The organism is Streptomyces melanogenes (assembly GCF_014649795.1).
Taxonomy (GTDB): Bacteria; Actinomycetota; Actinomycetes; order Streptomycetales; family Streptomycetaceae; genus Streptomyces; species Streptomyces noboritoensis.
Genome location: NZ_BMTS01000001.1, coordinates 1 through 56,155 on the forward strand (window position 1 = coordinate 1; position 56,155 = coordinate 56,155).

52 protein-coding genes and 2 tRNA genes are annotated in these 56,155 nt (G+C 72.9%); 27 read left to right on the forward strand and 27 right to left on the reverse strand.

Translation table 11 applies throughout. The annotated features are described in order from the left end of the window. Nucleotides 1–291 precede the first annotated feature (291 nt). Nucleotides 292–471, reverse strand: coding sequence for a hypothetical protein (locus IE252_RS00010; protein ID WP_190087119.1), 180 nt, complete (start codon nt 469–471; stop codon nt 292–294). Nucleotides 472–618: 147 nt separating this feature from the next. Between IE252_RS00010 and IE252_RS00015 the strand changes: the two genes are divergently transcribed. From IE252_RS00015 to IE252_RS00045, 7 genes are all read left to right on the forward strand, one after another. Next, nucleotides 619–1,059 (forward strand): PPOX class F420-dependent oxidoreductase, encoded by a 441-nt coding sequence (locus IE252_RS00015; RefSeq protein ID WP_190087780.1) that lies wholly within the window; start codon nt 619–621, stop codon nt 1,057–1,059. Between the two features lie 97 nt (nt 1,060–1,156). Next, on the forward strand, nt 1,157–2,350 hold the full coding sequence (locus IE252_RS00020; protein ID WP_190087120.1) for an MBL fold metallo-hydrolase: 1,194 nt from the start codon (nt 1,157–1,159) through the stop codon (nt 2,348–2,350). Between the two features lie 197 nt (nt 2,351–2,547). Continuing rightward, a complete protein-coding gene (locus IE252_RS00025) occupies nt 2,548–4,416 on the forward strand; it encodes an ATP-binding protein (protein ID WP_190087121.1) in 1,869 nt (622 codons plus the stop codon). Between the two features lie 7 nt (nt 4,417–4,423). Continuing rightward, nucleotides 4,424–4,858 (forward strand): roadblock/LC7 domain-containing protein, encoded by a 435-nt coding sequence (locus IE252_RS00030; protein ID WP_101391062.1) that lies wholly within the window; start codon nt 4,424–4,426, stop codon nt 4,856–4,858. A gap of 2 nt (nt 4,859–4,860) precedes the next feature. Beyond that, nucleotides 4,861–5,232 (forward strand): DUF742 domain-containing protein, encoded by a 372-nt coding sequence (locus IE252_RS00035; RefSeq protein WP_067166125.1) that lies wholly within the window; start codon nt 4,861–4,863, stop codon nt 5,230–5,232. Then, on the forward strand, nt 5,210–5,824 hold the full coding sequence (locus tag IE252_RS00040; RefSeq protein ID WP_190087122.1) for a GTP-binding protein: 615 nt from the start codon (nt 5,210–5,212) through the stop codon (nt 5,822–5,824). The genes IE252_RS00035 and IE252_RS00040 overlap by 23 nt, the downstream gene beginning before the upstream one ends. Then, nucleotides 5,821–6,390: a GAF domain-containing protein gene (locus IE252_RS00045; RefSeq protein ID WP_190087123.1), complete on the forward strand. Its 570-nt coding sequence runs from the start codon at nt 5,821–5,823 to the stop codon at nt 6,388–6,390. The genes IE252_RS00040 and IE252_RS00045 overlap by 4 nt, the downstream gene beginning before the upstream one ends. A 23-nt stretch (nt 6,391–6,413) precedes the next feature. On the opposite strand, the gene IE252_RS00050 is transcribed toward IE252_RS00045, so the two are convergent. Continuing rightward, nucleotides 6,414–7,619: an acyl-CoA dehydrogenase family protein gene (locus IE252_RS00050; RefSeq protein WP_190087124.1), complete on the reverse strand. Its 1,206-nt coding sequence runs from the start codon at nt 7,617–7,619 to the stop codon at nt 6,414–6,416. Nucleotides 7,620–8,227: 608 nt separating this feature from the next. Here IE252_RS00050 and IE252_RS00055 point away from each other — a divergent pair. From IE252_RS00055 to IE252_RS42960, 5 genes are all read left to right on the forward strand, one after another. Further along, complete coding sequence (locus tag IE252_RS00055; RefSeq protein WP_190087125.1) at nt 8,228–9,412, forward strand: Gfo/Idh/MocA family protein; 1,185 nt, start codon at nt 8,228–8,230, stop codon at nt 9,410–9,412. 108 nt (nt 9,413–9,520) lie between these two features. Next, nucleotides 9,521–9,597, forward strand: a tRNA-Pro gene (locus IE252_RS00060). A gap of 167 nt (nt 9,598–9,764) precedes the next feature. Then, nucleotides 9,765–11,987 carry an NADP-dependent isocitrate dehydrogenase gene (locus tag IE252_RS00065; protein WP_190087126.1) on the forward strand — a complete coding sequence of 741 codons (2,223 nt, stop codon included), beginning with the start codon at nt 9,765–9,767 and terminating at the stop codon, nt 11,985–11,987. Between the two features lie 168 nt (nt 11,988–12,155). Next, nucleotides 12,156–13,199 carry a trypsin-like peptidase domain-containing protein gene (locus IE252_RS00070; RefSeq protein ID WP_190087127.1) on the forward strand — a complete coding sequence of 348 codons (1,044 nt, stop codon included), beginning with the start codon at nt 12,156–12,158 and terminating at the stop codon, nt 13,197–13,199. Between the two features lie 3,035 nt (nt 13,200–16,234). Next, the gene (locus IE252_RS42960; protein ID WP_229847945.1) at nt 16,235–16,474 is read left to right on the forward strand and encodes an acyl carrier protein; all 240 of its coding nucleotides are present in this window, start codon (nt 16,235–16,237) and stop codon (nt 16,472–16,474) included. Here IE252_RS42960 and IE252_RS00080 read toward each other — a convergent pair. The 11 genes from IE252_RS00080 to IE252_RS00130 all read right to left on the reverse strand — a co-directional run bounded on the left by IE252_RS00080 (nt 16,446) and on the right by IE252_RS00130 (nt 27,626). Then, nucleotides 16,446–17,714: an MFS transporter gene (locus IE252_RS00080; protein ID WP_190087128.1), complete on the reverse strand. Its 1,269-nt coding sequence runs from the start codon at nt 17,712–17,714 to the stop codon at nt 16,446–16,448. The genes IE252_RS42960 and IE252_RS00080 overlap by 29 nt on opposite strands. Nucleotides 17,715–17,825: 111 nt before the next feature. Beyond that, nucleotides 17,826–18,188 (reverse strand): ArsR/SmtB family transcription factor, encoded by a 363-nt coding sequence (locus IE252_RS00085; protein ID WP_190087129.1) that lies wholly within the window; start codon nt 18,186–18,188, stop codon nt 17,826–17,828. A 102-nt stretch (nt 18,189–18,290) separates the two neighbouring features. Then, nucleotides 18,291–19,016 (reverse strand): SDR family NAD(P)-dependent oxidoreductase, encoded by a 726-nt coding sequence (locus IE252_RS00090; RefSeq protein WP_190087130.1) that lies wholly within the window; start codon nt 19,014–19,016, stop codon nt 18,291–18,293. A gap of 60 nt (nt 19,017–19,076) precedes the next feature. Beyond that, nucleotides 19,077–20,453, reverse strand: a complete 1,377-nt coding sequence (locus tag IE252_RS00095; protein WP_190087131.1) for an aldehyde dehydrogenase family protein — start codon at nt 20,451–20,453, stop codon at nt 19,077–19,079. Then, nucleotides 20,453–21,550 (reverse strand): phenazine biosynthesis protein, encoded by a 1,098-nt coding sequence (locus tag IE252_RS00100; protein WP_190087132.1) that lies wholly within the window; start codon nt 21,548–21,550, stop codon nt 20,453–20,455. The genes IE252_RS00095 and IE252_RS00100 overlap by 1 nt, the downstream gene beginning before the upstream one ends. A gap of 217 nt (nt 21,551–21,767) precedes the next feature. Then, nucleotides 21,768–22,655, reverse strand: a complete 888-nt coding sequence (locus tag IE252_RS00105) for an inositol monophosphatase family protein (protein ID WP_190087133.1) — start codon at nt 22,653–22,655, stop codon at nt 21,768–21,770. 4 nt (nt 22,656–22,659) lie between these two features. Beyond that, nucleotides 22,660–23,517: an NAD(P)H-binding protein gene (locus tag IE252_RS00110; protein ID WP_190087134.1), complete on the reverse strand. Its 858-nt coding sequence runs from the start codon at nt 23,515–23,517 to the stop codon at nt 22,660–22,662. A gap of 45 nt (nt 23,518–23,562) precedes the next feature. After that, nucleotides 23,563–24,237: an FmdE family protein gene (locus IE252_RS00115; protein WP_190087135.1), complete on the reverse strand. Its 675-nt coding sequence runs from the start codon at nt 24,235–24,237 to the stop codon at nt 23,563–23,565. A 61-nt stretch (nt 24,238–24,298) separates the two neighbouring features. Further along, nucleotides 24,299–24,916: an MPN domain-containing protein gene (locus IE252_RS00120; protein ID WP_190087136.1), complete on the reverse strand. Its 618-nt coding sequence runs from the start codon at nt 24,914–24,916 to the stop codon at nt 24,299–24,301. Further along, nucleotides 24,913–26,385: a class-II fumarase/aspartase family protein gene (locus tag IE252_RS00125; protein ID WP_190087137.1), complete on the reverse strand. Its 1,473-nt coding sequence runs from the start codon at nt 26,383–26,385 to the stop codon at nt 24,913–24,915. The genes IE252_RS00120 and IE252_RS00125 overlap by 4 nt, the downstream gene beginning before the upstream one ends. After that, a complete protein-coding gene (locus tag IE252_RS00130) occupies nt 26,382–27,626 on the reverse strand; it encodes a Glu/Leu/Phe/Val dehydrogenase dimerization domain-containing protein (protein ID WP_229847761.1) in 1,245 nt (414 codons plus the stop codon). The genes IE252_RS00125 and IE252_RS00130 overlap by 4 nt, the downstream gene beginning before the upstream one ends. 209 nt (nt 27,627–27,835) lie before the next feature. Between IE252_RS00130 and IE252_RS00135 the strand changes: the two genes are divergently transcribed. Continuing rightward, entirely contained in the window at nt 27,836–28,270 is a 435-nt protein-coding gene (locus IE252_RS00135) for a MarR family winged helix-turn-helix transcriptional regulator (RefSeq protein WP_190087138.1), read from the forward strand. Nucleotides 28,271–28,637: 367 nt separating this feature from the next. Here IE252_RS00135 and IE252_RS00140 read toward each other — a convergent pair whose 3' ends face one another. Next, the gene (locus IE252_RS00140) at nt 28,638–29,810 is read right to left on the reverse strand and encodes a nitric oxide synthase oxygenase (protein WP_190087783.1); all 1,173 of its coding nucleotides are present in this window, start codon (nt 29,808–29,810) and stop codon (nt 28,638–28,640) included. 271 nt (nt 29,811–30,081) lie between these two features. After that, complete coding sequence (locus tag IE252_RS00145) at nt 30,082–30,876, reverse strand: AraC family transcriptional regulator (RefSeq protein WP_190087139.1); 795 nt, start codon at nt 30,874–30,876, stop codon at nt 30,082–30,084. 54 nt (nt 30,877–30,930) lie between these two features. On the opposite strand from IE252_RS00145, the gene IE252_RS00150 reads away from it, so the two are divergent. After that, a complete protein-coding gene (locus IE252_RS00150) occupies nt 30,931–32,151 on the forward strand; it encodes an MFS transporter (RefSeq protein ID WP_373298487.1) in 1,221 nt (406 codons plus the stop codon). On the opposite strand, the gene IE252_RS00155 is transcribed toward IE252_RS00150, so the two are convergent. Both IE252_RS00155 and IE252_RS00160 read right to left on the reverse strand, forming a co-directional pair. Beyond that, on the reverse strand, nt 32,103–33,014 hold the full coding sequence (locus IE252_RS00155) for a diacylglycerol/lipid kinase family protein (protein ID WP_229847764.1): 912 nt from the start codon (nt 33,012–33,014) through the stop codon (nt 32,103–32,105). The genes IE252_RS00150 and IE252_RS00155 overlap by 49 nt on opposite strands. A gap of 37 nt (nt 33,015–33,051) precedes the next feature. Beyond that, nucleotides 33,052–33,146: transfer RNA gene (locus IE252_RS00160), tRNA-OTHER, on the reverse strand. A 142-nt stretch (nt 33,147–33,288) separates the two neighbouring features. Here IE252_RS00160 and IE252_RS00165 point away from each other — a divergent pair. Next, entirely contained in the window at nt 33,289–34,038 is a 750-nt protein-coding gene (locus IE252_RS00165; RefSeq protein WP_190087140.1) for a GDSL-type esterase/lipase family protein, read from the forward strand. A 5-nt stretch (nt 34,039–34,043) separates the two neighbouring features. On the opposite strand, the gene IE252_RS00170 is transcribed toward IE252_RS00165, so the two are convergent. Beyond that, nucleotides 34,044–35,270, reverse strand: a complete 1,227-nt coding sequence (locus IE252_RS00170; RefSeq protein WP_190087141.1) for an aminotransferase class III-fold pyridoxal phosphate-dependent enzyme — start codon at nt 35,268–35,270, stop codon at nt 34,044–34,046. A gap of 141 nt (nt 35,271–35,411) precedes the next feature. Here IE252_RS00170 and IE252_RS00175 point away from each other — a divergent pair, with 141 nt between their 5' ends. Then, nucleotides 35,412–36,344: a phosphatidylglycerol lysyltransferase domain-containing protein gene (locus IE252_RS00175; RefSeq protein WP_190087142.1), complete on the forward strand. Its 933-nt coding sequence runs from the start codon at nt 35,412–35,414 to the stop codon at nt 36,342–36,344. 15 nt (nt 36,345–36,359) lie between these two features. Here the strand turns inward: IE252_RS00175 and IE252_RS00180 are convergent, their stop codons facing one another. From IE252_RS00180 to IE252_RS00190, 3 genes are all read right to left on the reverse strand, one after another. Continuing rightward, a complete protein-coding gene (locus IE252_RS00180; RefSeq protein ID WP_190087143.1) occupies nt 36,360–37,121 on the reverse strand; it encodes an AfsR/SARP family transcriptional regulator in 762 nt (253 codons plus the stop codon). A gap of 232 nt (nt 37,122–37,353) precedes the next feature. Then, nucleotides 37,354–38,247 (reverse strand): diacylglycerol kinase catalytic domain-containing protein, encoded by an 894-nt coding sequence (locus IE252_RS00185; RefSeq protein WP_190087144.1) that lies wholly within the window; start codon nt 38,245–38,247, stop codon nt 37,354–37,356. Then, nucleotides 38,244–39,254: an SPFH domain-containing protein gene (locus IE252_RS00190; protein WP_190087786.1), complete on the reverse strand. Its 1,011-nt coding sequence runs from the start codon at nt 39,252–39,254 to the stop codon at nt 38,244–38,246. The genes IE252_RS00185 and IE252_RS00190 overlap by 4 nt, the downstream gene beginning before the upstream one ends. A 561-nt stretch (nt 39,255–39,815) precedes the next feature. On the opposite strand from IE252_RS00190, the gene IE252_RS00195 reads away from it, so the two are divergent. Beyond that, entirely contained in the window at nt 39,816–42,476 is a 2,661-nt protein-coding gene (locus IE252_RS00195) for a glycoside hydrolase family 31 protein (protein WP_229847766.1), read from the forward strand. A gap of 51 nt (nt 42,477–42,527) precedes the next feature. On the opposite strand, the gene IE252_RS00200 is transcribed toward IE252_RS00195, so the two are convergent. Then, nucleotides 42,528–43,115, reverse strand: coding sequence for a CGNR zinc finger domain-containing protein (locus IE252_RS00200; RefSeq protein ID WP_190087146.1), 588 nt, complete (start codon nt 43,113–43,115; stop codon nt 42,528–42,530). 69 nt (nt 43,116–43,184) lie between these two features. Between IE252_RS00200 and IE252_RS00205 the strand changes: the two genes are divergently transcribed. Then, nucleotides 43,185–43,892: an AzlC family ABC transporter permease gene (locus IE252_RS00205; RefSeq protein ID WP_229847768.1), complete on the forward strand. Its 708-nt coding sequence runs from the start codon at nt 43,185–43,187 to the stop codon at nt 43,890–43,892. Beyond that, nucleotides 43,889–44,197, forward strand: coding sequence for a branched-chain amino acid ABC transporter (locus IE252_RS00210; RefSeq protein WP_190087147.1), 309 nt, complete (start codon nt 43,889–43,891; stop codon nt 44,195–44,197). Before IE252_RS00205 ends, IE252_RS00210 begins: the two co-directional genes overlap by 4 nt. Nucleotides 44,198–44,210: 13 nt before the next feature. On the opposite strand, the gene IE252_RS00215 is transcribed toward IE252_RS00210, so the two are convergent. Both IE252_RS00215 and IE252_RS00220 read right to left on the reverse strand, forming a co-directional pair. After that, entirely contained in the window at nt 44,211–45,095 is an 885-nt protein-coding gene (locus IE252_RS00215; protein WP_190087148.1) for a DMT family transporter, read from the reverse strand. Further along, nucleotides 45,092–45,994, reverse strand: a complete 903-nt coding sequence (locus tag IE252_RS00220; protein WP_190087149.1) for a phosphatase PAP2 family protein — start codon at nt 45,992–45,994, stop codon at nt 45,092–45,094. The genes IE252_RS00215 and IE252_RS00220 overlap by 4 nt, the downstream gene beginning before the upstream one ends. A gap of 168 nt (nt 45,995–46,162) precedes the next feature. Between IE252_RS00220 and IE252_RS00225 the strand changes: the two genes are divergently transcribed. Beyond that, complete coding sequence (locus IE252_RS00225; RefSeq protein ID WP_190087150.1) at nt 46,163–46,762, forward strand: TetR/AcrR family transcriptional regulator; 600 nt, start codon at nt 46,163–46,165, stop codon at nt 46,760–46,762. Between the two features lie 33 nt (nt 46,763–46,795). Here the strand turns inward: IE252_RS00225 and IE252_RS00230 are convergent, their stop codons facing one another. Next, on the reverse strand, nt 46,796–47,575 hold the full coding sequence (locus IE252_RS00230) for a DeoR/GlpR family DNA-binding transcription regulator (protein ID WP_190087151.1): 780 nt from the start codon (nt 47,573–47,575) through the stop codon (nt 46,796–46,798). Nucleotides 47,576–47,772: 197 nt separating this feature from the next. On the opposite strand from IE252_RS00230, the gene IE252_RS00235 reads away from it, so the two are divergent. From IE252_RS00235 to IE252_RS00250, 4 genes are all read left to right on the forward strand, one after another. After that, nucleotides 47,773–48,657 carry an SIS domain-containing protein gene (locus IE252_RS00235; RefSeq protein ID WP_190087152.1) on the forward strand — a complete coding sequence of 295 codons (885 nt, stop codon included), beginning with the start codon at nt 47,773–47,775 and terminating at the stop codon, nt 48,655–48,657. A gap of 35 nt (nt 48,658–48,692) precedes the next feature. After that, a complete protein-coding gene (locus IE252_RS00240; RefSeq protein ID WP_190087153.1) occupies nt 48,693–49,550 on the forward strand; it encodes a class II fructose-bisphosphate aldolase in 858 nt (285 codons plus the stop codon). Nucleotides 49,551–49,675: 125 nt separating this feature from the next. Beyond that, complete coding sequence (locus IE252_RS00245; protein WP_190087154.1) at nt 49,676–50,896, forward strand: cytochrome P450; 1,221 nt, start codon at nt 49,676–49,678, stop codon at nt 50,894–50,896. Nucleotides 50,897–51,176: 280 nt separating this feature from the next. Then, nucleotides 51,177–51,953 (forward strand): cobalt-precorrin-6A reductase, encoded by a 777-nt coding sequence (locus IE252_RS00250; protein WP_190087155.1) that lies wholly within the window; start codon nt 51,177–51,179, stop codon nt 51,951–51,953. On the opposite strand, the gene cobF is transcribed toward IE252_RS00250, so the two are convergent. Further along, the gene (gene cobF, locus IE252_RS00255) at nt 51,922–52,677 is read right to left on the reverse strand and encodes a precorrin-6A synthase (deacetylating) (protein ID WP_190087156.1); all 756 of its coding nucleotides are present in this window, start codon (nt 52,675–52,677) and stop codon (nt 51,922–51,924) included. The genes IE252_RS00250 and cobF overlap by 32 nt on opposite strands. A gap of 81 nt (nt 52,678–52,758) precedes the next feature. Here cobF and IE252_RS00260 point away from each other — a divergent pair, with 81 nt between their 5' ends. Genes IE252_RS00260 through IE252_RS00270 form a run of 3 tightly spaced genes read left to right on the forward strand, consistent with a single transcriptional unit; the run spans nt 52,759 to nt 55,621 of the window. Continuing rightward, nucleotides 52,759–53,514: a (Fe-S)-binding protein gene (locus tag IE252_RS00260; RefSeq protein WP_190087157.1), complete on the forward strand. Its 756-nt coding sequence runs from the start codon at nt 52,759–52,761 to the stop codon at nt 53,512–53,514. Continuing rightward, nucleotides 53,511–54,929, forward strand: a complete 1,419-nt coding sequence (locus tag IE252_RS00265) for a LutB/LldF family L-lactate oxidation iron-sulfur protein (RefSeq protein ID WP_190087158.1) — start codon at nt 53,511–53,513, stop codon at nt 54,927–54,929. The genes IE252_RS00260 and IE252_RS00265 overlap by 4 nt, the downstream gene beginning before the upstream one ends. A 26-nt stretch (nt 54,930–54,955) precedes the next feature. Further along, a complete protein-coding gene (locus IE252_RS00270; protein ID WP_229847770.1) occupies nt 54,956–55,621 on the forward strand; it encodes a LutC/YkgG family protein in 666 nt (221 codons plus the stop codon). On the opposite strand, the gene IE252_RS00275 is transcribed toward IE252_RS00270, so the two are convergent. After that, complete coding sequence (locus tag IE252_RS00275; protein WP_190087160.1) at nt 55,611–56,108, reverse strand: DUF309 domain-containing protein; 498 nt, start codon at nt 56,106–56,108, stop codon at nt 55,611–55,613. The two genes, IE252_RS00270 and IE252_RS00275, sit on opposite strands and share 11 nt — an antisense overlap. Nucleotides 56,109–56,155 lie beyond the last annotated feature (47 nt).

The following is a 56,155-nucleotide window of genomic DNA, read 5'->3' on the forward strand; positions in this document are numbered from 1 at the left end:
GGGCACGGCTCCCCGACGGCCTTGTCGATCGCGAAGTCCGTGGACCGCGAGAACGCCAGCGCGACACAGCACAGGCCGAAGCAGTTCGCACAGTCGGCCCGCAGCCCGGAGCGGTCGTCCGAGGGACCGGGCGCGGTGGCCCGCTCACGTACGCGGTTCTCGGATGTCTCGGACAAGGCGGTCGCTCTCCTGCGGTGTCGGTCGGCCCGGGACAGCTGTGCGAGGGGACGACGCGGGTAAATGTGCAGGTCGAGCCTATCGCCCGAGCCGCGGTGCCCAGGGGCGGCGGGGTTACGCGGCTTCGTCGAGGTCGGAGGTCGTGGCCGCCGCCCACAGCGTGAGCAGCCGCTCGTACTCCTCCGAGGGCCAGCCGCCGTCCGGGTCCGCGCTGTCGACGAGGTCGCGGATCGCCGCGTTGGCGGCTTCGGCGTCCGGCAGTACGGAACCAGGGACGTGGGCGGAAGTGGACATGCGTCCAGCCTAAGCGCACGGTCCGACAATCGGCCCCGAATAGTCACTGCCAGGTCCATCACACGGTCATCGGCCCTTCGCCACATGACCTTCACCACGCGCGCGCGGGCGCGGGAATCGGACGTACGCGCGCGCTGTTCCATGGCCATGACGGCATTCGACGCACACGAGGAAGCGCTGCTCAAGCTGGTCGCGGCGGAGAAGGGCGGCGTCCTCGCCACCCTCAAGCGCGACGGGCGGCCGCAGCTGTCCAACGTGAACCACGCGTACTACGCGGACGAGGGCGTGATCAAGGTCTCCCTCACCGACGACCGCGCCAAGACGAAGAACCTGCGCCGCGACCCCCGCGCCAGCTACCACGTCACCAGCGCCGACCGCTGGGCCTGGACCGTGGCCGAGGGCACGGGGGACCTCTCCCCGGTGGCCGCCGACCCGCACGACGCGACCGTCGAGGAACTGGTCCAGCTCTACCGGGACGTCCAGGGCGAACACCCGGACTGGGACGACTACCGGCGGGCCATGGTCCGCGACCGGCGCGTGGTGCTCCGCCTGCGGGTCGAACGCGCCTACGGGCAGCCGCGCGGCTGAGCCGTCCCCGGCGGGTCGCTGCCGCGTAACGGCGCTGTTCCCGCGTTGTCGTACCCGCCGCACATAATGGAACGACCCCCGAGCCCCAGGAGGTGCCGTGACCGGCGCTGGTTCTCTGCTCCCACTCCGCTCCCGGCTGCGCGAACTGCGCCCCGCCGCGTTCGGGGCCGACCCGGCGGGGGAGCGCCTGGAGCGGATCCGCCGCTCGCCGAACTTCGCGGACGGGGTGTTCCAGAACCCGGAGGGCGCGCGGACGCGGCCCTCCGGCTCGATGGTGGAGTTCGCCAAGATCTACTTCGAGAAGGAGCAGCGCGCCCTGCGCGCCCCGGTGGGCAACATCCCGGTGCACGCGACGACGCTCGCCGACCTCGCCAAGCCGCCCGCCACCGGACTGCGGCTCACCTGGATGGGCCACTCCAGCGTCCTGGCGGAGATCGACGGCCGCCGGGTGCTCTTCGACCCGGTGTGGGGCGAGCGCTGCTCCCCCTTCGCCTTCGCCGGGCCCAAGCGCCTGCACCCGGTGCCCGTCCCGCTGGCCTCGCTCGGCCCGGTCGACGTGGTGGTCATCTCGCACGACCACTACGACCACCTGGACCTGCCCACCATCCGCGGCCTGGTCGGTACGGGGACGGTGTTCGCGGTCCCACTCGGCGTCGGCGCCCACCTGGAGCACTGGGGCGTCCCGGCCGACCGCATCCACGAGCTCGACTGGAACGAGTCGACGAAGGTCAACGGACTCAGCCTCACCGCCACCCCCGCACGCCACTTCTGCGGCCGCGGCCTGCGCAACCAGCAGCACACGCTCTGGGCGTCCTGGGTCGTCGCCGGCCCCGAGCACCGGATCTACCACAGCGGTGACACGGGCTACTTCGACGGCTTCAAGGACATCGGCGCCGAGCACGGCCCGTTCGACGCCACGATGATCCAGATCGGCGCCTACAGCGAATTCTGGCCGGACATCCATATGACTCCGGCCGAAGGCATGCGGGCCCACCTCGACCTCCAGCGCGGCCGGCCGCACGGCGTGATGCTCCCCATCCACTGGGGCACCTTCAACCTCGCCCCGCACCCGTGGGCCGAGCCGGGCGAGGGCACCATGGCCGCCGCCGCGGCGACGGGCGCCGGGATCGCGCTCCCCATCCCGGGTGCACCCTTCGAACCCACCTCGGAAAACGTGCCGACCGCGCCCTGGTGGCGCCCGGTCGCCCCGACCCCGCCGGGCGGCTGGCCGGTGCACGCCCGCGAGCCCGCCAAGGCGGGAGAACAGGAGACGGCCCCGGTCGTCTCCTAGGAGTCGTCGGGGGTATTTCGCGCTGCCGTACGAGGCGTCATACCAGAGCGGGACGCGGTAGGGGGAACTTTTCCAACTGCGCACCGAGGGTGAGGGGTTGACCACTACTGTGAGTGGCCGACGATCAACGCGGGCCCGCATCGGTTGAGTTGGGCCCGGGACCACGATCTCTGGGACCCCACGTACCGAGGACGCAGATGTCTCATCTTCGCGCACCCGCCGCGCGGTCCGAACGCCGCGAGGGCGGGCGGCACGGACGTACGGCACACCGGCCGCAGCCCCCGGCCGCCCCCGCGCCCGCCCCGGCTCCGGCGAGTCGGCCGCCCGGCGGGCCGCGCCCGTCCACCGAGGGCCGCATACGACCCCAGCTGCTGCGCACCGCGGTGCTGCCCGCCGTGGCCGCCGTGGTGTGCGGCGCGGCCGCCGTCGTCTTCACCCTCCACTCCACCCACGCCCACCCCTCGGAGCTGCTCTGGGCGGCGCTCGGCGGCATGGCGCTGCTCGCCGTCGCGTCCGTGGCGGCCGCCGCGGTGGGCGCCGACCGCGCCGCCAAGACCGTGCTCGGCCGCGCCAACGGGCTGCGCCGGGGCAGCGCCCGCTCCGCCGCCGACCTGCGCACCGTGGTCGAGGGGCTGCGCCGAGGCGAGGGCCCGCCCGCCCGCCGGGCAGCGGCCCAACTCCCGCCCAGCGCCGACGAGTTCGAGCTCCTGGCGCACGAGCTGACCCGGTCCCACGAGGCCGCCGTGGCCGCCGTCGTGCAGGCTTCACAGCTCTCCAGCAGCGTCGGCAACGAGCAGAAGGTCGAAGTCTTCGTCAACTTGGCCCGCCGCCTCCAGTCCCTGGTCCACCGCGAGATCCAGCTCCTGGACGAGCTGGAGAACGAGGTCGAGGACCCCGAGCTGCTCAAGGGCCTGTTCCACGTCGACCACCTCGCCACCCGCATCCGCCGGCACGCGGAGAACCTCGCCGTCCTCGGTGGCGCCATCTCCCGCCGCCAGTGGTCCCACCCGGTGACCATGACCGAGGTGCTGCGCTCCTCGATCGCCGAGGTCGAGCAGTACCCCCGGGTCAAGCTGGTGCCCCCGATCGACGGCACCCTGCGCGGCCACGCGGTCGCCGACGTCATCCACCTGCTCGCCGAACTCGTCGAGAACGCCACGCTGTTCTCCGCCCCGCACACCCAGGTGCTGCTGCGCGCCCAGCTGGTGACCGCCGGGCTCGCCGTCGAGGTCGAGGACCGCGGTCTTGGCATGCCCGTCACCGAGCAGAACAAGATGAACGCGCTGCTGTCCGACCCCGATCAGGTGAATGTCGCCCACCTCCTCCAGGACGGCCGGATCGGCCTGTTCGTGGTCTCCGCGCTGGCCCGCAGACACGGCATCGCGGTCCGGCTCCAGACCAACATCTACGGCGGCGTCCAGGCCGTACTGGTCCTGCCGCAGGGCCTGTTGGGCGCCGACTCCGAGAGCCACAAGGAGGGCCAGACGGCCGAGCGCCAGCCCCTCGCGGAGCCCGCCAGGACCCCGCTCCCGGCCCACCCGCAGCCCCACGCCGCGCCCCAGACGCCCGCGCCCGCCCCCGCGCCGATGCCGCCGCCCGCGCACCGCACGCCCGCGCACGGCACCCCGCTGCCCCGCCAGCCCCAGCACGGCGAGACCGCGTCCACCCACGGCACCACCCCGCTGCCGGTGCGCGCCGCCCACGAGGAGCGGCCCAACCCGGCCGCCGCCGTCCCCGGCCACCGGGGCACCGGGGAGGTCGCGGTGCCCCCGATACCCGTGGCGAACGGTACGGTGCGCGGCGCGGCCCGGCCCGACCTTCCCCGGCGCCGCAGCCAGGAGCACCTCGTGCCGCAGCTGCGGGACGCCCCCGCCGTGCGCAAGGAGGACGAACACGCCGTGCACGACCCGGGGTTGATGGCGGCGTTCCAGCGGGGCATCGGCCTCGCCGAGTCGCAGCCGGCCCCGCACGACAGCCCCGTAGTACCGCAGCCGCACCCGCCCCACCCCGCACAGCCGTTACACCACCCCCAGGCAGAAACCGACGTCGAACACTCCAAGGAGTAGATGCACCATGGCGAGCGATGCGCCGACCGGACACGTCTCGGACCTCGACTGGCTGCTCAGCGGCCTTGTCCAGCGGGTGCCCTACACACGCAACGCGGTCCTGCTCTCCTCCGACGGGCTGGTGAAGTCCGTGCACGGTCTGGACGTCGACAGCGCCGACCACATGGCGGCCCTGGCCTCCGGGCTCTACTCGCTGGGCCGCAGCGCGGGCGCGCGCTTCGGCGACGGCGGCGAGGTCCGCCAGGTGGTGGTCGAGCTCGACTCCACGCTGCTGTTCGTCTCCACGGCCGGCTCGGGCACCTGTCTCGCCGTGCTCGCCGGCCGCGAGGCGGACGCGGCCGTGCTCGGCTACGAGATGGCGATGCTGGTGAAGAGCGTACGGCCCTACCTCGTGACGCCGGCCCGGCAAGGCGCCGGGACACCGAGCGGCACGAGGCACTGAGCGTGCCGGCCCCGCAGGACGGCCCATGGCTCGACGACGCGGCCGGGCGGCTGATCCGCCCGTACACCGTGAGCAACGGCCGCACCCGGCCCACCGCCACGCTGGACCTGCTCTCCCAGGTGATGGCGACCGGGCAGCCGCCCCAGACGCACCTCGGGCCCGAGCACTCCCAGGCGCTCGGGCTCTGCGAGGGGCCGACCTCGGTGGCGGAGATCGCGGCCCATCTGCGGCTGCCCGCCGTCGTCACCAAGGTGCTGCTGTCCGACCTGGTGGACTGCGGGGCGGTGACGGCCCGCGCGCCCCGCTTCCACCACACCCCCACCGACCGTTCTCTGCTGGAGGCAGTGCTCGATGGCCTACGACGACGGCTCTGACGTCAGCCCCGCCGTGGATCTCTTCCCCACCGCGCTGAAGATCCTCGTCGCCGGTGGCTTCGGGGTCGGCAAGACGACCTTCGTGGGCGCGGTCAGCGAGATCGAACCGCTCTCCACCGAGGAGCTGCTCACCACGGTCAGCGTGGCGCACGACAGCCTCGAAGGGGTGGAGTCCAAGACCACCACGACCGTCGCCATGGACTTCGGCCGCATCACGCTCGACGAGCTGCACGTCCTGTACCTGTTCGGCACGCCCGGCCAGGAGCGGTTCTGGTTCATGTGGGACGAGCTCTCCGAGGGCGCGCTCGGCGCGGTGATCCTCGCGGACACCCGGCGCCTGGAGGACTGCTTCTCCGCCGTGGACTTCTTCGAGCGGCGCGGGATCGGCTTCCTCGTCGCGGTCAACGAGTTCGACGGGGCCTACCGCTACACCCCGGAGGAGGTCCGGTCCGCCATAGACCTCAAACCGGAGGTTCCCGTCGTGCTGTGCGACGCCCGCATCGGCAGCTCCGGGATCGGCACCCTGGTCACCCTGGTCCAGCACCTGCTGTCCACCTTCCCGGCCGCCACCAGCCATGGAGCGCACACATGACGTACGACCCGACCGGCCATCTGCTGCTCACCCCCGTCGACCGGGAGGCGCCCGTCCGCGTCCAGCGGCTGCGCCAGCTCGGCATGGGGGAGCAGCCCGATCCGGCCTTCGACGAGTTCGCCCACAAACTCGCGGAGGTCACCGCGGCGCCCTATTCGATGGTCAACTTCATCGACGAGAACCAGCAGTTCTTCGCCGGGCTGCACACCCCGGAGGGGGCGCACGCGGGCACCGACCTGAACGCGGTGGCCGCCTCGGGCGGGGTGAGCCGGTTCATGGCCCGCGACCACGGCTACTGCCCGCACGTGGTGGTGCGCCGCAAGGCCCTGGTCCTGGAGGACGTCTGCGACTACCCGCGCTTCGCGGGCAACCCGGTGGTCGACGAGATCGGCATCCGCTCCTATCTGGGCGCGCCGCTGATCGACCGGACCGGTATCGCGCTGGGCACCATCTGCGTCGTCGACACCGAGCCACGGCCGTGGGGCCGGGCCGGTCTGGAGACGATCAAGTCGATGGCGGCCGAGCTGATCGAGCAGATCCACCGCCGGGAGGACGGCGGCTTCTGACCGCCGCCCTCCCGGTTCCGCGGTCAGTGGGCCGCCGCGAACTCCTCCGTGCGGACGACGTCGGAGAGCCGCTGTGACCACTGGCCCTTCGTCGTGCCCAGCGCCACTTCGGCCAGCCGGAGCAGCTGGACGTCGGTGGTGCCGGCCGGGGCGAAGATGTGGTGCGCGTCCCGCAGGTACCGCTCGATCGGGCGGTCGGTGAAGAGCCCGGCCGCCGCGTGGATCTCCATGGCGGCGCGCGCCGAGTCCAGCGCGGACTCCACGTTGACCACCTTGGCGTTCATCAGCTCGGCGTCGCACGGCAGCCCCTGGTCGAGCAGATGCACCGCGTGGTACGCGGCGAGCCGGGCCGTCATCAGCCGGGACTGGAGCTGCCCCAGCTTGATCTTGATGTTGGGCAGTTCGTAGAGCGGCTTGCCGTAGCGGATCCGCTCGGTGCAGAACTTGGTGGTCTCCTCCAGGATCGCCCGGTGGATGCCGAGCGAGACGGCCGTCAGATTGGCCCGGCCGTAGAGCACGCTGGAGGAGTAGGCCACGGCGAGCCCGTCGCCCTCCTCACCGAGCCGGCTCTCCACCGGCACCCGGCAGTCGTCGAAGTGGAGCTCGCCGAAGCTGAAGCCGTGCAGGCCCATCGTGTCGCGCTCGGCGGCGAGCGAGAACCCGGGCCGGTCGGGTTCGACGAGGAACGCGGTCAGCCCCCGGGAGCCGGGGCCGGTGCGGACGACGACGCCGTGCACATCGCCGACGTGGCTGTTCCCGACGTACACCTTGCGGCCGTTGAGGACGTAGTCGTCGCCGTCGCGGACCGCGCTCGCCGTCATCCCCAGCACATGGCCGCCGGACTCGGGTTCGGTCACCGCGATCGTCGGAAGGCAGTCACCGGCGGCGATGGCGGGCAGCCAGTGCTTCTTCTGCTCCTCGCTGCCGAAGTGGACTATCTTGGCCACGCCGAGCTGGGAGGCCTGCGCCATGGCGCCCATGGCGGCGCTGACCCGGGACAACTCCTCGATGATGATGGTCTTCCCGAGGTGTCCGACGCCCATTCCCCCGTACGACGGGCTGACGGTGGCGGCTATCCAGCCCTGCCGGGCGATCAGCCGGGACAGGTCGTACTGGACGGACCGTGCCGCCTCCATCGCCGCTATCCGGGGCCGGATCTCGCATTCCGCGAACTGCCGCACACACTCCCGTAGTTGGTGGTGCGGGCGGCTGCTGAAGTATCCGTCCATGGCGAGCCCTCCTCCGCGAAACGCCTGCTCGCAACGGTGTTCGAGCAGGTGGTGCATCGGCAGTGGTCCCCGTCCCGAAGAGGCCGACCCCATCATGTTGTTGATCATTCAGTGGCGCTTCAACGTCCTTGTCAACTTTGGCCGAAACGCGGCGTGTTGACGTTTGACTACTGGTGTGTTCTGTGAGGTTGGCCTCCCCGGTTCCACTCGGTTGGCATTCCCCGGTCCCGTCTTCTTGCCACATGCCAAGGGCAAAGGTTTCGTGGGCATACGGCACTGAGGGACAGCTTTCGGTCCCGGATGCGCACGGGGATGGCATCGAGGAGCACCCCGGGACGCGATTGGGTGCCGGGCGCGAACGCATTCGGAAGTGCGTGGGCCGCCCACCGTACGGTCTCCGCCTGTGCGAACCTGATCGTTTCCCGCTGCGGGCGGCAAGCGCTGTTCCGGACCAGCGCGTTGGAGCGCCGCCCGGTGGCGGCGGCGCGAAACGGTTGTTCCGGGCGCGTGGTCCGGCGTGCGGCACCGGACCGGGCGCCGATGTCATCATCGGCACCGGACCACCCGGCGCGCCGGGTCACCAGGCCCAGAACGTAAGGAAGTTGACCATGACCGACCTCCGTATCGGTGTCCTCGGCTTCGGCCTGCGCGGCAGCCTCGCCCGCGTCGCCCACCGCCCGGGCCGCGGCTCCGCCGTGACCGCGCTCGCCGACCCCGACCCCCGGGCCCGCGCGGAGGCCGCCGGGGCCTTCCCCGACGCCACCCTGACCGGCGACCACCGCAAGGTCGTCGAGGACCCCGACATCGACGCGCTGCTGATCCTCACCCCCGACCACACCCACGCCGACATCGCCTGCGCGGCCATGCGCACGGGCAAGCCCGTCTTCGTGGAGAAGCCCCTGGACATCTCGGTCGAGCGCTGCGACACGATCCTGCGCACGGCGTACGAGACCGGTTCGCGGCTGTACGTCGGCCACAACATGCGCCACATGCCGGTGGTCCGGCTGATGCGCGACCTAGTCGAGCGCGGGGCGATCGGCACGGTCAAGACGGTCTGGATCCGCCACTTCGTCGGCTACGGCGGCGACTGGTACTTCAAGGACTGGCACGCCGAGCGCGCCAACACCACCGGCCTGCTGCTCCAGAAGGCCGCCCACGACATCGACGTACTGCACTGGCTGGCCGGCGGCTACGCGCGCGACGTCCAGGCGATGGGCGATCTCATGGTCTACGGGGACAACCCGCACCGGCGCGCACCGGGCGAGCCCAAGGCGGACGACTGGTACACCAAGGACGGCCACTGGCCGCCGCACACCCAGCGCGCCCTGAACCCGGTGATCGACATCGAGGACGTCTCGCTGCTGAACATGCGCCTCGACAACGGTGTGCTCGCCGCCTACCAGCAGTGCACCTTCACCCCCGACTACTGGCGCAACTACACCGTGATCGGCGACGCGGGCCGGCTGGAGAACTTCGGCGACGGGCCGGGCAGCCGGGTCAAGGTGTGGAACGCCCGGCGCTCCCACTTCCGGGACGAGCCCGACGAGGTCCACGAGGTGCCGGCCGCCCCGGACGGTTCGGGGCACGGCGGGGCGGACCCGCTCCTGATGGACGAGTTCCTGCGCTTCGTGCGCGAGGGCGGCCGGACCGACACCTCGCCGGTGGCCGCCCGGATGGCGGTGGCGGCGGGCTACCAGGCGACCATGTCGCTGCGCGACGGCGGTACGCCCCGGCGGGTCGAGCCGCTGGATCCGGAGCTCGCGGCCTATTTCGCGGCCGGTCAGGTCCGCTGAGGCGGCCCGCCGGACCGGGCGGCCGAAAGGGGTTCGTGACCACCGGTCGAAGTGCGGTATTGTTCTCGTGCACGTTCGGCCCGGGGAAACCCCAGGTCAGACGGGCATCGGGACGTGGCGCAGCTTGGTAGCGCACTTGACTGGGGGTCAAGGGGTCGCAGGTTCAAATCCTGTCGTCCCGACCAGCGTTTTCGCAGGTCGGAAGCCGTCTTCTCCATCGGAGAAGGCGGCTTTCCGTGCGTTCGGGCCGGGAATTTCGCCGCTTCCGCCGGGCCGGGCCCCTGTCCGGCCCGGGTCCGTCACGAGATATCTTGATGTCGAGCAATGTTGCATACGTGGAGTGGAGCACCCGGTGACTGACTCGACCATCATCTACACCCACACTGACGAGGCGCCCGCGCTGGCGACGTACTCGTTCCTGCCTGTGGTCCAGGCGTATGCCTCGACGGCCGGGGTCACTGTGGAGACGCGGGACATCTCGCTGGCCGGGCGGATCATCGCCCACTTCCCGGAGTACCTCCAGGAGGGGCAGCGCATCGACGACGCCCTCGCCGAGCTCGGCGAGCTGGCGAAGACGCCCGACGCCAACATCATCAAGCTGCCGAACATCTCGGCCTCGATCCCGCAGCTCAAGGCCGCCGTCGCCGAGCTGCAGGCGCAGGGCTACGCGCTGCCGGCCTACCCGGACGACCCGCAGACCGACGAGGAGCGCGACGTCCGCGCCCGCTACGACAAGGTCAAGGGCAGCGCCGTGAACCCGGTGCTGCGCGAGGGCAACTCCGACCGCCGCGCCCCCGGCTCGGTGAAGAACTACGCCAAGGCCCACCCGCACCGCATGGGCGCCTGGACCCCCGAGTCGAAGACGAACGTGGCGACCATGGGCGCCGACGACTTCCGCTCCACGGAGAAGTCCGCGGTCGTCTCCGGCGCCGGCTCGCTCCGCATCGAGCTGGCGGCCGAGGACGGCACCACCACCGTGCTGCGCGAGTCCGTACCGGTCCTCGCGGGCGAGGTCGTCGACGCCTCCGTGATGCGCGTCGCCGCGCTCCGCGCGTTCCTCACCGAGCAGATCGACCGCGCCAAGGCCGAGGGCGTGCTGTTCTCGGTGCACCTCAAGGCCACGATGATGAAGGTCTCCGACCCGATCGTCTTCGGCCACGTGGTCCGCGCGTTCTTCCCGCGGACCTTCGAGAAGTACGGACAGGCGCTGGTCGCCGCCGGTCTGTCCCCCAATGACGGCCTGGGCACCATCCTCAAGGGCCTGGACTCCGTGCCGCACCTCGGCGCCGAGATCAAGGCGTCCTTCGAGGCCGAGCTCGCCGAGGGCCCGGCCCTGGCGATGGTCGACTCCGACAAGGGCATCACCAACCTGCACGTGCCGTCCGACGTCATCGTCGACGCCTCGATGCCGGCCATGATCCGCACCTCGGGCCACATGTGGGGCCCGGACGGCCAGGAGGCCGACACCCTCGCCGTCCTGCCGGACAGCAGCTACTCCGGTGTGTACCAGGTCGTCATCGACGACTGCCGTGTCAACGGTGCCTTCGACCCCGCGACCATGGGCTCGGTCCCCAACGTCGGTCTGATGGCGCAGAAGGCCGAGGAGTACGGCAGCCACGACAAGACCTTCGAGATCGCCGCCGCGGGCACCGTCCGCGTCGTCGACGCCGAGGGCAACGTCGTCCTGGAGCAGCCGGTCGCCGCCGGTGACATCTTCCGGATGTGCCAGACCAAGGACCTGCCGATCCAGGACTGGGTCAAGCTCGCCGTCACCCGCGCCCGCGCCACCGGCGACCCGGCCGTCTTCTGGCTGGACGCCGAGCGCGCCCACGACGCCGTCCTGATCGAGAAGGTCAAGACGTACCTCGCGGACCACGACACCGACGGTCTCGAGATCAAGATCATGTCCCCGGTCGAGGCGACCGCGTTCTCCCTGGAGCGCATCCGCCGCGGCGAGAACACGATCTCCGTCACCGGCAACGTGCTCCGTGACTACCTGACCGACCTGTTCCCGATCCTGGAGCTGGGCACCAGCGCCAAGATGCTCTCGGTGGTCCCGCTGATGAACGGCGGCGGCCTCTTCGAGACGGGCGCCGGCGGCTCCGCCCCCAAGCACGTCCAGCAGCTGGTCAAGGAGAACTACCTGCGCTGGGACAGCCTGGGCGAGTTCCTGGCCCTCGCGGTCAGCTTCGAGCACCTCGCCACGACCAAGGGCAACGCGCGCGCCCAGGTCCTGGCCGACACGCTCGACCGCGCCACCGGTGCCTTCCTCAACGAGGACAAGTCCCCGAGCCGCAAGCTCGGCGGCATCGACAACCGTGGCAGCCACTTCTACCTGGCCCTGTACTGGGCCCAGGAGCTGGCCAAGCAGACCGACGACGCCCAGCTCGCGGAGGCCTTCGCGCCGCTGGCCAAGACGCTGGCCGAGCAGGAGGAGACCATCGTCGGCGAGCTGATCGCCGTCCAGGGCTCCCCGGCCGACATCGGCGGCTACTACCAGCCCGACCCGGCGAAGGCGGCGGCGGTCATGCGCCCGTCGGCGACCTTCAACCAGGCCATCGCGACCCTGGCCTGATCCGACAGCGGCACCCGTACCGCCCCGGCCGGCATCACGCCCGGCCGGGGCGGTCCCCGTTCCCGGGGTCGGTCCCCGGATTTCCCCGCCCGACCTTCGCGGACCGCCCGCGCGGGCGCCGCCGCGCTGGCACCATGGGGAAACTCCGGCGTGGCTCAAGGGGGAGCGATGGTCGAGTTGACCGTGGAAGAGCGTCAGCGGCTCGTCACCCTGCTGGCCGCCGTGCCGGTCCTCGGCTCCCCGTCCGGGCGCGCCGAGATCCTGCACCTGGCCGGTCTGGGCGACCTCGTCCCGCACATCGACGTCGAAGGCCCCACCCTCGTCGCGGTCAGCCGCCTCGTCACGCACCTCTCCGCGTACGGCAGGGTCTCCTACGACCACGAGGCCCTCGGCCTGCTGCTCAACGTGGTCGCCACCCTCACCGGCAAGGAACAGCAGGACTTCCTCGCCGCCCTGCTGCTGCGCCACCGCATGATGGTCCCGGTCTCCCCGGCCCCCGCGGTCACCGCCTGGAAGGGCGCCACCAGCCCCGGCCTGGTCGAAGAGAAGATCATCACCGCCAACACGCTGCGGCCGGTGCACTTCCTGGAGCAGGCCCTGGCCGCCGCCCGCCCGGTCTGCCACATCGTGGTCGAGCACCGCACCGGCCACTGGACCGGCACCGGCTTCCTGGTCGCGGAGGACCTGCTGCTCACCAACGAGCACGTACTGCCGCACTCCGATCTGCTCGACAGTGCCCGCTTCGTCTTCAACTACGAGGACGACTCGGCGGGGCGGCCGCGCCCGGTGCACGAGGCCCGCGCCACCGGGCGGCTCCACCTCACCGACGCGCGCTGCGACTTCGCGCTGGTCGAGCTCGCTCAGAGCCCCGGCAGACAGTGGGGCCACCTGGAGATATCCGGGGCGCCGCCCCTGCCCGGCGACCGCGTCAACATCGTGCAGCACCCCGCCGGGCGGCCCAAGCAGATCGCGTTCCAGAGCAACTTCGTGGAGTACGTGGACGCCGACGTCGTCCAGTACGTGACGGCCACGCTGCCCGGCTCCTCCGGCGCCCCCGTACTCACCGACGACTGGCGGGTCTGCGCCGTCCACCACGCCGGCGGCAACCTCCAGGAGCCCGCCACCGGGAGCTACTACTACCGCAACGAGGGGATCCTGCTGAGCCGGATCCTGCGCGAGCTCCCGCCCGACGTCCGCTCCCGCCTCGGCTGAGCACCCGGCCCATCTGGGGGGAGACCGCCATGCCAGATCCCGACCGCGCCGGGCCGCGCGGCAGACTCATCCAGGCCCTCGCCACGCTGCCCGGCATGAACGACCCCGGGCAGCGCACGTTCCTCCTGGAGAGCGCCGGATACGGGGAGGCGCTCCTGCACGTCGCCCCCGGCACCACCACCGTCACCTTCTTCACCTCGGTCGTCGCCCGGATCGCCCTGGACGGCCCGCGCGCCCTCGCGGACTTCGTGCGCGCGCTCGCCGCGGTGGCGGTCGTCGGCGTGGACCGCCAGGAGGCGATGGCCCGGCTCGCCGACGAGGTCGCCGAGCTGGACGCGGCCGGTCTCGACGCGCTCACCGCCACCGGCACGCCCTTCGCGGAGCTGCGCGGGAAGGCCCGCAGCGCCACCCTGCGGGAGATCTCCGAGATCGGCTCCAAGTACCTGCGCGAGCTCTACTTCCGCCACCACGAACTGGAGGGCCGGGTCGAGGAGTTCCTGGCCAACGACAGCACCTGTCTGTTGGTCGTCTCCAAGCCCGGCCGGGGCAAGACCAATCTGCTCTGCTCCCTCGCCGAGCGCCGCCTCGACGACTCACCGGTGCTGCTGATGTCGGCCCGCGTCCCGGTCTCCGAGCCGCACGGGCTGCTCAGCCTGATCGCGACCCGCCTCGGCTACGGCGCCGACTGGCCCGGCTGCTTCGCCGACCTCGCCCGCACCGCCGCCCCCGGACGCCCGCCGCTGCTGCTCCTGGACGCGATCAACGAGTCCCCGGCCAAGCCGGACGCGATGAAGGCGGCGCTGCACGAACTGCTGCGGCAGGCCGAGAGCGCGGGGGTGAAGGTGGTGGTCACCTGCCGCACCGACTTCTGGCAGTTCTACCGGGCCCCGTTCTGGGCCAGTTACGTCTGGCAGCGCGAGCCCGTGCAGAGCGGCCCGAGGGTCACCCCGGCGACCCGGGTCGAGGACGTGCCGCTCTTCCCGCTCGCCTCCTTCCCGGAGATCGCCGCCGCCTACTTCGGCGCCTTCGGCATCCGGGGCCGGCTGCGCGGCGAGGCCGCCGAGCGCTGCCGGCACGCGCTGGTGCTGCGCATCCTGTGCGAGGCGTACCGCGACCGCGACATCGGCGTGGTCGAGGACTTCCGGCTCTTCCGCCTCTTCAAGCTGTTCTGGGAGCGCAAGGTCGAGCAGGTCGCGTACGCCACCTCGCTCAAGGGCAAGGGCGCGGTGGCCGAACTCGTCCTGGAGGTCGCCCGGTTGATGCGGCAGAGCCGCTCCACCTCGGTGCCGCGCAGCGCCGTCGCCGCCACCCTGCGCGCCACGGCCGCCGAGCTCGACAGCAGCGACTCGCTCTACAGCCGGGTCATCGACGAGGAGATCATCCTTGAGGAGAGCATCGACGACGAGATCGGGGTGCGCAACGTCGTCTTCATCTACGACCGCTTCGCGGAGTACGTGCTGGCGCTGAGCCTCTATCTCGACGGGGGCTGGGAGGCGAAGAGCCCGGCCGCGATCGCCGAGGACGCGCTCGCCCTGATCGAGCAGGAGGCCGGCTTCGCGTCGCTGCGCGGCGCCCTTGAGTTCCTGGTGCTGCGCCTGGAGGACCGCAGGGCGGCGGACGAGGCGCACTTCGCGGTGATCCGGGCGATGCTGGAGCGCGACTGGAAGTGGCGGGGCATCGGCACCCAGCTGGTCTTCCAGCTGGATCCGCACCGTGCACGGTTCTGGGACTTCGTGCAGGAACTCGTCGTACAGGAACACCACTTCGTCCGCCGAATCGTCGCCGACCAGCTGGACCGGCTGGCGCCGACGGGCGGTTCGCGGGTGCTGGACTCCCTCAACCGGCTGCTGTGGGACCGGAACGCGACGGTGCAGGCGTCGGCGCGGCGCGCCCTGCTGCGGCTGCCCGCCGAGGTGGCGGCGGAGGAGGTCCGGCTGCTGCTCGCCCGCCCGGACCAGGACGCGGTGGAGCTCGCGGCTCGGCTGCTGGTGGGCACTCCGGAGGACGGCCCGGGGCTGCCGGCCGGGCTCGTCGCACGGCTGGCCGCCGAGCACGCCGCCCACGGGAGCCTGCCGGACGCGGTCCTCGCCGTGGTGGAGGCGACATCGGGGATCGCCTACACGGAGCTGCCGTGGCTGGCCGCGTGCGAGGACGTGTTCGCGGCGGCGCCGGGGCGGGCGGCCGAGCGCTGCCGCGAGCGGGTCCGGGCACTGCGCCTGCGGCGGGAGGCCGAGCTGGAGCAGGACCGGGTGTTCCTGCGGGAGTTGTACGCGCGCATCACTGAGGCGCCCGAGGCGGCTGGACTGCCGGACATGCGGAGTTACCAGCGGGAGTCCTTGATGGAGGTGCTCTGGGAGAGGATGAAGGCGGAGGGCGTTCCCGGGCCGCGTCACAAGCGCCTGGAGGACGGGTACCAGCGCTGGCTGTTCCCCTCCACGATGAGCGATCTGTGGCAGTTCGGCCGACTGGTCCTCGGCTCGCCGAGCCTGCGGCGCGGCCCGGCGGAAGGTCGGCACGAATGGGTCCAGTTCTGCCTGCGCACGGCCGGTCTGGCCGAGCGCCCCATGGCGGAGCGCGAGGCCCTGGCGATGGCCCACCCGGAGCAGCTGGTGCTCTGGCTCTGGGAGAGCGAGCAGACAAGACGGGCGCGGGTGAGGGGGCTCGACCATCTCGTGGCGCGCCTGGAGCGCGTGCCGGTGGCGCGGCTGGCCGAGGAGTTCGAGGCCTACCAGCACCAGGGGTACCTGGCGCAGACCTCCCTCGCCGACCTGATCGAGGCGCTCTGCCAGGTGCTGCGTGGCAACCCCAGCGCCCCCGCGCAGGTCCTCGCCCCGCTGGTCGTCTGGCACGAGACGCGGGACAGCCGGGTGGTCGACGATGCACTGGATGAGCTGCACTGGATGGACCCCGACGCCTTCTGGTTCCTCCTCCAGTCCTTCCTCAACCACCCCGACCAGCGCCTGATCGACACGGCCTCACGGGCGGGGGAGCGGGCCGAGCAGACCGACGAGAGCGGCTCCGACCGGCGCCGGGACATCCTGGACGGGCTCGCGGAGATCATCAACGAGATCGCCGGGATCGCGGTCGAGGACGTCCGGATGGGGGCGCGCTTCAACGAGGACCTGGATCTCGACTCGCTGTCGTTGGTGGAAGTGGTGGTCGCGGCCGAGGAGCGCTTCGACCTCAATATCCCCGACCAGGACATCATGGACGTACGAACCGTGCGGGAGGCCGTGGACTACATCGTCAACGCGCCTTCGCGGAGGCGCCGATGACCGCGCGCCCCGACTCCACGGCGGCCTGCTCCGGCGCGGCGTCCTGGGGCCACACCACCGTCGCCGCCCCCGCCGCCCCCAGCGCGATCACCCCGAGCACCCCCGCCGTCACCGGCACCCCCGCCCCTGCCGCCAGCCACCCCGCCAGCGGGTACGTCAGCAGCCAGCAGCCGTGGGAGAGGGAGAACTGGGCGGCGAACGCGGCCGGGAGGTCGGGTGTGGCCGTGCAGTGGCGGATCAGGCGCCCGGCCGGGGTCAGCACCGCCGAGCTCGCCGCGCCGATCGCCGCCCAGATCAACAGGATCCCGGCCCAGCTCCAACTCCCGGCCGGGGCAAGCGTGGTGGCGGCCACCGCGACCAGGACGCCGGGCAGGGCGTAGGCCGCCGGGAGCATCACCGCGCGGTCGCCCGTGCGGGCCAGGAGGCGGGGGAGCCACAGTGCGGCCGCGATCGAGCCGATCCCGTACGCGCCGAGGGCGAGCGAGACCGCCCCGGCGGGCTCGTGGAAATGGCCCCTGACCACGACGACCGTGTTGACGAACACCATCGCGCCCGCCGCTGCGACCGCGAGGTCGAGGGCGAGCAGCGCCCGCAGCCGGGGGTCAGCCCAGAACAGCCGGGCCCCGGACGCGGCCTTCGCGTACGCGCTCGTGGACCGTGCGGCCGGGGTCGGCCGGGGCAGCACGGCCGACACCACGAGGGCGGCGGAGCCCAGGAAGCCGAGCGTCGTGCCCGCGAAGAGCCAGTGGTAGGAGACGACGGTGAGCAGCAGCGCGGCGAGCGCGGGGCTCAGCAGGCTCTCCAGGTCGTAGGCGAGGCGGGACATGGACAGGGCGTGGGTGTAGTCGCGCTCGGCGGGCAGGACTTCGGGCACGGTCGCCTGGAAGACCGGGGTGAACGCGGCCGAGGCGGACTGGAGCAGGAAGATCAGCGTGTAGATCTGCCAGACCTGTGAGACGAACGGGAGCGTCAGGGCGACGCCCGCGCGGGTCAGGTCCGTCGCCACCAGCAGGGTCCGGCGCGGGATCCGGTCGGCGCAGGCTCCCACCAGCGGGGCCACTCCCACGTACGCCACCATCTTGATCGCGAGCGCGGTGCCGAGGATCGCCGAGGCGTGGCCGCCCGCCATGTCGTACGCGAGCAGGCTGAGCGCCACGGTGGCGAGTCCGGTGCCGAGAAGCGCCACGACCTGGGCGGTGAACAGGTGGCGGTAGGTGCGGTTGCGCAGTACGGACAGCATGGGACCCGTCCCGGGGCGCGAGAAGGTGCTGGGACTCTCATCGTAACCAATGTGTGCGTACCTATGCACATGTTGGCCGGATCAAGGCCCCGGGACGGGCGGTGGCTGTCGTCAGTCGTGCGGCGGGAGGGAGCCGAGCTGGTGGTCGGCCACGTTCAGGGCCTCGTCGACCAGCCGCCGCAGATGGCCGTGGCGCAGCGAGTAGACCACCCGGCGGCCGTCCTTGCGGGTCGCCACCAGACCGGCCAGACGCAGCTTGGCCAGGTGCTGGCTGACCGACGGGCGGGCGGCCCCGCAGGCCTCGGTGAGGGTGGTGACATCGGCGTCGCCCGCGCCGAGCTCCTTGAGCAGGGCGAGCCGGGTGCGGTCCGCGAGCAGCGCCAGCACGGCGACCGCGACGTCCAGGCGCTCGTCCTCGCCAGTGGTGCGCGGGTGCGGGGAGTGCGCATCTGACAGGTGCTTGCTCGCGCTCATGTCCCCATCGTAGAGGGCCGGTACGGGCCTGAGCGGTCTCGGGGAAGTGGCGCACGCCCCGAGACCGCTCAGGCGGATGGCCCGCCCGCACCGGTTCGCCGTTCAACGGGTCGGTATCACGCCGCCGTCGACGCGGACGACCTGCCCGGTGATGTGCCGGGCGGCGGGCGACGCCAGGAACCGTACGACCTCCGCCATGTCCTGCGGCTGTCCGGCCCGGCCCACCATGGTCTCCGCCACCCGGGCCTCGTGGAACTGCTCCGAGCGGCGGTCGCGGAAGAACTCCGTCTTCTCGACGTAGCCCGGCGCGACCACGTTGCAGGTCACCCCGCGCGGTCCGAGCTGGCGGGCGAGGAAGATGTTCCAGCTGTTCATGGCCGCCTTGGCCGCGCCGTACGAGCCGGCGCCCCGGTCGGCCGCGAAGGAGCTGATGTTCACCACGGCCCCGCCGGAGACGAGCTGCTTGTCGACGGCGGCCGTGGTCAGCACCGCGCCGAGCAGATTGGCGTCCAGGTTGGCCCGCCAGCGCTCGGCCAGGCCGCGCAGATCGCCGGGGGGCGGGGCGTCGAACTCCCGGTTGCCGCCCGCGTTGTTGACGAGCACGTGCAGGGCGTCCGGCAGCCGCTCGCCGAAGGCCTCCAGCTGCTCGGGGTCGGTGACGTCGCAGGGCAGCGCCGTCACCTGGCCGCCGAGCTCCTCGGCGGCCCGCAGCAGCACGTCCTCGCGGCGGCCGCTGATGACGACGTGGTCGCCGTCGGCGAGGAACGCCGCCGCTATCGCCTTGCCGATGCCGGTGCCGCCACCGGTCACCAGGACGGTTCGAGTCATCTCCACACACTCCAGGGGTCGTTGCAGCGAGGTAGGGCGGGGGCGCGGCGCGGGCCGCGCTCAGACCGACGTTCCGAAGGCCCGGGCCTCCATCAGGTCGTGGCTCAGATAGCCGTCGTGCGGACTGGTCCGGCCCGCCTGGTACGTGGGGATGGGGCCCAGCAGGACCTTGCGGATCGACCGCTCCCGCAGCGCCTCGCGCGCCAGCGGCTCGTCGCCGCCGAGGATGGTGAGCGCGAGCGTGTCCCGCAGCGGGCCGAAGCCCTGCTCGCGCCGCCACGGCAGGATCCACACGCACGGGAACGAGAGCTCGATCCGCGCGCCGGGGTGGTCCGGGCGGTCACACAGCAGTACGGCGGGGCGCAGCGCGCCCGACCCGTCCCCGAGGTCCGCCACCGGCCCCTCGGGATAGAGCTTCGCGGCCACGTCGACGGCCCCTTCGAGCCGTCCCTCCAGGTGCTCCCGCAGCGCCCGCGCCTCCGCGAGCGGCAGCACCGGCACCTGCGCGTCGGGCGACTGGGGCGGCGCCGGGGTCAGCCGCGCCAGGCGCTCGGCCACGGCCGCCGCCAGGGCCGCCGGGTCGGCGTCGGTGAACACGGCGGTCGCGTTGGTGCAGCGCATCCCCGCGTCGTAGCCGACCGACCGGCAGATCACGTCGACGGTCTGCTCGGTGATCTCCCCGGTGTGCAGCAGCTTGGAGCGGCCCGGGCCGCGCAGGATGACCCGGCGGTCCTCGCCGTAGCGCCGGGCCGCCGCGTCCCCGCCGAAGACCAGGCTCAGATCGGCGGCCTCGACAAGGGCGTCCCCGGTGGCGTGGCTGCCGGGCAGCAGCGAGAGGTAGTGCGGGGCGACGCCCGCGTCGAGCAGCGCGGCGATCATCCGGGCCGGGGTGAACGGGTCCCGTGTCCCCGGCCGCACCACCAGCCGGTACCCGCAGGCCAGCGCGGTGAGCCACTGGGTGTGCGTGCCGGGGTTGTTGCTGGGCGCGATCACCGCGAGCACGTCGCCGCGCCGCGTCCACACCGTGGAGATCTCCCCGGGCACCGGCGCGGCCGAGGCCCCGGTCGGGCGCTCGGCCAGGAACCGCGCCCCCACGCCCGCGAACGTCTCCGCGACGTCCCGCAGCGAGTGCCGGGCCACCGCGACGGGTACCCCGGCGACCCGGGACTGGAGCTCGCAGTAGGCCTGCGGGGACAGCCCGTTGAGCGTGGCCGTCTCGAACAGCTCGCCCGCCGCCGCGATGCGCTCCGGCTCCGGCGTCCGCTCGGCCCCGGCCCGCGCGTCCGCGACGGTCAGCCGCGCCAGGAGCGGCGGGGCGAGGTGGACGAGCGCCAGCAACGTGCCGTCCACGCCCGCGAGTTCGGCGCGCTCGACCGAGTGCCTGGGCAGGCCCGCCCGGATCAGCGGGATCTCGTGGAGGTCCTTGGCCTCGGCCATCAGTAGACCCCCTCGACCACGGAAGTGGACGCCGACTCGTAGGGGCGGACCCCGGAGAGCTCGATGCCGGGGAAGGCGTCGGCCGAGGCGCGGCGGGTGGCCACGTCCCGCTCCAGGGTCGGCGGGGTGAAGTAGTCCCGGGTGAGCACGGTGATGACGACCCGGCCCTCCTCGTCGTCGGAGGTGATCCGGTCGGTCTGTGCGGGGTCGACCAGTTCGACCACGGTGTACGGGTAGAACGGGCGGAACACGCACGGAGCCTTGTCGCCGGGCACGGGGGTGCGCTGGGGCGCCACGCCCATCATCGTGTTGCCGTACGCACCGGCCAGCTTGGCCTGCGGGAACAGCTCCTCGTCGATCAGGCGCAGGGTCTCGCCGTCCATGCTGGTGCCGCCCCAGATGATGCCGCGCACGCTCTCGCGCAGCAGGGTGAACACGTCCTCGCGGGCGCCGATGGACTCCAGGATGCGCGGGGTGGTGGAGATGCCCCGGATGTCCTGGGTGCGCAGGACGTCCTTGACCTGGTCGAGGATGTGGTCCACGTACCGCCGGAACTCGCTCTGGCGCCCCTCGCCGACGCAGCGCCGCACCCAGCGCGGGTCGAGGTCGACGAAGTAGCAGAGCATGCCGCGCAGTTCGGAGAGGGCGGTGATGTTCTTGGCCATGACGTGCGGGCCCGTCGGGCCGATGTGGAGCCAGTTGCCCTCGCCGGAGGGGAAGCCCTGCTCGTCGAGGAGCAGGCTCTGCCACTGGACGTTGCGGCGCCGGGAGGTCGCGTCCACTATCCGCTTGGGCGCGCCGGTGGCCCCGCCCGACTCGTAGATCCCGTACCGCACCCCGGGCGCGCTGCCGCGCGGCACGAGCTGGTGGGCGGGTATCTGCGACCAGTCGACCGGCACGTCGGCGAACAGGCGCAGGTCCGCGAGGCACTGGACGTCGGTGCGCGGGTCGAAGGAGAAGCCCTTGGCGCGTTCGACCCAGTACGGGCTGCCGGTCAGCGGCGAGAAGTGCCACTCCATGGTCGCGCGGACGAGGTCGTCGATGTCGGGCAACTGGTCAAGTGGGGGCTCGAACACGGAACTGAAGTCGTCGGCCATCTCGGTTCGGTCCTGTCCGTTCTGGGTGGCGTTTCGGTGACCGGGCGTCGCAACGCGCGGCGGGCGTAGAACAGTTGACTGATTGTCAGAGGTGCTGATTGTTGGCAGTATGTTGAGCGCGGGAAGGGGCGTCAAGACTCCCCGCGCGCCAGTGGGGAGCTGGTCGTGCGGGTGAGACGCCCTGTTCGGCCGGGGGGCCGGGCCCGGCCCCCCGGCCTCACTCCGCGGAGGGTGACGCCGGACGGGCCCTGGGGTCGGGGAGCGCCGCGGCCGGCCGGATGCCGTGCCCGGCGAAGGCGGCCAGGAACGTCCTGGTGAGCCTCGGACGGCAGATGAGGGCGAGGGGCGCGGAGCGGCCGGGGGCCACTTGGTGTGGACCGGGCCGCTCCTCCTGTGCGGCGGCCAGTCTGGTCACCTGCAACCCCGCCGCGTCCGCGACCCGGAACAGCGCCTCGTCGCCCCAGTCCCAGGCGCCCGTGGTGTGGATGTAGGCGTCGGCGTCGCCCTGGACCACCGCCAGGGTCTTGGCGCCGGGCGAGCCCATCGGGACCAGCTCGGCCCCGGTCTGGCGCACCACCGTACGGGCGAAGGGGGCCGGGTCGCGCGTGTCGACCACCACCCGGGGACGCGGCCGGGGCACCGGCGACGGATGCCGCCACCCCGCGTCCCGGTCCGCCGTGCACACCACTTCGCACAGCGCGGGGACCGCGACGGCCGCGGCGACCACCCCCCGCTCGCGCTCCCACAGCGCGAGCCGCACCGACCAGTGCGGATTGCCGTCGGCGTGGTACTCCTCGGCCGAGTCCAGCGGTTCGACCAGCCACACCCGCCGTCTGCGCAGGGCGTCCGGCGGCCGCGAGGCCGGGCCGGTGAGCACGCCGTCGCGCGGATAGCGGGCGCGGATCCGGTTGCGCAGGAGCAGCCCGGACCAGGTGTGGCCCAGCTGCGCCAGCTTGGCGCCGCCGGGTCCCAGGCCCTCCTCGTGCTGCATGCGCAGATCGAGGAGCAGCCGTCCGGCCGCCACCGTGGCGCGGGCCGCGAAGCCGGCGGCGAGGAAGTCGTCGGCCACGACGGTCCGTTCGGCGGTGCGCGGGGTCGCGGGCATCGGCTCAGCCTCCCGAGTCCGGCAGGAAGTGGTGGAGGTGCGTCTTGAGGAAGTCCGCCACCGGGCGCGGCCCGCGCCCGGTGACCCGGCGCACGTCCTCGGTCACCGGCTCGCCCGCGCCCTCGCGGAACTGCCCGAAGAGCGCGTCGAGTTCGGCCTCCCACGGCCGGTGCTCGCGGGCCAGCCACGCCGCGAGCTCCGGCCCGGCCAGCTCGCTCGCCGAGACCGGTACGGACATCAGCCCGGCCAGCAGCTCCGCCAGCTCGGCGAAGGTGGGCGCGGCCGGGCCGGTGAGGGCGTAGGTGCGGCCCTCGTGGCCCGGCTCGGTGAGCACCCGCGCGGCCACCTCGGCCACGTCGTGCTCGTCGACCACGCTCACGCCCCGCCCGCCCGCCGGGTCGACCAGCACCCCGCGCCGCCGCACCTCGGGCGCGTAGTGCCGGATCAGCTCCTGCATCGGGTAGTTGGGGGACAGGATGGTGTACGGCAGGTCCCGCTTGGCCAGATACCGCTCGGTGATCCAGTGGTGCCGGGCCCCGGGCGCCGGGCTGTCCTCCCGTACCGCCGCCTGCCACGGCGACATCTTCACCAGCAGGGCGCCGACGTCGGCGGCGACGTCCACGGCGGCGCTCTGGCACTCGACGTCGCAGGAGGCCGAGAGGAACAGGCTGGCGCAGCCCTCGGCGGCCGCCCTGACCGAGGCCGGGTCCGACAGGTCCCCGGCCACCACCCGCACCCCCGCCCCGGCCGGGACCCGCTCGGGGTCCCGGGCCAGGACGGCCACTTCCACGTCACGTTCCCGCAGCGCGCGGACCACCAGCTGCCCGAGCCCGCCGGCCGCGCCGATCACGAACACTGTCACGGCCGCAGGGCCCCTTCCGTACGTACGCGCTCGGTCGGCATCGGATCAGTGCTTGTGCTCGTGGTGGTGCTTGTGGCTCTGCGGGTGGTGCCCGTGGTCGCCGTGCCCCTCGGGCAGCACACCGCCGTGCGCGGCCAGGTGGCAGGCCGGGCAGACCATCCGGCCGCGGTGGTCGTGCAGCGTCTCCACGCTGGTGGGCTCGCCGCAGTCCACGCAGAGGTCCGTGCGGGCCAGGTGCTTGACGCCCGGCGCCGGGGCCTCGACCTTCTCGGCCACCAGGATCTCCTCGTCCGCCACGCTCAGCAGCGCCGAGATCCGCTCGCCCTGGAGGCGCTCGAAGGCCGCCTGGTCCTCCAGGGTCGCGGTGCCGTCGTCGATCCGGCCGGCCAGCGCCCAGATCTCCTCGGTGCGGAAGACGATGCTGTCCGCCTTCGCCCTTATCCGCACCCCGGCGGAGCCGTCGCGCTCCCAGAGGGTGAACACATTGCGGCCCGCGTCCTGGTGGATCAGGTTGCGCTTGCCGTACGTACAGCCCGTGAGCACCTGGAGCGCGTCGACCGCGCAGGCGTCGGTCTCGGAGACCAGGACCAGCGGCGTGGCCGGGTCCTTGAGGTCCAGGGCGGTGAGGGCGGCCTCCGCGACCCGTACGCCGAAGGCGGCGCCGGGGCATTCGTGGCCGTGGAAGCGGATGACGTCGTTGTAAGCCTGGGTGCGATCCATGACGACCTCTTGATGGGTGAGAGACGGAAGGGTGCGGAACGGGTGCGTGGCGGAGGACGGTTCAGGCCCCGGCGGTATGCGTTCCGGGCAGCGGCGGGACGATGCGGATGGTCGCCTCGCGGTCGTTGTCGCCCTCGAAGAACGCCCGCAGGACCGGGCGGTGCAGATCGACGACGGACAGGATGAAGGTCCACTGGCCCGACTCGGCGGCCAGCACCCGGTCCAGACGGGTGCAGGTGTCGCGGACCGGATCGTGCGGCCAGGGCACCCGGTGGGTGTGGTAGTTGCCGAACAGCACCCAGCCGGCGTCGTCGCAGGCGTCGTCGATGTCCATCAGCTCGCGCGGATCGGCGATCCAGCCGCGCTGGTCCATCGGCGTCTCGGACGGGATGGCGTGCTCCTCGACGACCTCGTCCATCCGGGCGCGGTGGCCGCTGTCGTGGCGCATGTTGACGATGAGCGGGAAGACGGAGCCGACCTGGATGCCGCCCGGCACCGGTCGGCCCGCCAGCATCCCGAACGCCTTGCGCTCCTCGGTCTCGCCCGCCAGGTAGTGGCCGGTGAACTTCCGTACGGCGTGGGCCACCAGGCTGGAGTAGAGCGGGCGCGGGAAGATGATCTGGCGGGCCCGGGATATCTCCCCGGTGTCCGGCTCGGCGGTCGCGGTCGCGGCGCTCATCGCGCGTCGCCGCCGTCCGCCTGCGCGTCCGCCTGTGCGGGCCGGGCCAGGGCCGCCCGGGCCCCGGCCACGGCACGGCCGGTCAGGGCGACGGACTGGCCGAGATAGGTCGCCGGGTCGAAGATCTCGTCGAGGGCGGCGGCGTCCAGCGGCGCGCCCGCGAGCCCGTCGCGGCCGGTCACCTCGCGCATCGAGGAGCCGTTCTCCCTCGCCGCCTGGACGAGTTCGTACACGTACTCATGGGCGGTCTGCTTGCCGATGTGCTTGCCGAGCGCCAGCATCAGCTTCTCGGTGGCGATCTGCTCGGCGACCGCCGAGACGTTGGTACGGATCCGCTCCGGCCGCACCGCCAGGCCGCCGACGAGGTGCGTGACGATCTCGCACGCCGAGAGCGCGTAGTGCGAGGCGTCGGGCACACAGGCCCATTCGATGCGCAGGGAGCGGGAGTCGCGCTCGTGGTCGCCGCCCATGCAGGCAAGCGCGTTGGCCATCTGCGCGGCCGCGAGGCGGGCCATCACGACGGCCTGCTCGCACGCCTCCGGGTTGCGCTTGTGCGGCATGGTGCTGCTGCCGACCTGGCCGTGCCGCCAGCCGATCGCCAGCTCGCCGAACTCGGGGCGCGACAGCGTGCGCACCTCGTCCCCGATCCGGCCCATCGTCCCCGCGACCATGGCGAGGCACGACACGAACTCCACGACCCGGTCCCGCGACACGTGCCAGCCGACCGCCGGGGCCGCCAGCCCCAGGCGGGCGGCGAACGCGTCCAGGAGCGGCAGCGCCTGCTCGCCGAAGCCCGCCATGGTGCCGACGCCGCCGAAGAGCTGGGCCGCCAGGACCCTCGGCCGCAGCTGCTCGATGCGCTCCAGATGCCGGACGATCTCGTCCAGCCAGCTGGCGATCTTGACGCCGAAGCCCATCGGCAGGGCGGGCTGGGCGTGGGTGCGGCCCAGGGCCACGGTGGCGCCGTTGGCCTCGGCCAGCTCGGCGAGCTGCCCGGCGAGCGTCCGCAGCAGCCGCTCCAACTCGTCCAGGACGTCCCGCATTTCGAGGACCTGCGCGGTGTCCTGGATGTCCTGGGTGGTGGCGCCGTAGTGCACGTACTCCCCGGCGCCGCCCTCGCAGGAGGCCTGGAAGACCCGCAGGAAGCCGACGAGCGAGTGGCTGGTGCGGCGGATCTCGGCCTGGATGGCGGGCAGGTCCAGGCGGTCCACCCGGGCGGCCTCCGCGATCATGCGGGCGGCCGCCGCCGGGATGATGCCCAGTTCGCCCTGGCTCAGGGCGAGCGCCGCTTCGACGTCGAGCCATCGTTGGTACCGACATCGGTCACAGAAGATGCGGTGGCTGGCTTGGGTGCTGTACCGGTGCCCGTAGAACCGGGAGTCGGTGATGTGACTGCGTAAATGGGCGCACTCGGTGTCGGCCGGGGCCTGGCCGGTGAGCGGGGTTTCCGGCGAGGGTGCGGTGGTCATGACGGTCGCCTCTCGGACTTCAGCGGGGTACGGACGGAACGCCCCCGGCCACCCCGGGGCGCGGGGCGGGACGGGCGGTAGGGACTGGCGCCGTAGGGCTTGTCGCCGGGCGAGACGATCGCCGAGGCCGCGATGTCGGCGGCCACCTGACGGGGACTCACCCGCCGGTCGCGGGCACCGCACAGGATGTCCCCGACGAGCTCGCGCATCATCGCCCCGATGGTGTCGAGCACCTCGGGCGCCGTCGGGGTGGCGCGGGGCCCGAAGAGCGCCTCCATCGAGGCCGAGCCACCGATCCCGCCGATGAAGTCGGGGACGACCACGACTCCCCGGTCGAGCAGCAGCCGCTCGGCGGTGGCGCTCAGGCCGCAGTTGGCGCCCACGGCGACGATCGGCACCGGCAGCACCGCCGCCTGCGAGGGGGTGACCGCGTTCTCGCCGGCCGCCAGGACGAGCACGTCGGCGGGCAGTTCGAGCAGGGCCTCGCGCGGCAGCCGCATCGGCTCGGCCAGCAGGCTCTGGACCGGGCGGCTCTGGTCGAGGGTGAGCATCCGGGCGATGTCGAGGCCGCGCGGGTCGACCGCGCAGCCGTACTCGTCGGCCACGACCGTGATGCGTACGCCGGCTTCGAGCAGGGCGAGGGCCGCGGCCCGGCCCAGGTTGCCGAAGCCCTGGAGGGCGACGCTGACCTGGCTGTCGCGGCGGCCGGTGTGGGCGGTGGCGGCGAGCGCGGAGTGGGCGAGGGCCTGGCCCGCCCGGCGCTGGCCGAGGGTGAGCAGGCCGACCCGCGTGTTGAGCAGGTCCATCCGGGCGCGGAACTCGTGCTCGGTGATCCGCTGGGCGCGCCGCACGGCGGTCTTGGCGGAGCCGATGCCGAGCGCGGCGGCCATCCTGTCCAGCTCCTCGAACCGCGTGCCCATGTCGCAGCCCATGCTGAAGCGGGTGGTCAGTTCGCCGGCGAGGAAGGCGACGAACCGGCGCAGGACCTCCTCGCGGTGCGGCCCGTGCGGGTCGTAGGCGATGCCGCACTTGGCACCGTCGACGTTGACCCCGAGCACGCGCTGCTTGAGCGTCATGCGCCCCGCGAGGGTCTTGAGGGTGTCGGCGGTGAGTCCCGCCTGCATACGGCACCCGCCCGCCGCGAGGCGGCAGTCGGTGGCGTCGTACACCAGGTAGCCGGGACAGTGCACAACCGGATCTGAATACTCGATGACGCTGACCATGGTTCCCCCGTCGGTCATGAAGAGCGCGCGAAGAAGGCGCGCGAATTGAGCAAGATAGATTGTCTGCTACAGTGACAATCAGGTGCTCTGTTGAACCGGGAGCATGGCCGACCGGTGACTGGGGAGTCAAGGGTCCTGATTCGCGGCCCTCATGATGGACCGTCACCACTGGAGGGTGAACCGAAAAAGTGGTGGCGAACCGGGAACCGAACAGTGGGACACAGCCGTTGTTCCAGGGGTTGCAAGGCTGGCACGGCTTCCTTCTGCGCAAGGCCGGCCAGCGCTTCACCGAGCAGGCCGAGCAGGCCCTGGCCCATCTGGACATCACGCTGCGTCAGTTCGGGGTGCTGAACGTGGTGGACGCCGAGCCCGGTATCAACCAGCGCATGGTCGGGCAGACCCTGCGGATCGACCGGACGACCATCGTCGGCCTCGTCGACGACCTGGAGCGCAAGAACCTCCTGGAGCGCCGCCGAGGCGCCGACCGCAGAACCTTCGCGCTCTATCTGACCGACCACGGCACCGTGTGCTTGCGGGACGCCGGGGACCTGATGGTCAAGATCCACGAGTCGTTCCTGCAGCCCCTGACGGTGGCCGAGCGCGATGTGCTGCGTGAGCTACTGCAACGACTCGCGGTCGCGGACGACTCGTCGGCCCTGTAGCGGGAAGCTCCGGCCCCCGCCCCAACTGCCTTATCTGCACACCATTTTGATGATCCGTCAGCCCATTGCTGTCCGTCACTCTTGCGCATCATGTGCAAGTAAGCAAAGCTGGCAGTGGGCCTTTCGGTCTGCCCGCATGCCCTACGGATCCCCGTCCGCCCGGCCGCGTACGGCGTCCTGGGCGGCACCGCCCCCTGTCGGGGGTCAAGGCGGCTGTGTACATCAAAGGGTTCGGGCCCGGGGCGGACGGCCGCGGCAGACGGAAGTACCAGAACATCTCAGATTCCCAGGGGACACTGCGGTACGCCCGCGACCCCGCGCCCGCCTACGCACAGCCCCTCCCGGGTGACCCGGCAGGGGCCTCCCCCTACAGGCGTCGAATCGATTCGCCGCGGGCCCGTGCGGCCGCCTCCGGATGGTGCGCGAACCCCGGCCGCAGCTCCGCCGCGTCGTAGGTGCGGTGGAACACCTCCGTGGTCGAGCCCGACATCGGCGGCACGATCCACGACCAGTCGGCGGGCACCGGGCGGCCCTTGTGCTCCTCGCGCTCCAGGTGCCGTACGAAGCGCCGGGACTCCGTGTGGTGGTCGGCCATGGTCACCCCGGCCCGGTCGAAGGAGTGCAGCACGGCCCGGTTGAGCTCGACCAGGGCGCGGTCCTTCCACAGCGAGCGGTCGTCGGCGGTGTCCAGGCCGAGCCGCCGGGCAACGCGCGGCAAGAGGTCGTACCGGTCGGTGTCGGCGAGGTTGCGGGCGCCGATCTCGGTCCCCATGTACCAGCCGTTGAAGGGTGCGGCCGGATAGTGGATGCCGCCGATCTCCAGACACATCCCGGAGATCGCGGGCACCGCGTGCCAGCGCAGCCCCCACTCCCGGCTCCACGGGTCGTCGGGGTGGTCGAGCGGCACCTCCAGGACGGCGTGCCGGGGCAGTTCGAAGACCCGCGGCTTGTCGTCGACGCCTTCCACCACCAGCGGCAGTACGTCGAACGCGGTGCGCGGGCCGCCCGGCCAGCCGAGCCGCAGCGCCAGGTCGGTGAGCCCGGCGTTGCGCGGGTCGCCGAGGACCCGGCCGTCCCGGGCGCGGTAGCCCGCGTACCGGATCAGCTGCTCGTTCCAGATGCGCGGGGCCGGACGGCCCGGCGCGTCCGGGGCGAATACGGTGATCAGGGGCCGGATGCGGCCGCCGTTGGTGGCCTGGATCAGATGCTCGGCGCACGCCTCGGCGATCGGCTCGGCGTCGGTGAGTCCGCGCAGATCGCGCACCCGCAGCGAGCGCCAGTACAGGCGGCCGATGCAGCGGTTGCTGTTGCGCCAGGCCACCCGGGCGCCGAAGGTCAGCTCCTCGATGGTGTGCCGGTAGGTCCCCGTGGCCCGGATCTCGTCGCGCACCTGCGCCAGGCGCCGCTCCGGCCCGCCGGGCGCGGGTTCCTCCGCGTGGTGCAGCCGGACGAACTCGGCGGCCTCCCGGCACAGCGCCGCCTCGGCCGGAGTCGGGCCGCCGCTCGCGGGGCGCCTCGGCCTGGCGAGGAATTTCCGTATCACGCGTACCTCCGGGCCCGACGACGCTCGATGGGCCCCGATGATGCCCGCGATCCGCCCGCGGCGGACGGCCGTTGCGAAGCAGTGATGGGCAATGGCGTGTTCGGATCGCGCGATGACTGTTTTCGATCGGGTGGGGCGACGGTGGCGGCGGAGGTGGCCGCGTGGGACCGGGAGCACCCCCGTGACCCCCGGTCGCACGCGGCACTGCCCGTCCCCCCGGCCGGGCCCTCACTCCGTACATGGTGGCAAGCGCTCCATGTGCTCGGCGTCAACCCTCCGTTGGGCCCGGGGTAAACCCGCGCGGTATATCGGAACCGGTCGCCGCCCGGCGCGCTCCCGGCGTGTGTCCGAACGCCCGCCGGAAGACGTCGATGAACGCGCTCGTCGACGACCAGCCGCACTGCTGGGCCACCGAGGTCACCGAGGCGTCCCCGGCCAGCAATACCAGGGCGTGGTGCAGCCGCAGTTGGGTGCGCCACTGCGGAAACGTCATCCCCATCTCCGCGCGGAACAGCCGGGCCAGCGTCCGCGCGCTCGCCCCCACCGCCGCACCGAGCGCCGCCAGCGACCGGGGGTCGGCCGGGTCGTCGTCCAGGATCGCGCACAGGGCCGCGAGCCGGGGATCACGGGCGGTGGGCAGGTGCAGCGGCTGCTCGGGCGCGTGCCGCAGCTGGTCCAGGACGACTGCCAGCATCCGGCGTGCCTCGGGCGTCTCCTTCGGACCCGGCGAGCTGTACGCGATGATCAGCTCCCGCAGCAGCGGCCCCACCGCCAGGACCGCGGGCCGGGCGAGCCCCAGCGGATCGCGGTCCACCGGAACGCCCACCGTGTGCAGGGCGGTCCCGCCGTACGCCCGGTGCTCGTGCGGTGTCCCGGCCGGCACCCAGATCGCCCGGGTGGCCGGGGCGACCCAACTGCCCGCGTCCGTCGTGACCGACAGGACGCCCCGGCCCGCGTAGACGACCTGGTGCACCTCGTGGCGGTGCGCCAGCACACCCGTACCCGGCGCGAGGTACCTCGTCGTGGTCGGGATGTGCGGCGGACCGTGGCGGAATATCGGCACAGTCCGGCACTTTATCGGAAGCCCGCCGACGGGCCGCGCTCGCAGGATCGAGGGGTGACGACGACAGCGCAGCCATCGGGCTCCACCAGGAAACCGTCCGCGACCGCCGTGATGGCCCTCGGCCACGCCACGGTCGACTTCTACCAGGGGGCGGTGCCCGCGCTCGTCCCCTTCCTGGTCGCCGAGCGCGGCTACGGCTATACGGCCGCCTCCGGCATCGTCCTCGCCGTGACTCTGCTTTCCTCGGTGGTGCAGCCGCTGTTCGGGGCGCTCACCGACCGCCGGACGATGCCGTGGCTGATCCCGGTGAGCAGCCTCTGCGCGGGTGTCGGCATCGCGCTGTCCGGGCTCGGCGGCTCGTACGTCCTGACCTGGCTCGCGGTCGCGCTCGCCGGGATCGGCGTCGCCGCCTACCACCCGGAGTCGGCGCGGCTCGCCCGCACCGCCGCCCGGGGCAGTCATGTCGCCATGGGGTGGTACTCGCTGGGCGGCACCCTCGGCTTCGCGCTCGCGCCGGTCGTCGTCGGGCCGGTGCTCACGGCCGGGGGGCTGGGCGCGACGCCGTGGCTGGTGGTGCCCGCGGCGGCCGGGGTGCTGGGGACGGTGTCCGCGATCCGGGTGCTCGCGCGGCGGGCTGCGGTCGGGCGGGCCGCCGCAGCCCGGTCCGCGGCGCCGGACAACTGGCCGGCGTTCCTGCGGCTTTCGGCGGTCGTGGTCTGCCGCTCGGTGGTGTTCGTCGGGCTGAGCGCCTTCATCGGGCCCTACGCCCAGGAGCGCGTCGGCGGCGGTCCCGCGACCGGGTCGGCCGCGCTGTTCACCCTGTTCGCGGGCGGCGCCGCCGGGACGGTCGCCGGGGGACGGCTCGCGGTGCGCTGGGGCCGGGTCCGTACCGTACGGCTCGCGTACGCCGCCTCCGTCCCGGTCGTCGCGGGCGTGGTGCTGGTGCCCGGACCCGGGCTCTTCGTCTTCGCGGCGCTCGCGGCCGCCGTGCTGTACGTGCCGTTCTCCCTCCATGTGACCCTCGGCCAGGACTTCCTGCCGAGCCGGGTCGGCACGGCCAGCGGAGTCACGCTAGGGCTCGCGGTGAGTGTCGGGGGAGTGGTGTCGCCCGGGATCGGGGCGCTGGGTGAGGCGGCGGGGCTCGGGGTTGCGCTCGCCCCGCTGATCGGCCTGTGCGCCCTGGCCTGGTGGCTGGCGCGCGGGCTGCCCGAGCCGGACACGGAGGCCTACGGGGCGAGCACCGGCAGCGCGCGCGGCACCACGTCCAGCGTGTAGCGCGCCGAGCCGGTGTACAGCAGGTCCCCGTCGTGCTCGAAGAAGAGCGGCTCGCCGTCCGTGCGCTCCACCACCACCCGGCGCCCCCGTGCGTACACCACCCCGTCCCGCCCCACATGGCTGCCGTCGCGGGCCAGGCGCACCATGTCCCGCAGCGGCAGTTCGGCGCCCGCCACACAGATGTCGAGCAGCCCGTCGTCCAGCACCGAGCACGGCAGCGGCATGAACTGCCCGCCCCGCCGCCGCCCGCCGCCCACCAGGACCGACACGGTCGCCCCGGACTGCACGACGACCCCGTCCACGCTCACCCGGCCCCGGTACGGCCGGAAGGCGATCATCGTGCGCGCCACCGCCGTCTGATAGCGGCGCCGGCCCGTCCCCAGTGCGTCCCGCACACTGGTGAGCGCCTGCGCGGCGAGCCCCGACGAGGCGCCGAGCAGCGCCAGTTCACCGGTCTCCGCTATCCGCGCCAGATCGACGCGGCGCACGTGCGGCGCGGACAGGGCGGCCTCCAGGGCGGCGGGCCACGGGCGGTCGGACCAGAGCTCCCGGTAGAAGGAGTTGCCGCGGCCGCCGGGCAGGACGAGCAGGGCGGCGCGCCGCTCCTCCCGCCCGGCGAGCAGACCCGTCACGATCTCGTGGGCGGTGCCGTCGCCGCCGACGCAGACCAGTACGGCCGGGCCGCCCGGCCCGCCCGCGGCGCGGGCGAGCTGACGGGCATGGCCCGGCCGCTCTGTCACAGCCAGCTCGACGGGCGTACCGGCCCCCGCGATCCGTCGCGCGACCTCGTGAGCCATCTCCCGGGAGTGCGTTCCCGCGGCTGGATTGGCCACCACCAGAACGGACTTGGGGGACGGACTCATCGACGGACACCTCGGCGCGCTCGGCGAAGCAGTGCTGTGGCGGAGAGGACAGGATTTGAACCTGCGCGGGCTGTTCGCGCCCGGTCCGGAACACGCCCGGAACCCCCGTTGGACCTCTTCGGGTACCTCTCCCATCGTCGTACGGATGGATCCTCGCCGGGGCCGCTGAGACCCCACTGAGACGACACTGAGACGCGTGTCTTACCCGGCCCGCCACCCGGGCACGCCGTCCGCCCGGCGCATGGCCCGATCCGCCCGCAGAACAACTGTCCCGGTGCCACGGGCAGTTGACTACCGGCCCGCCGGTCATTACGACGGCAGCGCGGGGGCGAGCGAAAGGCTGGGCTGTGCGATGGAGGACGACGATCCGCGCTGTCTGCGCCCGGGCGAGGCCCGGACCCTGCTGGCCGGCCTCCCCTGGCGCCGCGCCGTGGTGCTCAGCGGGCAGGAGGGCAGACTCGCCCGCAGTGCCGTGGTCCCCGGCTACCGGCCCCGGGTCTGGCCCGACCGGGTGGCCCGGGCGCTGCGCGAGGCCCGCCCCGGCCTCGCCTGCCTCCTGGTGCAGGCCCGGCGCGAACTCGTCCTCGCCGAGGTGCGCTCCCGCCAGCTGGCCCAGGCGCTCGCCTTCCGGGCCGACCTGGCCCTGATCGCCTGCGGCGGGCCCGATGTGCGGGCGCGCCGGTTCGACGCGGACGCGGTGGAGACCGAACTCAGCCGAATTCTCGCCTCGTTGAAGGAGGCGGAGTGCCGCCACACCGTGGTGGTCAGCCCCTTCGACTGGTCCGCCTCCGGCCAGCTGACCCCCGCCCAGCGCGACCGGGTGCGGTCCCGCCAGCGCCTCCTCGTGGAGCGCCTGACGATAGTAACGCTTCGTCATGGGGCGCTGCACATCGACCTGATGGGCCAGCCCGACACCGACCCCGGAACGCTGTGGAGCCCGCAGCCGGGCCGCCTCAACAGCCGGGGCCACGCCCTGGCGGCGGCACTGGTGGTGCGGACCCTGGCGGCCCGGCTCGCACCCTAGCGCCCTCAGCCTCGGGGGCGGCGGCCCGCCTCGGCGCGGCAGGACCGGTCCAGCGCCTCGTACAGATGGTCCAGATCGGCCCGGGTGAGCACGGCGGGCGGGGCGAGGCGCAGGACGTGCGGGGCGCCGGGCGCCCTGCCGGTGATCACGCCGTGCCGGACCAGCTCGATCAGCAGCCCGGCCGCCGCGTCCGGGCCGGTGAACTCGATGCCGAGGAGCAGCCCCCGCCCTCGCACCTCGCGCACCGCCGGTCCGTAGTGCCCGCGCACGATCCGGCCGGTCACCCGCAGGATCTCCGCGCCGAGCACCCGGGCCCGCCCGACCAGGTTGTCCTCGCGCAGTGCCGCGACCGCCCCGCGCGCGGCCGCCATCGCCAGCGGCGCCCCTGAGCAGGGGTACGGGTCGGCGTACGGGGCGTGGTCGAAGGCGGCGGACGCCCCGGCCGTCGCCACCACTGCCGCCAGCGGGACCACTCCGGCGCCAAGGGCCCCGCCGACGAGGAGCAGATCCGGCGCGACCTCCTCGCCGCCCGCGCCCCACCAGGCCCCGAGCCGCCCGAGCCCCGTCGCGGTCTCGTCGAGGGCGAGGAGCGCCCCGTACTCCCGGCACAGCGCGGCCACACTCCGCAGGAAGCCGGGCGGCGGCAGCACCACCCCGGCACCGCCCTGCACGGGTTCGACGAGGACACCGGCCCGCCCGGGCAGCCCCGCGAGCACCCGCCGCAACGCGGCCGTGTCGCCGTACGGGACCACGGAGCTGCTCGTAGGCGTCAACTCATCGATATTCGCCGCATGCTGACTGCCCGTCATGGTGACGATCCGGGTCCGGCCCCGGGCGCGGGCCATCCGGGCCGCGAGGGTCAGGGCCTGGACGGCCGAGCCGGTGAAGTGGACCCGTTCCAGGCCCGGCGGGGCGACCGAGAGGAGTGCGTCGGCGGCGAGCGCGGACTGCGGCTCCGGGAAGAGGCCGCTCGCCATCGGCCGGTGCTCCAACTGCTCGCGGACGTGGCGCAGCACGGTCGGATGGCGCGCCCCGGTCAGCGGGATGCCGAGGCCGCCGCAGTCCAGGAACCGGCCGCCCGCGTCGGTGGTGATCCAGGCGCCCTGGGACGCCACCTCCACCTGGCCGCCGAGGAGTTCGCCGAGGGCGCGCCCCTCGCCCGTCCGGGAGCGGTACAGCCTGCGCAGTGCCTCGCGGCCGGTCCGCTGCCGGACGACCGCCGCCACCGTCATGTCCCGGTTCGCCCCCTCTTTCCGAAGAACACCGGAAAGCTGCCACCGCCCGCTGAGAAGAATCTGAGACGGGACTGAGACCCGTGTGTCAGGGAATTGGGGCCCGCGGCTGCCACGATGCTCAGGACAGGGGGGAATGTCATGAGTATCGGTACCTTCGCCGTTGACGGCGGCGACACGGTTTTCGGAGCGTTACGGGCCTACGGCGACAATCCCAGCGCGTTCCTCGCGATGAACGAGGGGAAAGAGTACTTCACCGTTGCGGGCAGGCACGGAGTGATCCCTTATCGGGATACCGGCAGCCATCTGCGTCAATCCGCCGGAGTGATCGCTTCCCACGACGGCCAGGAGCCGTTGCTGCGCGCCTTCACGGAATTCGCCGCACAGCGCTGCCGCAAAGTGGTCGCCACCCGGCTGCGGCGCCCGGAGGCCGAACTCTTCTCGCGCTGCGGCTTCACGGTGAACCAGGCGGGCTCGTCCTATTCGGTCTACCTGCCGGAATTCCGCCTCGGCGCCCCGCGCCTGGCCGACCTGCGGCTCGCGGTGTCCCGGGCGTGGCTGGCGGGGCTGCAGGCGGCGGAAGCGGCGGAAGCGGCGGACGGGGACAGCGCGGCCGGGCCCGGGGAGGAGGCCGACGGGCGGCGGGTGTTCACGGGCCGGATCGGCGACGAGGTGGTCGCATCCGTCACGTATCTGCCGGTCTTCGGCACCCGTCCGGGCTGGCTGCACCACACCGCGCACCGGCTGCCGGGCGCGCCGCAAGGCGCCCTGGAAGCGGTCGGCCTGGAGGCGGTACGGGTCTTCGCGGCCGAGGAGGCGCAGTGGCTGCACCTCGGCTTCACCCCGTTCGCCGAACTGGGCGCACAGTACGAGCTGGCCTCCGCCAGTGTGCTGGCGGCGCGGCTGCTGCGGCTGGCGGCCGAGCGCGGTGAGTGGCGGCACGCGACGGCCGGGCGCCTCGCCCACCAGCGGCTCTGGGATCCGCATCTGGTGCAGCCCGGCTATCTGGCATGGCAGGGCCGAGCGGCCGCCGGGGCGCTCGGCGAGCTGTTGCGGCTCGCCAAGTCGCCCTGACGGACGCCCGGTCGGTCAGAGCGCCACCGGCTCTCTGCGCAGGATGTCCTGGAAGCGTGCGCGCAGCGCGTCCCCGGGCTCCAGGCCGAGGTGGTGCGAGAGCCGCTGCCGGGTGCGGTGGTAGGCGTCGAGCGCCTCGGCCTGCCGCCCCGACCGGTACAGCGCGGTGATGAGCTGCTCGCAGAACCGCTCGCGCAGCGGGTACTGGGCGTGCAGCTGCTGGAGTTCGGTGATCACCTCGCGGTGCCTGCCGAGGTCGAGCTCGGCGTCGAAGAGGTGCTCGTACGCCATCAGCCGCACCTCGGTGAGCCGGGTGTAGGCGAGCCGGCTGATCATGCCCTGGCCGGTGTCGAGAAGGGCGGGCCCGCGCCACAGGGCCAGGGCCTCGGTGAGCAGCCGGACCACGCGCTCGGGCGAGGCCCGGCGCGCGGCGGTGGCCTGCCGCACCAGGGCGGTGAACAGCGAGGCGTCGACGTCCCGTTCGGGCAGCGACAGCGCATAGCCGAAGCTGGACGTCTGGATGAGGCCGCGCGGGCCGTCGCGCCCCGTGCGGGACTCGATGATGCGGCGCAGCCGGGCGACATGGCCCTGGAGCGAGTTCTCCGCGTTGCGCGGGAGTTCCTCGCCCCACAGCTCGTCGATGAGGTCGTGACGTGAGACGGGCCGGTTGGGCGACAGGGCCAGTGCGGCCACGATCGCCCTGAGCTTCTCGCCGGGAATCCGGAAGGTGAGATGGCCGTCGGTGATTTCCAAAGATCCGAGCAGGCGAACTTTCAACGTGCTTCCCCCGTGCTTCGTGCTGAATCCTATGACTCCGCCGACGCCGGACAGGGATCTTCCGGCAGCGCCGGTGGATTTGGATGATCACCGCTCGAAGAGCGGTGATCTTACCCCGTAACGAACATGGATGAAGAGTATTTGTCGCTTCTGACACGGTCAACGCAATTGAAAGTCGGGTGACGCACTGTGAGGGGGCTCACGCGGGAGCGCGCCCACGGTCCGGTGCGATTCAGCCGACGAGCCGGAGCGCGGTGTCCGACCGCCCCACGCTCACCGTCTGACCCCATGTCAACTCCAGTGCGTCGGACTCGATTCCGTCGCCGAAGGCGACGAGCCGGTCCGACTCCACGGTGAGGCGCAGCCTTTCGGCGTACTCAAGCACCCCTTCCACCAGGCTTGTTCCGGTGGTGGGCGAGGGCCAGGCCTCCCGTACGAACCAGATGAGCCGGGGGTCGGCCGGGCCCGGCAGCGCGAGGCGGCTGCCGCGCTGCTGCCACAGCGAGCGCAGCCAGCCCGTGGACCCGGTGCCGGTGCCCACCAGCAGGCCGGAGGAGGCCTGGGGTTCCGGGGCGGCGGCCGGGTCGTCGGGGCCCAGGCGGTAGCGGGCGGTCTGGTGGCCCGGCGGGCCCAGATAGATCTCGTTCAGCGCCAGCAGCCGCTGGGTGTCGTCCGCGACCGCCTCCACCATGGTGAGCTCGTCGGCGCGGGCCGTGGCGGCGCACGGCAGCAACGCGCCCGCGTCGGAAGGCCGGTGGCGCACCAGCACGCCCGGGTTGCGGCCCGGGTCGGTGTCGATGCCGACCACGGGCTGCCCCGAGAGGTACTTGGCCGTGTTGGCGACGAGCCCGTCCTGCCCGACCACCACGACCACGTCCTCCGGCGCGAACAGGAACCGGTCCAGATCGGCGCGCTCCACCTGCGACTGCCGCCACTGGAGCGGCACGGCCGCCGCCACCTCGGCGAGTGCCCGCCGGGTGCGGTGGTGGCGCTCGGCCACCTCGTCGAGGGAGCGCCCGCGCGAGGCGAGGAAGAACGCGGCCTGGCCGTGGGTGCCGTGCCGGGCCAGCAACTCCTCGTACTCCGTGGTGCGGTGGACGAGCACCGCGCGCGGCGCGAGGCTCACCGCTCCTCCTCGGCCGGGCGGGCCAGCTTGGCGAGCAGTCCGGTGAGCACGTCGGGGGAGAGGGTGAGGCTGTCGATCCGGGGCAGGTTCTCGGCGAGCCGGGTCGCGGTGAGCGCGTGGAGCGTCGCCGTGTCGACGTCGGCGTGCACCCGCAGCCAGGCGGCCTGGGCCTGGGCGCGGGCCTCGCCGGTGGTGCGGGCAGCCTCGGCCTCGGCCCGGGCGAGCCGGACCGTACGGGCGGCCTCGGCCTCGGCGCGTACACCGTCGGCGGCCGCGTTCTCCTCGGCCTCGCGGCGGGCGTTGGTGCCGCGCTGCTCGACCAACTGCTCCTCCCTGCGGGCGAGTTCGACCTTGCTGGCGAGCTCGTTCTCGGCGATCGTGCGCTCGCGCTCGACGGCCACCGCCCGGCGCTCGTACGTCGCCCGGTCGGCCTCCTGCTGGATCTGCTCGCGGGCCGGGGTGCGCAGCGCCCGCTCCACCTCCGGCTCGGGGCGGATGGCGACCACCCGGACCGCCACCACCTCGATGCCGGTGGCTGGCAGCCGGGGCTCGGCCGCCAGCCCGGCCGAGATCCGCTCGCGCACCGACGCCACCCCGTCGACCAGGGCCGCCGCGAGCGGGGTGCGGGCGAGCACGTCGAGCGCGTGCTGCTGGGCGGTCTCGGTGAGCAGCGTGGACAGCTGCTCCAGCGGGGCGCCGCGCCACACACCGCTGTCCGGGTCGATCGAGAAGTCGAGCCGGGCGGCGGCGACGGCCGGGTCGCTGATCCGGTACGTGACGGTGGCCTGCACGGTGACGTCCTGGAAGTCGGACGTCCGGGCGTGGAAGGCCATCGCCAACTCGCGGTCGTCGACCGGCACTTCGGAGAGCGCGGCGGACAGCGGCCGGAACCAGAAGCTGAGCCCGGGCCCGTCGTGGACGAGCCGGCCGCGCTTGTGGTGGCGGATGTGCGCGGTGGGCGCGGAGCGCGCGTGGCGCCAGCCGAACCGGCGGTTGATGTCGGCCATGGTGGGACCCTCTCTTTTTTCGTCATGGCGACGATATTGGGTGTCCGTCGATATCGTCAAGATGACGAAAGGGCTCGCGCGGCCCCGCCCGGTGGCGCGGGCCAGGGCGGTGCGGGCCACCGGGTCGTCGCGCAGGGCCGCGCCCAGGACCGCGGTGGGACCGTCGCGGTCCTGGCGTCCGGGCCGCCGGGGCGAGGGCAGGGCGACGAGCAGGGGCGGGCGAACGGCGTGCGCCGTCTCGAAGGCGGGCGACATGCGCCGATGCTGACAACCGGGACATCGCCGGTCAACGGCCGGGAGTTAAGCCTGTGTGGCATTCCTGCGAACCTGCTCAGACCGAGGTGCGCGAGGCCCCGAAGGCGCCGCGCGGGGGCTGTGCGACGCACGGTTTTACCCGTCCGGTATCCGCGAAGCCGTTGACATGTACCGGCCGCGTCGTGAATCTTGATGCTCGAAACTCCACCGTTCCAAGCATGAATGCGCACGCATAGCCCCCTCGTTGTTCGGAAGTGGCTTCGGAACCAGCTTCCCGAGCGGCTCGGTACGAACGGAGAACACTCCTTGCGGAACCTTCGACACCGCCGGGGGAGAGTGGCCGCCGCCGTGCTCGCGGCGGCCGCGCTCACCCTCACCGCGCTCACGGTCCCGGCCGCCTCGGCGGCCGACGCCGCCCCGCCCTCCGGCACCCTCGACGGCACCTCCAAGAGCGTCACCTGGCAGAGCCCGGTCTACCCCAAGGGCACGGTCGGCTCGCCCGACAAGTGCGGCACCCCGGCCGAGGACCCGTCCAACGCCGTCTGCGCCCGCTTCGACCTGACGGTGAACCCGCCGGCCGGCGAGTGGGACGACAACCCCGAGGGCGGGATCCCCGTCTCCATCCAGTGGGAGAAGCCCACCGACGACTTCGACCTCTACATCTACGACTCGGCGGGCAAGAAGGTCGCCGAGAGTGCCGGGACCGCCGACCCCGAGGCGACGGTCATCCCCAAGGCGTCGGGCACGTACCACGTGGTCGTCGTCCCGTACGACGTGCACGACAACTCCTTCACGGGCAAGGCCTATCTGCCCGAGGCGAGCGACGCCGGGAACCTGACCGGTTTCACCGGCGGACACGGTACGTACGAGATCGCGGCGGGCGCGCTCAAGGCCCGCGCCGAGTTCTTCGAGGACGACACCCTGCGGCTGCAGGCCTCGCCCGACGGTGTCCTCGCGGACCCGCCGGGCAGCCGCATGATCCAGCACCAGCCGAAGCCGCGGCGGGCGACCAGTTCCTTCGACGCGGGCGCCTACTACGGGATCCGCGCCAAGGACACCGTCCTGCGCGTCTACAAGAAGCCCCTGCGGTTCGGGCTCTACAAGGCCGACAACCGCACCGCGCTCTGGCAGGAGGCCGACCCGCTGCGCTGGACCACCGGCGGTCTGCGGCAGAGCCTGGCGCGCGGCGCCACCGAGCAGTTCTTCGGCGGCGGCGAGCAGAACGGCAGCTTCTCGCACCGCGACCAGGTGATGAACGTCGGCAACAACACCAACTGGAACGAGGGCGGCTACAACAACTCCCAGCCGTTCTACGTCTCCTCGGCCGGCTACGGCGTCTTCCGCAACACCTTCGCGCCGGGCGTCTACGACTTCGGCCCCCACGTCCGCACCGGCCAGCAGGAACGGCGCCTGGACGCCTACTACTTCACCGGTGACGTGAAGTCCGTGATCGGCAAGTACACCTCGCTGGTCGGCAAGCCGTTCATGCCGCCGGTGTACGGGCTGGAGCCCGGCGACTCCGACTGCTATCTGCACAACGCCAACCGGGGCGAGCGGCACACCCTGGACGCGCTGAAGGTCGCCGACGGGTACGTGCAGAACCAGATGCCGCTCGGCTGGATGCTCGTCAACGACGGCTACGGCTGCGGCTACGAGAACCTCGCCGAGACCGGCCAGGGCCTCCAGGCGCACAACGCCCAGCTGGGCCTGTGGACCCAGGACGGCCTGGACAAGCTCGCCGACCAGGTCAAGGCGGGCCAGCGGGTCGCCAAGCTCGACGTCGCCTGGGTCGGCAACGGCTACGGCTTCGCCCTCAACGCCTGCGACCAGGCGAAGGCGGGCATCGAGGACAACAGCGACGCCCGCGGCTTCGTCTGGTTGCCGGTCTCCTGGGCGGGCGCCCAGCGCTGCGGCGTCCTGTGGAGCGGCGACCAGAAGCTGAGCTGGGACTACATCCGCTGGCAGATCCCCACCTACGCGGGCGCCACGCTCTCCGGCATCGCCTACAACACCGGTGACGTCGGCAGCATCTTCGCCCACGACCCGAAGATGTACGCCCGCGACCTCCAGTGGAAGGCCTTCCTTCCCGCGATCATGACGATGGACGGCTGGTCGAGCGACCTCACCACCAAGAAGCCGCACGACCAGCAGCCGTGGCTGGACGGTGAGCCGTACACCTCCATCAACCGCAAGTACCTCCAGCTGAAGGAGCGGCTCATCCCGTACATGTACGGGCTCTCCAAGGACGCCACGAAGACCGGCGTCGGCGCGGTCCGGCCGCTGTCGCTCGAATACCCGGACGACCCCAACACGCTGGGTCCGAACGCCAGGTACGAGTTCCTGGCGGGTCCGGACTTCCTGGTCGCCCCGGTCTACAGCGACACCGAGGTGCGCGACGGCATCTATCTGCCCAAGGGCACCTGGACGGACTACTGGACGGGCAAGACCTACCAGGGTCCGACCACGATCAACGGCTACAAGGCGCCGCTCGACACCCTTCCCCTGTTCGTGAAGGGCGGCTCGATCGTCCCGATGTGGCCGAAGGGCACGCTGTCCTGGCAGACCCGGGACAAGGGCGAGCTGGACTACGACATCTACCCGCAGGCGGGGAAGTCCGCGTACACGCTGTACGAGGACGACGGCGTGACCCGGCAGTTCGCCCAGGGCTCGTCGGCCACGCAGCGGGTCCAGGTGCACTCGACGGGCCGGGGCTCGGTCATCGAGGTCGGCCCCAGCGTGGGCAGCTACACGGGCAAGCCCGCCGCTCGCGCGTACCGCTTCACGGTGCACGCGAAGTCCGCGCCGGCGGCCGTCGCCGTGGGTGGCGACCGGCTGCACCGCTACGGCTCCGCGCAGGAGCTTTCGGCGGCTGGCTCGGGCTGGTTCTACGACAGCAAGACGGGAGTGACGGAGGTGAAGACCGCCTCGGTCCAGACCGCGCGCGGCTTCACGGTCACGCTCGGCTGACCCGACGGGCAGCGGGGGCCGCACCGGAGTCTCCGGTGCGGCCCTTCGTCGTCACCGCCCGGCCGTCGGGTGGGTGCGCGCGTAGTGGCGGCGGGCGCGGTCGCGGTTGCCGCAGTCGCCCGAGCTGCACCAGCGGCGGGTGCCCGCGCGCGTACGGTCCAGGAAGAACCAGCCGCAGCCGGGGCCCGCGCAGCGCCGGACCCGGGAGGCGGTGGGCCCGGAGAGCAGCTCCTCGGCGTGCAGGGCGAGGGTGTGGCACAGATCCGTGAGGTCCCGGGTGCCCGGCTCCCACCGCAGCGGCAGCACGGGCGGCAGGGCGGCCGCCTCGCGGGCCCGCAGCAGGGCGTGACGCAGTGCCCGCCAGGCGGGGGCGGGCGGCGCCTCCCCGTCCACCAAGGCGTCCAGGACCGCTTCGAGCACGTCGCGCAGTGCGACCAGCTCGGCCAACTCAGCGTCGTCGACGGGTAGTTCACCGTCCGGTACGGCCGGGAAGACCTCCGCCGTCACGGCCCAGCGCAGCCAGCCCGCCGCATCGCTCACGCGCTCGGCGCGGCGGGCCGGTTCGGTGCGCCAGGCCACGGTGTTGACGAAGTCGAGGACCGGGTGGCCGCCGATGAAGGAGGGCTGCTTCTCGCTCACCGGCCCATCGTAGGCGCGGAGTCGAAAAACTAACGAGCTAGAGTGCTTATGCTTGTTAGCGTGCCCCGCATGGACACTCAACTGCCGGACCGCGGCGAGGCGATGCCGCGCGACCGCTTCCACGCGGGACTCAGGGCCGGGGCCGGGCTCGCCGCCGCCGCGTTCCTGATGGCCATCAGCTTCGGCGCGATCAGCCAGGCGCGGGGCTGGGGCTCGGTCGCCCCGGTCGTCTGCTCGCTGGTGGTCTTCTCGGGCTCGGCGCAGTTCGCGCTGGCCGGGACGCTGGGCGCGGGCGGCGGCGTGGTCGCGGCCGTCGTCGCGGCGGCCCTGGTCAATGTGCGGTACGTGCCGATGGGCATAGCCGTGGCCCGGGATCTGCGCGGCGGTCCGCTGCGCCGCGCGGTGGAGGGGCAGGCCGTGGTCGACGGCTCCTGGGCCGCCGCGCACCTCGGTGGCGGGCGGTTCGACCGGGCGTTCCTCTTCGGCGCGACCGCCGTCCAGTGGCCCGCCTGGGTGGCGGGCACCGCGCTGGGCGTCGTCGTCGCCCCGGACCCCTCGCTCGTGCACCGGCTCGGCCTCGATGTGCTCACGCCCGGCCTGTTCCTGATCCTGCTCCTCGACGAGGTGCGCCGCGACCGCGCGGGCCGACTGCCCGCCGCCCTCGGCGGGGCCGTCGCCGGGGCGCTGCTGTTCGTCCTGCCGACCGGACCGGCCCTGATCGGCGCGGCGGCCGCCGCGCTGCTCGCCCTGCGCACCACCCGGGAGGCCGTCCGATGATCGTGTGGACGGCGATCGGCACCGTAGCGGTGCTCGGATTCGCGCTCAAGGGAGTCGGGCCCGCGCTGCTCGGCGGCCGTGAACTGGCCCCGCGCACCCGCTCGTTGCTCGCCCAGCTGGCGCCCGCGCTGCTCGCCGGGTTCGTCGTGGTGGCGGTCGCGGGCCGGGACTGGGCGGCCGTCGACGGCACGGTCCTCGGCGGACTCGCCGTCGCCCTCGGCCTGCGCCTGGGCCGGGCCCCGCTGCCGGTGGCCCTGGTGGGCGCGGTGGTGGCGACGGCCCTGCTCAGGGTGGTGACGGGTTAGGGATCCGGTGCGCTCAGACCGGCACGTGGACCGGTTCCGGCGTGCGCGGGGCCGGGACCTGGACCGGCTCCGCGCCGGTCAGCATGATCACACCGCGCGCGGCGACCGCCGCCGCGGCCGCCGCCGTGAGCCAGCCGAGCGGCCCGCCGTGGAATCGCTCGCCGAGCAGCGCCACGCCGATCACGGCGGCCGCCGCCGGGTTGGCGAGGTTCACCACGGCGAGGGGCGCGGCGAGCCCGCCCCGGAAGGCGGCCTGCGAGAGCAGCAGCCCGCCCACCGCGAACGCCGCCACGAGCACGGCGAGCAGGGTGGTCTGCCACCAGGCCATCGGCCCGCCCGGCAGTTCGCGGGCGAGCGAGGCGGTGACGGTCTGGGTGAGCGCGGACGCCACGCCCGAGGCGACGCCGGAGGCGGTGGCGTGACCGAGCCCGACGCGGCCGGAGCCGGATCCGGCGCGGGAGGCCACCGCGATCAGGAGCGCGGTGGCCGCCGCCACGGCGAGCCCCTCGCGCAGGCTCAGCGCGTCGCCGGGCGTCGCGGGCCCGGTCACCGCGATCAGACCGGTCAGTCCGGCGAGCGTCCAGGCGGCGCCGCGCCATTCGCGCCGGGTGACCCGGCGGCGCTGGTAGTACGCGCCGATCGGCAGCGCCGCGACCAGCGTGAGCGCGCCCAGCGGCTGGACCAGGGTGAGCGGGCCGTAGTGGAGGGCGGCGACGTGCATCAGCGCGCCGCCCGCGTTGAGCCCGACGGCCCACCACCACTGGGGCCGGGCGAGCAGGGCGGCGAGTCCGCCGCCCCCGTTCGCGGAGGCCAGCCGGGACTGGGCGACGGCGGCGAGGGCGTACCCGGCGGCCGAGGCGAGCGAGAGCAGGATGGCGAGGACCGCGGACTCGTTCATCGCAGCGCCTCCGCGAGCCGGTCGGCGTCGGCCTGCTGGGGGACGCCCGTGCGCCCGGAGGTCAGGGCAGATTCCGGGGCACGGGCGGGTTCGGGGGCCACGGCGGGCCGGGGCGCGGGGCTCCGGCGCACGTGGACGGCGACGGTACGGCCGCCGCGTACCGCCTTCGGACGCGGTACGAGGGAGAGGGCGGCGCCGAGCAGCGCGGTGGCGACGAGCGCGTCCAGCCAGTAGTGGTTGGCGGTGCCGACGATCACCAGCAGGGTGAGCGCCGGGTGCAGCAGCCACAGCCACCGCCACCGGCCGCGGGTCGCCGCGATGAGGCCGATCGCCACCATCAGCGCCCACCCGAAGTGCAGCGACGGCATCGCCGCGAACTGGTTGGCCATGGTGTCCGTGTCCGGCTTCGCCGAGTACACCGACGGCCCGTACACCTGCGCGGTGTCCACCAGCCCGGCCGACGCCAGCATCCGGGGCGGCGCCAGCGGCAGCAGGATGTGCAGGGCGAGCGCGGCCGTGGTCACCAGCGCCAGGACCCGGCGGGACCAGAGGTAGTGGGCGGGCCGCTTCACGTACAGCCAGACCAGGAAGGCGACCGTCGCGGGGAAGTGGACGGCCGCGTAGAAGGTGTTGGCGACCTGGATCAGGGTCTCGTCGTGGAGCAGGAGCCGCTGGACCGCGCCCTCGCCGGGCAGGTGGAGCGCGCGCTCCCAGTCCCAGACGCGGTCGGCGTTGTGGAAGGCGCGCGTCTCGTGGCCGTTCGCCAGCTGCCGGCCGAACTTGTACACGACGAAGAGCGCGGTCACGAGCAGCAGCTCGCGCACCAGGGGCGGCCGGGAGGTACCGGTCGTCTCCGGTCCGGTGGGACGCCGGGTCCCTGGACGTATACCGGCAGCCATTCTCCGGCCCCTTTGAGCAAGAAATCGAGCAGAAATCGGACAAGCAAACGTAGGAAGGCTAGATCGGATTTCATCGAGACGCAAACGTCTCGATACGTTTGCGTCTCGGTTGAGCGGCGCCTACTCTCGTATGTGCAGGAGCAGGGCCCCACGCACCGGAGGAACGGGATGTCGACGCAGGCCGCGACGGCCGCCGCACGCCGCAGCAAGATCAGCCCCGAGCGGGAGCTGGAGCTGTACGAGGCGGTGCTCGACCTGCTGCGCGAGGGCGGCTACGACGCCGTGACCATGGAGGGCGTCGCCGCGCGCACCAAGTGCGGCAAGGCCACGCTCTACCGCCAATGGAAGTCCAAGCCGGTCCTGGTCACGGCGGCGCTCGGAGCGAGCCGCTGCTCGTTCTTCACCGGGATCGACACCGGCACGCTCGCCGGCGACCTGCGCGAGGCGGCGCGGGCGGCCTCGCGCCGCAAGGGCCGCGACACCGAGCTGATGGAGGCCGTCGGCCAGGCCTATGTGATGCACCCCGACCTGCGCGAGGCGCTGCGCGAGACCGTGCTGAACCCGGAGATCGCCGCGCTCGACGCGATGGTGCGGCGCGGGGTCGAGCGCGGCGAGGTGGCCGCGGACAACCGCGCCGCCGACTTCGTCGCCCCGGCGTTCATGGGCGTCCTGCGCGTCGAGCGGCTCTTCGAGGACCGCTTCACGGAGGCGGAGGCCCTGCCGGAGTTCCTGGAAGCGGTGATCCTTCCGGCCCTGGGCGTCAGCTGACGCTCAGTCGGTTGCCGTATCCCGTACGGGAGTTCACACCGCCAGGACCGTCACGCCCGCGTCGGTGAACCGGGCGGCCGTCTCCTCGGACACCCCCGCGTCCGTCACCAGCGTCCCGACCTGATCCGTCGCGCAGATCCGCGCGAACGTCCGCTTGCCCAGCTTGGTGGAGTCGGCCGCGACCACCACCCGCTCGGCCCGCTCGCACAGCAGCCGGTTGATCCCGGCCTCGTCCTCGTCGTGCGCCGAGGCGCCGTGGATGACGTCGAAGGCGCCGACGCCGAGCACCGCCACGTCCATGGTGATCTGGTTGAGCACGCCCCCGGCCAGCGGCCCGGTGAGCTCGTACGACTGCGGCCGGGCGACCCCGCCGGTCACCACGATCTTGAACTGGGGCCGTACGGCCAGCTCGTTGGCGATGTTCAGCGCGTTGGTCACGATCGTCAACGCCGGTGACCCGGAGGCGAGTTCGGGCCGTACGGCGAGAGCCCGCGCCACTTCCGTGGTCGTGGTGCCGCCGGTGAGCCCCACCGCCTCGCCGGGCGCGATCAGATCCGCCACGGCCTTCGCGATGCGCTGCTTCTCCGAGGCCTGCCGGGCCGTCTTGTAGCGCAGCGGCAGCTCGTACGACACCCCGTGCACCACCGCCCCGCCCCGGGTGCGGACCAGCATCTGCTGCTCGGCGAGCTGGTCGAAGTCGCGGCGGATGGTCGCGGCGGACACGCCGAGCGCCGTCGCCGCCTCCTCGACGTCGAGGCGGCCCTGCTCCACGAGCAGTTCGAGCAGCGCCTGCCAGCGGGCGTCGCGCGACATCCGGAACCTCTTCTCTGCCGTGTTCTTGGGTACGTCTCGGCCGTGCTCCCCGGCGCATCCTGTCGCCGTCACCGTCGGTGATGACTTTAACCCACCCCGGGATGCTTGATTGTGCTTGAAAGCTAGCTATATTTTGCAGAAACACGCATCCGGATACGGATCCGAGGCCATGGATCCAGAGTGAGTGGGAGCCCGGCATGAGCCATGTCGAGAACGAACTCAGCAGCCAGCCCGAGTGCTGGAAGCGCGCCGCCGAGCTGGCGGTGCACCACAAGGACGCCCTTCCCGCGCCGGGCGAGCGGGTCGCGATCGTCGGCTGCGGCACCTCGCTGTTCATGGCCCAGGCCGCCGCCGCGCTGCGCGAGGGCGCGGGCCAGGGCGAGACCGACGCCTTCGCCGCGTCCGAGTACCCGGCCGGCCGCTCCTACGACCGGGTGGTCGCCCTCACCCGCTCCGGCACCACCACCGAGGTCCTCGAACTCCTCGCCCGGGTGCGCGGCGGCGCCCGCACCACCGCGATCACCGCCGACCCGGAGACCCCGGTGATGCGGGCCGCCGACGACGTCGTGGTCATGGAGTTCGCCGACGAGGAGTCGGTGGTCCAGACCCGCTTCGCCACCACCGCGCTCACCCTGCTCCGCGCCCACCTCGGCCTGCACACCGAACAGGCCGTCGCCGACGCGCGCACCGCGCTCGCCGAGCCGCTGCCCGAAGGGCTCGTCGGGCGCGACCAGTTCACGTTCCTGGGCCGCGGCTGGACGGTGGGACTCGCTCAGGAGGCCGCGCTGAAGATGCGCGAGGCGTCGCTGTCCTGGACCGAGGCGTACCCGGCCATGGAGTACCGCCACGGCCCGATCAGCATCTCCACCGACAACACCGCGACCTGGATGTTCGGCGAGGCTCCCGACGGGCTCGCCGAGCAGGTGCGCGCCACCGGGGCCCAGTGGGTGGCCGGACACCTCGACCCGCTGGCCGAACTGGTCCGGGCGCAGCGCCTCGCCGTCGCCGTCGCGGCCGCCCGGGGCCTGGACCCGGACCGCCCGCGCCACCTCACCCGCTCGGTGATCCTCGACGGCTCCTGAAGCGCCCAGAGACGACAGAGGACAGGGGAAGCACGATGCCACTCGCCCAGACCGGGGCCCTGGTCACCGAAGCCGCGGCCAAGCGCAGCGCCGTCGCCGCGTTCAACATCATCACGCTGGAGCACGCCGAGGCCGTCATCGCGGGCGCCGAGGCCGCGCACTCGCCGGTCGTCCTGCAGATCAGCGAGAACGCGGTGAAGTTCCGCTACGGCCGGGTGCTGCCGCTCGCCCGGGCCGCCGTCGCCGCCGCCGAGGCCGCCTCCGTACCGGTGGCGCTCCACCTCGACCACGTCCAGCGCGACGACCTGCTGCGGCAGGCGGCCGACGCCGGGTTCAGCTCGGTGATGTACGACGGCGGCCAGCTGCCGTACGAGCAGAACCTCGCCGCGACGCGGGCCGCCGCTGATTGGGCGCACACCCAAGGCCTGTGGATCGAGGCCGAGTTGGGTGAGGTCGGCGGCAAGAACGGGCAGCCGCCGCTGGACGCGCACGCGCCCGGCGCCCGGACCGACCCCGAGGAGGCGCGCGCCTTCGTCGCCGAGTCCGGGGTCGACGCGCTCGCCGTCGCCATCGGCAACACCCACGCCATGACCACCCGCACGGCCTCCCTCGACCACGCGCTGCTCGCCCGCCTCGACGCGGCGCTGCACGTCCCGCTGGTGCTGCACGGCTCCTCCGGCGTCCCCGACGACGAGCTGACGGCGGCGGTCGCGGGCGGCATGGCCAAGATCAACATCGGTACGGCGCTGAACATCGCCATGACCGACGCGATCCGCGCGTATCTCGCCGCCAACCCGGAGGCGGTGGACGCCCGCAGCTATCTGACGGTCGGGCGCCAGGCGATGGTGCAGGCGGTCACCCGCCTCATCGGGGTGCTGAGCACCGAGGCCTGACGCGCGCGGCGCGCCGCCGGGCCCCCTTCCCCGGGCCCGGCGGCTGCCCGCGCCCTTCGTCCGTCGCCGACTCCGGCCCGACCGGTGCTCTTCCGCCGCGGACCCGCTTCGTACACGATGAGCCTGTGGACAGGCATGAGCACGCACGGCTCGACGCGCTCCAGCGCGACCCCTATCCGCACTACGCGCGCGCCCGCCGTGCCGAGGGCCTGACCTTCGTGCCCGAGCTGGACGCCTGGCTGGTCGCGCGCGACGCCGACGTACGGGAAGTGCTGCGCCGCCCCGAGGCGTTCTCGTCGGCGAACGCGCTGCGCCCGGACGTGATCCCCGGCCCCGCCGTCCTCGCCGAGCTCGGCTCGGGCTTCGGCGGCCGCCCGGTCGTGGTCACCTCGGACGGCCCCCAGCACCAGCGGCTGCGCGCCCCCATCGTCCACGGCCTCTCGGCGGCCCGGGTGGCCGCCGTACTCCCGTACGCCACCGAGCGGGCCACCGCCCTCGTCGAGGCCTTCGCGGCGCGGGGGCGGGCGGAGCTGATGGGGGAGTACGCGATGCTGCTCCCCGGGGACGTCATCGGGCGGCTGATCGGCCTGGACCCGGTGGACGTTCCGGTGGCGGTACGCGGCGGCCACCGGGCCGAGGAACTCCTCTTCCGGCCACTGGAGGAGCCGGAGCAGATCGCGGCGGCGCGGGACGTGGTGACGATGCAGCAGCTGCTCGACACGTATCTGCGGGCGAGACGGTCGCGGCCGCGCGACGACCTGTGCACGGCTCTGCTGACGGCCCTCGCGCCGGGCACCGGCGAACTGACCCTGGAGGAGCGCCACGAGCTGGTGGCACACCTCCAGAACTTCCTCCTGGCGGGCCACCTGACGACGACGGCACAGATCGGCACGACGGTCTTGCACCTGCTGCGGCACCGCACCCAATGGGAACTGCTCTGCGAAAAACCGGAGTTGATCCCGGCGGCGATCGAGGAGGCGGTGCGTTACGACACGGCGCTGCAGGGTTTCCGGCGCATCACGACGCGTCCGGTCCTGCTGTCCGGGACCGAACTCCCCACGGGGGCGGCCGTCTTCGTGGCCTTCGGCTCGGCCAACCGCGACGCCCGCCGCCACGAGCGGCCCGACGCGTTCGACATCACCCGGCCGCCGTCCCGCCACCTGTCCTTCGGCCACGGCGCGCACAGCTGCCCCGGCGCGAACCTGGCCCGAGAACAACTCCACCTGACCCTCCACCTCCTGACCACCCACCTCCCAGGCCTACGCCTGGCCACCTCGGACACCCCGGTGCGGATGCGCCCAACGCTGATCCATCGGTCGCCGGAGGTGTTGGAGGTGGTGTGGTGAGGGTCCGCCTGCGGGTGGGCGGTGGGCTGGTCGCGCAGTTCCCCGCGCCCCTAGGGGGTACGGGCGAGTGCGATGGCGAAGCCGAGCATTTAGGGGCGCGGGGAACTGCGCGACCAGTTGGGGACGGCCCGCAGGCGAAGGACGAAAGCAGCGGGGTGCAGGGGCCGCAGGCCCCGCAACGGGGTCCGGGGGCGAAGCCCCCGGGAAACCCACCTCCACCCCCACCCACCCCCGGAGGGTTTAGGGAAGGGGCGGGGAGGGGCCAACTATCCTCGGCACCATGCCCGCCCCCCACGCCCTGATCCTCGGCGGCACCGCCGAAGCCCAAGCACTGGCAACCGCCCTCACCACCACCGGCACCCGCGTCACCACCTCCCTCGCAGGCCGCGTGGCCACACCCAGGACCCCCCCGGGCGAGCTAAGGATCGGAGGGTTCGGCGGAGCCGAAGGCCTGGCGCGCTGGATGCGCGAGCACCACGTCACCGCACTCCTGGACGCCACCCACCCCTTCGCCCACCGCATCAGCGAAAACGCAGTCAAGGCAGCCCAAAACACCGGCACCCCACTCATCGCACTGCGCCGCCCCGGCTGGACCCCCACCCCCGCCGACCACTGGCACAGCGTGCACACCCTGGCCGAGGCGGCCGCCCTACTACCCACCCTCGGCCAGAGGATCTTCCTCACCACCGGCCGCCTGGGCCTCAGCGCCTTCGCCCCGCAAGACGGGGCCGACCCGCTCCAAGACCTCTGGTTCCTCATCCGCTCAGTAGAGACCCCCGACCCCCCAACCCCTCGCCACTACCAACTCCTCCTCGCCCGAGGCCCCTTCACCCTCGAAGGCGAGCGCGACCTCCTCCGGGCGCACCGCATCGACGTCCTCGTCACCAAGGACAGCGGCGGCCCCGCCACCGCCGCCAAGCTCACCGCCGCCCGCGAGCTCGGGCTGCCGGTCGTGGTGGTGCGGCGGCCCGACCCGCCCGCCGGGGTGCGCACGGCCCCCGACGTACAGACCGTGCTCGCGCTGCTCAGCCCCGCCGCAGCAGATACGTATCCATGATCCACCCCTTGCGCTCCCGCTCCCGCGCCCGCAGCTCCTCGATGCGGTCGGAGACGTCGGACAGACGTCCCTGCACCAGGATCTCGTCGGGCGTGCCGACGTACGCACCCCAGTAGATGTACAGGTCCTGGTCGAGGTGGCGGGTGAAGGCCTGGCGCGCGTCCAGCATCACCACCACGTCGTCGACCCCCTCCGGCCAGCCCTCCGCGAGCCGCCGCCCGGTGGTGATCTGCACGGGCCGGGCCACCCGGTTCAGCCCGGTCCGGTGCTTGGCCAGGAGCGCCGAGACGCTGCTGATGCCCGGCACCACCTCGTGGTCGAACTCCACCGCGCCCCGCTCCAGGATCTCCTCCAGGATGCCGAGCGTGGAGTCGTACAGCGCCGGGTCGCCCCACACCAGGAACGCCCCGCACTCGTCCTCGGCGAGATCGTCCACGATGAAGCGCTCGTAGAGGTCGGCCCGGCGGCGCCGCCAGTCGTCGACGGCGGGCGAGTAGTCCGATGTCTTGCGGTCGCGCTCCGGGTCCCGCGCCTCGACGAGCCGGTACGGCCGACCGGTCACATGCGCGTCGAGGATGTCCCTGCGCAGCCCGGTCAGATCGGACTTCTCCTCGCCCTTCTCCATGATGAAGAAGGCATCCGCCTTGTTCAGCGCCTTGACGGCCTGGAGCGTCAGATGGTCGGGGTCGCCCGCCCCGATGCCGATCACATAGATCTTTCTCACGGCACCGAGTCTGCCGCATCCGTATCAGGGCGGGAACGGCGAGGCCTACCGGGGCCGGATCCCACCGCCTATCCTCCGATCATGCGTGTCGCACTCTTCGTCACCTGCGTCAACGACGCGGTGTACCCGGCCACGGCCGTCGCGACGGTGAGACTCCTCGAACGCCTCGGCGTCGAGGTCGACTTCCCACCCGGCCAGACGTGCTGCGGACAGGCCCAGTTCAACACCGGCTACCGCCGGGAGACCGAGCCGCTGGTGCGCCGGATGGGTGCGGTCTTCGAGGGGTACGACCACGTGGTCACCCCGTCCGGCTCCTGCGCGGCGATGGTCCGCGAGAACTACCCCCGCATCGCCCGCAAGGCGGCCGCCGAGGGCCGGGGCACGGAGCTCGGCGAGATCGCCGGATCGCTCGTCCCGCGCGTGTACGAGCTCTCCGAGTTCCTGGTCGACGTCCTCGGCGTCACGGACGTCGGCGCGTACTTCCCGCACACCGTCACCTATCACCCCTCCTGTCACGGTCTGCGCACGCTGGGGCTCGGCGAGCGGCCGCGCCGGCTCCTGGAGGCCGTCGAGGGCCTGGAGCTGCGCGAACTGCCCGGTGCCGAGGAGTGCTGCGGCTTCGGCGGCACCTTCGCCCTGAAGAACCCGGACGTGTCGGCGGCGATGGGCACCGACAAGGCGGACAGCGCGCTCAGCACCGGCGCCGAGGTGCTCTGCGGCGCCGACAGCTCCTGTCTGATGCACCTCGGCGGCATCCTCCGCCGCCGGGGCGCCCCCCTGCGCCCCCTGCACCTCGCCGAGATCCTTGCCAGTACGGAAGCGGAGCCCCACTCATGAGCGGCACCTTCGTCGGCATGCCCGCCTTCCCCGAGGCCGCCAGGGAGGCCGTCGGCAACCGCACCCTGCGTGCCAACCTCCGGCACGCCACCCACACCATCCGCGACAAACGCGCCAAAGCGGTCGCCGAGCTCGCCGACTGGCAGCAGCTGCGCGAGGCGGGCAAGCAGATCAAGAACCACACCCTGCGCCATCTCGACCGCTATCTGGTGCAGTTGGAGGAGTCCGTCGTACGGGCCGGGGGTACCGTCCACTGGGCCGCCGACGCCGACGAGGCCAACCGCATCGTCGCCGACCTGGTCAAGGCCACGGGCGAGCGCGAGGTCGTCAAGGTCAAGTCGATGGCCACGCAGGAGATCGGCCTCAACGAGGCACTCGCCGCCGAGGGCATCTCCGCGTACGAGACCGACCTCGCCGAACTGATCGTGCAGCTCGGCCACGACCGCCCGTCCCACATCCTGGTCCCGGCGATCCACCGCAACCGGGGCGAGATCCGCGACATCTTCCGCGAGGAGATGGGGAGTTGGGGCCGCCCGGCCCCGGACGGTCTGACCGACAGCCCCGCCGAGCTGGCCGAGGCGGCGCGGCTGCACCTGCGCGAGAAGTTCCTGCGCGCCAAGGTCGGCGTCTCCGGCGCGAACTTCATGGTCGCCGAGACCGGCACCCTCGTCGTCTTCGAGTCCGAGGGCAACGGCCGGATGTGCCTGACCCTCCCCGAGACCCTGATCTCCGTCGTCGGCATCGAGAAGGTCATCCCCACCTGGCAGGACCTGGAGGTCTTCCTCCAGACGCTGCCGCGCTCCTCCACGGCCGAGCGGATGAACCCGTACACCAGCATGTGGACGGGCACCACGGACGGCGACGGCCCCTCCGTCTTCCACCTGGTCCTGCTGGACAACGGCCGCACCGACACGCTCGCCGACGAGGTCGGCCGCCAGGCCCTGCGCTGCATCCGCTGCTCGGCCTGCCTCAACGTCTGCCCGGTGTACGAACGGGCCGGCGGCCATGCGTACGGCTCGGTCTACCCCGGCCCCATCGGCGCCATCCTCAGCCCCCAACTCCGGGGCACACAGCGCGAGATCGACGCCTCGCTGCCGTACGCCTCCTCGCTCTGCGGGGCGTGTTACGAGGTGTGCCCGGTCGCGATCGACATCCCCGAGGTGCTGGTCCATCTGCGCGAGCGCGTGGCGGACCGGGGCGGCAAGGGGCACCGCCTGGAGAAGGCGGCGATGAAGGCGGCGAGTTGGGCGATGGACCGGCCCGCGGTGCTGGCGGCGGCCGAACGCGCGGCGACCCGGACGCGCCGACTGCACCCGAAGAAGCTGCCGGGCGCCGGAGCGTGGACGGACAGCCGCGAGCTGCCGGAGCTGCCGGAGAAGTCGTTCCGCGACTGGTGGAAGGGGGAGGGGCGGTAAAGGGGCCGATGGAAGGGGGAGAGGCCGTGACGGGGCCGGTCCGGAGCGCGAGGGGTACGGGTGGGAGCTCCCGCGACCGCATCCTGGCCCGCGTCCGCACGGCCGTGGCCGACGCCCGCGAGGCCCCCGAGGTCACCCGCGCCTACCTGACGACCCACACCCCGGACGCCCCCGCCGCCGTACTCGACCTGCTGCACGAGAACCTGGCCGAGTACCGGGCGCTGGTCCACCGCACGGACGCCGATGGCCTGCCCGCACTCCTGGCGCGGCTCGTCGCCGACCACGGCTCGTCGACGGTCCTGGTCCCGCCCGGGCTGCCCCTTGAGTGGCTGGGCGAGGCCGGTCCCGTACGCGTCCAGGACCGGTCCGCGTCCACCGCGGCCGAACTGGACACCGTGGACAGCGTCGTCACGGGGTGCGCCCTCGCCATCGCCGAGACGGGCACGATCGTCCTGGACGGCGGCCCCGACCAGGGCAGGCGCCGCATCACACTCGTCCCCGACCACCACATCTGTGTCGTACGGGCGCCGGACCAGGTCGTGGCGTCGGTGCCCCAGGCGATGGCGCGCCTCGACCCCACCCGCCCGCTGACCTGGATCTCGGGCCCGTCCGCGACGAGCGACATCGAGCTGGACCGGGTGGAGGGGGTACACGGCCCGCGCAAGCTGGAGGTCGTCCTGGTCACGGGCTGAAGCTCGCCGAGGAGCCGGTCAGCCTGGGCGCCTCGGCCCGTGCGTCCACCGGCCCCGGCAGCCGCCCGGCCAGCTCCCGCGCCCACGCCACGAGCCCGGCCAGATCGATCCCGTACGCCGGTATCCCCCCATACCGCCCCAACGAGTCGACACCCCGCGCGAGCAGTGCGGCGCCGCCCTTCGCGTTGCCGCGCGCGGCGTGGGTGAGCCCGACGGCGAGCTGGGCGAGCCCCCGCCACAGCTCGCGCTCGCCCTCCGGCCCCGACTTCCAGGCGTCCTCGAACACCTCGTGCGCGTGGAACGGCATCCCCGCGTCCAACAGCCGCTGCGCCTCCCGCACGGTCTCGTCCGGAGTGCGGCTGACCCCTTCCGGCTGCCGCTCCACTCCGGCCGCCCCGTACGGCAGCGGCCGCCCGAGCCCGTCCCTGGGCCGCGCGTTACGCGCCCGCCCCTCGGCATCCCGGTCCCGGCGCGAAGAAGTCTCCATGCTCCCATTGTCCCCCGCCACCGCTCCCCGTACCGGAACACGGCCGC

Excerpts from the sequence above, each read along its gene's own strand:
- IE252_RS00010 (WP_190087119.1), bottom strand. The coding sequence starts at position 471 with ATGTCCACTTCCGCCCACGTCCCTGGTTCCGTACTGCCGGACGCCGAA.
- IE252_RS00015 (WP_190087780.1), top strand. The coding sequence starts at position 619 with ATGACGGCATTCGACGCACACGAGGAAGCGCTGCTCAAGCTGGTCGCG.
- IE252_RS00025 (WP_190087121.1), top strand. The coding sequence starts at position 2,548 with ATGTCTCATCTTCGCGCACCCGCCGCGCGGTCCGAACGCCGCGAGGGC.
- IE252_RS00030 (WP_101391062.1), top strand. The coding sequence starts at position 4,424 with ATGGCGAGCGATGCGCCGACCGGACACGTCTCGGACCTCGACTGGCTG.
- IE252_RS00040 (WP_190087122.1), top strand. The coding sequence starts at position 5,210 with ATGGCCTACGACGACGGCTCTGACGTCAGCCCCGCCGTGGATCTCTTC.
- IE252_RS00045 (WP_190087123.1), top strand. The coding sequence starts at position 5,821 with ATGACGTACGACCCGACCGGCCATCTGCTGCTCACCCCCGTCGACCGG.
- IE252_RS00050 (WP_190087124.1), bottom strand. The coding sequence starts at position 7,619 with ATGGACGGATACTTCAGCAGCCGCCCGCACCACCAACTACGGGAGTGT.
- IE252_RS00055 (WP_190087125.1), top strand. The coding sequence starts at position 8,228 with ATGACCGACCTCCGTATCGGTGTCCTCGGCTTCGGCCTGCGCGGCAGC.
- IE252_RS00070 (WP_190087127.1), top strand. The coding sequence starts at position 12,156 with ATGGTCGAGTTGACCGTGGAAGAGCGTCAGCGGCTCGTCACCCTGCTG.
- IE252_RS00080 (WP_190087128.1), bottom strand. The coding sequence starts at position 17,714 with ATGCTGTCCGTACTGCGCAACCGCACCTACCGCCACCTGTTCACCGCC.
- IE252_RS00085 (WP_190087129.1), bottom strand. The coding sequence starts at position 18,188 with ATGAGCGCGAGCAAGCACCTGTCAGATGCGCACTCCCCGCACCCGCGC.
- IE252_RS00090 (WP_190087130.1), bottom strand. The coding sequence starts at position 19,016 with ATGACTCGAACCGTCCTGGTGACCGGTGGCGGCACCGGCATCGGCAAG.
- IE252_RS00095 (WP_190087131.1), bottom strand. The coding sequence starts at position 20,453 with ATGGCCGAGGCCAAGGACCTCCACGAGATCCCGCTGATCCGGGCGGGC.
- IE252_RS00100 (WP_190087132.1), bottom strand. The coding sequence starts at position 21,550 with ATGGCCGACGACTTCAGTTCCGTGTTCGAGCCCCCACTTGACCAGTTG.
- IE252_RS00105 (WP_190087133.1), bottom strand. The coding sequence starts at position 22,655 with ATGCCCGCGACCCCGCGCACCGCCGAACGGACCGTCGTGGCCGACGAC.
- IE252_RS00115 (WP_190087135.1), bottom strand. The coding sequence starts at position 24,237 with ATGGATCGCACCCAGGCTTACAACGACGTCATCCGCTTCCACGGCCAC.
- IE252_RS00120 (WP_190087136.1), bottom strand. The coding sequence starts at position 24,916 with ATGAGCGCCGCGACCGCGACCGCCGAGCCGGACACCGGGGAGATATCC.
- IE252_RS00125 (WP_190087137.1), bottom strand. The coding sequence starts at position 26,385 with ATGACCACCGCACCCTCGCCGGAAACCCCGCTCACCGGCCAGGCCCCG.
- IE252_RS00130 (WP_229847761.1), bottom strand. The coding sequence starts at position 27,626 with ATGACCGACGGGGGAACCATGGTCAGCGTCATCGAGTATTCAGATCCG.
- IE252_RS00155 (WP_229847764.1), bottom strand. The coding sequence starts at position 33,014 with ATGAGTCCGTCCCCCAAGTCCGTTCTGGTGGTGGCCAATCCAGCCGCG.
- IE252_RS00170 (WP_190087141.1), bottom strand. The coding sequence starts at position 35,270 with ATGACGGTGGCGGCGGTCGTCCGGCAGCGGACCGGCCGCGAGGCACTG.
- IE252_RS00175 (WP_190087142.1), top strand. The coding sequence starts at position 35,412 with ATGAGTATCGGTACCTTCGCCGTTGACGGCGGCGACACGGTTTTCGGA.
- IE252_RS00190 (WP_190087786.1), bottom strand. The coding sequence starts at position 39,254 with ATGGCCGACATCAACCGCCGGTTCGGCTGGCGCCACGCGCGCTCCGCG.
- IE252_RS00205 (WP_229847768.1), top strand. The coding sequence starts at position 43,185 with ATGGACACTCAACTGCCGGACCGCGGCGAGGCGATGCCGCGCGACCGC.
- IE252_RS00210 (WP_190087147.1), top strand. The coding sequence starts at position 43,889 with ATGATCGTGTGGACGGCGATCGGCACCGTAGCGGTGCTCGGATTCGCG.
- IE252_RS00215 (WP_190087148.1), bottom strand. The coding sequence starts at position 45,095 with ATGAACGAGTCCGCGGTCCTCGCCATCCTGCTCTCGCTCGCCTCGGCC.
- IE252_RS00220 (WP_190087149.1), bottom strand. The coding sequence starts at position 45,994 with ATGGCTGCCGGTATACGTCCAGGGACCCGGCGTCCCACCGGACCGGAG.
- IE252_RS00225 (WP_190087150.1), top strand. The coding sequence starts at position 46,163 with ATGTCGACGCAGGCCGCGACGGCCGCCGCACGCCGCAGCAAGATCAGC.
- IE252_RS00230 (WP_190087151.1), bottom strand. The coding sequence starts at position 47,575 with ATGTCGCGCGACGCCCGCTGGCAGGCGCTGCTCGAACTGCTCGTGGAG.
- IE252_RS00235 (WP_190087152.1), top strand. The coding sequence starts at position 47,773 with ATGAGCCATGTCGAGAACGAACTCAGCAGCCAGCCCGAGTGCTGGAAG.
- IE252_RS00240 (WP_190087153.1), top strand. The coding sequence starts at position 48,693 with ATGCCACTCGCCCAGACCGGGGCCCTGGTCACCGAAGCCGCGGCCAAG.
- IE252_RS00250 (WP_190087155.1), top strand. The coding sequence starts at position 51,177 with ATGCCCGCCCCCCACGCCCTGATCCTCGGCGGCACCGCCGAAGCCCAA.
- IE252_RS00260 (WP_190087157.1), top strand. The coding sequence starts at position 52,759 with ATGCGTGTCGCACTCTTCGTCACCTGCGTCAACGACGCGGTGTACCCG.
- IE252_RS00265 (WP_190087158.1), top strand. The coding sequence starts at position 53,511 with ATGAGCGGCACCTTCGTCGGCATGCCCGCCTTCCCCGAGGCCGCCAGG.
- IE252_RS00275 (WP_190087160.1), bottom strand. The coding sequence starts at position 56,108 with ATGGAGACTTCTTCGCGCCGGGACCGGGATGCCGAGGGGCGGGCGCGT.